This window comes from Phenylobacterium sp., from assembly GCF_036502675.1.
Taxonomy (GTDB): Bacteria; Pseudomonadota; Alphaproteobacteria; order Caulobacterales; family Caulobacteraceae; genus Phenylobacterium.
Map to the genome: position 1 here is coordinate 1 of NZ_DASXYF010000113.1, position 40814 is coordinate 40814.

General features: G+C 70.2%; 39 protein-coding genes and 2 tRNA genes. 20 read left to right on the forward strand and 21 right to left on the reverse strand.

Annotated features, from left to right (window positions below; genetic code table 11):
- The 3 genes from VGL30_RS14770 to VGL30_RS14780 form a co-directional block, all read left to right on the forward strand.
- Positions 1–1549 (forward strand): acyl-CoA dehydrogenase family protein (locus tag VGL30_RS14770; protein WP_331540774.1); only part of this gene is annotated, 1549 nt, incomplete at its 5' end.
- Between the two features lie 20 nt (positions 1550–1569).
- Positions 1570–2370 (forward strand): enoyl-CoA hydratase/isomerase family protein, encoded by an 801-nt coding sequence (locus VGL30_RS14775; protein WP_331540775.1) that lies wholly within the window; start codon positions 1570–1572, stop codon positions 2368–2370.
- A gap of 179 nt (positions 2371–2549) precedes the next feature.
- A complete protein-coding gene (locus VGL30_RS14780; protein ID WP_331540776.1) occupies positions 2550–3032 on the forward strand; it encodes a universal stress protein in 483 nt (160 codons plus the stop codon).
- Positions 3033–3142: 110 nt separating this feature from the next.
- Here the strand turns inward: VGL30_RS14780 and VGL30_RS14785 are convergent, their stop codons facing one another.
- Complete coding sequence (locus VGL30_RS14785; RefSeq protein ID WP_331540777.1) at positions 3143–3295, reverse strand: hypothetical protein; 153 nt, start codon at positions 3293–3295, stop codon at positions 3143–3145.
- Between the two features lie 189 nt (positions 3296–3484).
- Here VGL30_RS14785 and VGL30_RS14790 point away from each other — a divergent pair, with 189 nt between their 5' ends.
- Together VGL30_RS14790 and VGL30_RS14795 are read left to right on the forward strand one after the other, a co-directional pair.
- Positions 3485–5050: a flavin monoamine oxidase family protein gene (locus VGL30_RS14790; RefSeq protein ID WP_331540778.1), complete on the forward strand. Its 1566-nt coding sequence runs from the start codon at positions 3485–3487 to the stop codon at positions 5048–5050.
- Positions 5047–5448 (forward strand): cytochrome c, encoded by a 402-nt coding sequence (locus VGL30_RS14795; RefSeq protein ID WP_331540779.1) that lies wholly within the window; start codon positions 5047–5049, stop codon positions 5446–5448. Before VGL30_RS14790 ends, VGL30_RS14795 begins: the two co-directional genes overlap by 4 nt.
- A gap of 70 nt (positions 5449–5518) precedes the next feature.
- Here VGL30_RS14795 and VGL30_RS14800 read toward each other — a convergent pair whose 3' ends face one another.
- The 11 genes from VGL30_RS14800 to VGL30_RS14850 all read right to left on the reverse strand — a co-directional run bounded on the left by VGL30_RS14800 (position 5519) and on the right by VGL30_RS14850 (position 15882).
- Positions 5519–6067, reverse strand: a complete 549-nt coding sequence (locus VGL30_RS14800; protein ID WP_331540780.1) for a glutathione peroxidase — start codon at positions 6065–6067, stop codon at positions 5519–5521.
- Between the two features lie 140 nt (positions 6068–6207).
- A complete protein-coding gene (locus VGL30_RS14805) occupies positions 6208–6930 on the reverse strand; it encodes an MIP/aquaporin family protein (RefSeq protein WP_331540781.1) in 723 nt (240 codons plus the stop codon).
- Positions 6927–7439, reverse strand: a complete 513-nt coding sequence (locus VGL30_RS14810; RefSeq protein WP_331540782.1) for an arsenate reductase ArsC — start codon at positions 7437–7439, stop codon at positions 6927–6929. The genes VGL30_RS14805 and VGL30_RS14810 overlap by 4 nt, the downstream gene beginning before the upstream one ends.
- 20 nt (positions 7440–7459) lie before the next feature.
- Entirely contained in the window at positions 7460–7813 is a 354-nt protein-coding gene (locus VGL30_RS14815) for a metalloregulator ArsR/SmtB family transcription factor (protein WP_331540783.1), read from the reverse strand.
- Between the two features lie 55 nt (positions 7814–7868).
- Complete coding sequence (locus tag VGL30_RS14820; protein ID WP_331540784.1) at positions 7869–9023, reverse strand: MFS transporter; 1155 nt, start codon at positions 9021–9023, stop codon at positions 7869–7871.
- A gap of 273 nt (positions 9024–9296) precedes the next feature.
- Positions 9297–10727: an ammonium transporter gene (locus VGL30_RS14825; RefSeq protein ID WP_331540785.1), complete on the reverse strand. Its 1431-nt coding sequence runs from the start codon at positions 10725–10727 to the stop codon at positions 9297–9299.
- 27 nt (positions 10728–10754) lie between these two features.
- Positions 10755–11093, reverse strand: coding sequence for a P-II family nitrogen regulator (locus VGL30_RS14830; RefSeq protein WP_331540786.1), 339 nt, complete (start codon positions 11091–11093; stop codon positions 10755–10757).
- Positions 11094–11345: 252 nt separating this feature from the next.
- Positions 11346–12641 carry a type III glutamate--ammonia ligase gene (gene glnT, locus VGL30_RS14835; protein ID WP_331540787.1) on the reverse strand — a complete coding sequence of 432 codons (1296 nt, stop codon included), beginning with the start codon at positions 12639–12641 and terminating at the stop codon, positions 11346–11348.
- 40 nt (positions 12642–12681) lie between these two features.
- Positions 12682–13998: an FMN-binding glutamate synthase family protein gene (locus VGL30_RS14840; protein WP_331540788.1), complete on the reverse strand. Its 1317-nt coding sequence runs from the start codon at positions 13996–13998 to the stop codon at positions 12682–12684.
- 298 nt (positions 13999–14296) lie between these two features.
- On the reverse strand, positions 14297–14986 hold the full coding sequence (locus VGL30_RS14845) for a hypothetical protein (protein ID WP_331540789.1): 690 nt from the start codon (positions 14984–14986) through the stop codon (positions 14297–14299).
- Positions 14986–15882, reverse strand: coding sequence for a hypothetical protein (locus VGL30_RS14850; RefSeq protein ID WP_331540790.1), 897 nt, complete (start codon positions 15880–15882; stop codon positions 14986–14988). The genes VGL30_RS14845 and VGL30_RS14850 overlap by 1 nt, the downstream gene beginning before the upstream one ends.
- A gap of 191 nt (positions 15883–16073) precedes the next feature.
- Between VGL30_RS14850 and VGL30_RS14855 the strand changes: the two genes are divergently transcribed.
- Positions 16074–16829, forward strand: a complete 756-nt coding sequence (locus tag VGL30_RS14855) for a VOC family protein (protein WP_331540791.1) — start codon at positions 16074–16076, stop codon at positions 16827–16829.
- Between the two features lie 43 nt (positions 16830–16872).
- Here the strand turns inward: VGL30_RS14855 and modC are convergent, their stop codons facing one another.
- Genes modC through VGL30_RS14875 form a run of 4 tightly spaced genes read right to left on the reverse strand, consistent with a single transcriptional unit; the run spans position 16873 to position 20693 of the window.
- Entirely contained in the window at positions 16873–17646 is a 774-nt protein-coding gene (modC, locus tag VGL30_RS14860; protein ID WP_331540792.1) for a molybdenum ABC transporter ATP-binding protein, read from the reverse strand.
- Positions 17643–18308, reverse strand: a complete 666-nt coding sequence (gene modB, locus VGL30_RS14865; RefSeq protein WP_331540793.1) for a molybdate ABC transporter permease subunit — start codon at positions 18306–18308, stop codon at positions 17643–17645. The genes modC and modB overlap by 4 nt, the downstream gene beginning before the upstream one ends.
- 2 nt (positions 18309–18310) lie before the next feature.
- Entirely contained in the window at positions 18311–19078 is a 768-nt protein-coding gene (gene modA / locus VGL30_RS14870; protein ID WP_331540794.1) for a molybdate ABC transporter substrate-binding protein, read from the reverse strand.
- A 19-nt stretch (positions 19079–19097) separates the two neighbouring features.
- Positions 19098–20693, reverse strand: coding sequence for an OprO/OprP family phosphate-selective porin (locus VGL30_RS14875; protein WP_331540795.1), 1596 nt, complete (start codon positions 20691–20693; stop codon positions 19098–19100).
- Positions 20694–20882: 189 nt separating this feature from the next.
- Between VGL30_RS14875 and VGL30_RS14880 the strand changes: the two genes are divergently transcribed.
- On the forward strand, positions 20883–22055 hold the full coding sequence (locus VGL30_RS14880) for a thiolase family protein (protein WP_331540796.1): 1173 nt from the start codon (positions 20883–20885) through the stop codon (positions 22053–22055).
- Positions 22056–22166: 111 nt separating this feature from the next.
- Here the strand turns inward: VGL30_RS14880 and VGL30_RS14885 are convergent.
- Positions 22167–22242: transfer RNA gene (locus VGL30_RS14885), tRNA-Asn, on the reverse strand.
- Between the two features lie 275 nt (positions 22243–22517).
- Between VGL30_RS14885 and glpK the strand changes: the two genes are divergently transcribed.
- The 5 genes from glpK to VGL30_RS14910 all read left to right on the forward strand — a co-directional run bounded on the left by glpK (position 22518) and on the right by VGL30_RS14910 (position 27579).
- Complete coding sequence (glpK, locus tag VGL30_RS14890) at positions 22518–24014, forward strand: glycerol kinase GlpK (protein ID WP_331540797.1); 1497 nt, start codon at positions 22518–22520, stop codon at positions 24012–24014.
- A gap of 119 nt (positions 24015–24133) precedes the next feature.
- Positions 24134–25549 (forward strand): Mur ligase family protein, encoded by a 1416-nt coding sequence (locus VGL30_RS14895; protein ID WP_331540798.1) that lies wholly within the window; start codon positions 24134–24136, stop codon positions 25547–25549.
- Positions 25550–25660: 111 nt separating this feature from the next.
- Complete coding sequence (locus VGL30_RS14900; RefSeq protein WP_331540799.1) at positions 25661–25918, forward strand: hypothetical protein; 258 nt, start codon at positions 25661–25663, stop codon at positions 25916–25918.
- 74 nt (positions 25919–25992) lie between these two features.
- On the forward strand, positions 25993–26202 hold the full coding sequence (locus VGL30_RS14905; RefSeq protein WP_331540800.1) for a hypothetical protein: 210 nt from the start codon (positions 25993–25995) through the stop codon (positions 26200–26202).
- A gap of 165 nt (positions 26203–26367) precedes the next feature.
- Positions 26368–27579, forward strand: coding sequence for an MFS transporter (locus VGL30_RS14910; RefSeq protein WP_331540801.1), 1212 nt, complete (start codon positions 26368–26370; stop codon positions 27577–27579).
- Positions 27580–27591: 12 nt separating this feature from the next.
- On the opposite strand, the gene VGL30_RS14915 is transcribed toward VGL30_RS14910, so the two are convergent.
- A tRNA-Cys gene (locus VGL30_RS14915) sits at positions 27592–27665 on the reverse strand.
- A 152-nt stretch (positions 27666–27817) separates the two neighbouring features.
- Between VGL30_RS14915 and VGL30_RS14920 the strand changes: the two genes are divergently transcribed.
- From VGL30_RS14920 to VGL30_RS14940, 5 genes are all read left to right on the forward strand, one after another.
- Entirely contained in the window at positions 27818–28390 is a 573-nt protein-coding gene (locus VGL30_RS14920) for a protein-L-isoaspartate O-methyltransferase (RefSeq protein ID WP_331540811.1), read from the forward strand.
- Between the two features lie 172 nt (positions 28391–28562).
- Positions 28563–30047: a TolC family outer membrane protein gene (locus VGL30_RS14925; protein WP_331540802.1), complete on the forward strand. Its 1485-nt coding sequence runs from the start codon at positions 28563–28565 to the stop codon at positions 30045–30047.
- A 126-nt stretch (positions 30048–30173) separates the two neighbouring features.
- Entirely contained in the window at positions 30174–30788 is a 615-nt protein-coding gene (locus tag VGL30_RS14930) for a DUF2497 domain-containing protein (RefSeq protein ID WP_331540803.1), read from the forward strand.
- A gap of 54 nt (positions 30789–30842) precedes the next feature.
- A complete protein-coding gene (locus VGL30_RS14935) occupies positions 30843–33509 on the forward strand; it encodes a valine--tRNA ligase (RefSeq protein WP_331540804.1) in 2667 nt (888 codons plus the stop codon).
- 4 nt (positions 33510–33513) lie between these two features.
- Positions 33514–34251, forward strand: a complete 738-nt coding sequence (locus tag VGL30_RS14940) for a TlyA family RNA methyltransferase (RefSeq protein ID WP_331540805.1) — start codon at positions 33514–33516, stop codon at positions 34249–34251.
- A gap of 50 nt (positions 34252–34301) precedes the next feature.
- Here VGL30_RS14940 and VGL30_RS14945 read toward each other — a convergent pair whose 3' ends face one another.
- Positions 34302–34916 carry a glycine zipper 2TM domain-containing protein gene (locus VGL30_RS14945; RefSeq protein ID WP_331540806.1) on the reverse strand — a complete coding sequence of 205 codons (615 nt, stop codon included), beginning with the start codon at positions 34914–34916 and terminating at the stop codon, positions 34302–34304.
- Positions 34917–35196: 280 nt separating this feature from the next.
- Here VGL30_RS14945 and VGL30_RS14950 point away from each other — a divergent pair, with 280 nt between their 5' ends.
- Positions 35197–36417, forward strand: a complete 1221-nt coding sequence (locus VGL30_RS14950) for a class I SAM-dependent RNA methyltransferase (protein ID WP_331540812.1) — start codon at positions 35197–35199, stop codon at positions 36415–36417.
- A 267-nt stretch (positions 36418–36684) separates the two neighbouring features.
- Here the strand turns inward: VGL30_RS14950 and VGL30_RS14955 are convergent, their stop codons facing one another.
- A complete protein-coding gene (locus VGL30_RS14955) occupies positions 36685–37539 on the reverse strand; it encodes a PA0069 family radical SAM protein (RefSeq protein ID WP_331540807.1) in 855 nt (284 codons plus the stop codon).
- A gap of 60 nt (positions 37540–37599) precedes the next feature.
- Here VGL30_RS14955 and VGL30_RS14960 point away from each other — a divergent pair, with 60 nt between their 5' ends.
- Both VGL30_RS14960 and VGL30_RS14965 read left to right on the forward strand, forming a co-directional pair.
- Positions 37600–39423 carry a recombinase family protein gene (locus VGL30_RS14960; RefSeq protein ID WP_331540808.1) on the forward strand — a complete coding sequence of 608 codons (1824 nt, stop codon included), beginning with the start codon at positions 37600–37602 and terminating at the stop codon, positions 39421–39423.
- A gap of 71 nt (positions 39424–39494) precedes the next feature.
- Entirely contained in the window at positions 39495–40319 is an 825-nt protein-coding gene (locus VGL30_RS14965; protein ID WP_331540809.1) for a hypothetical protein, read from the forward strand.
- A 109-nt stretch (positions 40320–40428) separates the two neighbouring features.
- Here the strand turns inward: VGL30_RS14965 and VGL30_RS14970 are convergent.
- A partial coding sequence (locus VGL30_RS14970) for a recombinase family protein (RefSeq protein WP_331540810.1) occupies positions 40429–40814 on the reverse strand: 386 nt, incomplete at its 5' end.

The following is a 40814-nucleotide window of genomic DNA, read 5'->3' on the forward strand; positions in this document are numbered from 1 at the left end:
CTGCGAGCGCATCGCCTTCGGCCAGCCGATCGGCGCCAATCAGGGGATCGCCCATCCCCTGGCCAACGACATCATCGACGTGGACGGCGCGGGCCTCTTCCTCTGGCGCACCCTGCGCGCGCTGGCCGACGGCCGCCCCGACGCCGGCGCCGACATCTCGCTGCTCTTCTGGTTCGCGGCCCGCGCCGCCACCAATAGCGTCGCCCATGCGCTGCACACCTTCGGCGGCTACGGCCTGACCAACGAATACGACATCCAGCTCTACCACCGCCGGGCCAAGGCCTGGGCCCTGCCGCTGGGAGATCCGGAGGACGAACTGGTCGCCGCCGGGCGGCGGCTGTTCCTTGGCGAGGCGGCGGCCCTGCCGGATCCGGGCGTGGTCGAAGTGAATTTCGAGCCGCCGACGGGGGGCGAGGCCCTGGCCGAGGAGACCCGGGCGCTGTTCGACAGTATCCTGACCCCGGAGCTGCGGGCGCTGGACGACCACTCCTTCGAAGGCCACGACTGGGGCGTCCACCAGGCGCTGGGCCAGGCGCGGCTGCTGTTCCCCGACTGGCCGGAGCGGTTCGGCGGCCGCGACGCCGACGCGGACTCCGCCCGGGCCAGCGCCAGCGTCTGGGACGAGGTGGGCTACACCGGCATAGCCCGCGCGGTCACCGGCATGGTCGGCGCGACCGTCATGCAGTTCGCCCGGCCCGACGTGCAGGAGGAAGTGCTGCCGAAGATGGCGGCCGGCGAGATCACCGCCTGCCTGGGCTACACCGAGCCCTCGGGCGGGTCCGACGTGTTCGCCGCCAAGACCCGGGCGGTGCGCGACCCTGAGGGCGACGGCTGGATCATCAACGGCCAGAAGATGTTCACCTCGGGCGCCGACCTCGCGAGCTATGTGCTGCTGATCGCCCGCACCGACCCCGATGCGCCGAAGCACAAGGGGGTGACCCTGTTCCTGGCGCCGCTGAAGCAGCCGGGCGTGGACATCCACCCGGTCCACACCTTCATGGACGAGCGGACGAACGCCACCTTCTACACCGACGTGAAGGTGCCCGACCGCTACCGCCTGGGCGAGGTGAACGGCGGGGTGAAGGTGCTGGCCGCGGCCCTGCAGATGGAGCAGCGGGGAGCCGGCTACCACCGCACCCTCGACAGGATGGTGGAGTCGGTGGCGGGCTGGGCGCGGACGGCCCGCAAGCGGGGCGCGCCGGCGATCGAGGATCCGCGGGTGCTGGCGCGCCTGGCGCGAGTGATCGCGCACGCGCGCATCGGCGAGGCCCTGGGCGCGCGGGCGATGTGGACCAGCATCAACCGGCTGCCGGACGCAGCCTTCGGGCCGGCGTCGAAGGTGTTTTCCACCGAAGCCTTCATCGTCGATTCCGCCGACCTCCTGGACCTGGCCGCCCCCCGGTCGCTGCTGCGCGGGCGCGAGGGCCTGGGCCTGGTGGAGGAGGGCTACCGCCACTCCACGGCCACCAGCGTCTACGGGGGAACCAGCGAGGTGCTGCGCAGCATGGTGGCCGAGCGCCGGCTCGGCCTGCCGCGCAGCCGGGCCTGATGGTCGAGGGAGAGACGGACATGAGAGAACCGGCGCTGCTGGTCGAGGAGATCGGCGCGATCCTGCAGGTGACGTTGAACCGTCCGGAAAAGCTGAACGCGCTGAACGCGGAGATCATCGAGGGGATACGCGAGGCGGTGCGGACCTACGCCCGGCGCGACGACCTGCGCTGCTTCCTGATCCGCGCGACGGGCCGCTACTTCTGCGCTGGCGCAGACCTGGTGGGGGGAAAGAGGAGCGGACCGCTGCGCGAAGGCACCTCGGCGATCCGCGAGTGGTACCGCACGGGGATGGGCGGCGGCATGCAGCCGCTCTACGACGAGATGGAGGACCTGGAGAAGCCGTTCGTCGTGGCCCACCACGCCACCTGCGTCGGCGGCGGGCTGGAGCTGTCGCTGTCCTGCGACTTCCGGCTGGCGGCGAAGAGCGCGCGCTACCTGTTCCCGGAAGCCAAGCTGGGGGCGATCCCGGCCTCCAACGGGGTCAGCCGGTTCACCCGGCTTGTGGGTCCGCACTGGGCCAAGTGGAGCATCCTGGCCAACCAGGCGATCGACGCCGACCGGGCGCTGATGATCGGCCTGGTGCATGACGTCTATCCTGACGAGGCGTTCGACGAGAAGGTGATGGCCTTCTGCCGGGACCTGGCCGAGCAGCCGCCGGAGATGGTGGCCATGGCCAAGCTGACCATCGACCTGGCCGCCGACGTCACTGCCGAGCGCGCCCGCAAGATCGAGCGCCTGGGCCAGAGCGTATTGCAGGTGGGCGCGGAGGCGGCGGGGCTGATGGCCAAGATGCAGGCCAGGCTCACCCGCCCGAAGTAACGGCGGCCGGTCTGCGCGCGCCCCGGGCGATCCGTCGGCCCAGACGGCGGGAATCTCCGCAGTCACAGGGGTTTGCTGGGAGCGCGCTGGACGCGCTGCGCGTCCGCGCGTTATCTGCGGCATGATAAAGTCATGCCGGCTCCCGCCAGGGAGATCGTGCGGATGAAGGGAGGTCCCGGGTGTACAAGCGGATCGTGCTTGCCTACGACGGCTCCGTGGAGGGTCGTGCGGCCCTGCGCGAGGGCGCGCTGCTGGCCAAGCGCTGCGGCGCCAAGGTCTACCTCCTGTCAGTCGTAGCCGAAACCCCGGGGATGCGGATGGCCGAGGGGGCCCACTCGGGCGCGGTGGCCCAGCACCAGGGCAGCTACAAGGCCGTGCTGGAGCAGGGCGTCGAGCGCCTGCGGCAGGGGGGCTTCGATCCGGTCGCCAAGCTGGTGGTCGGCGAGCCTTCCGTGGAGATCGGCGCCTTCGCCGAGCAGATCGGCGCGGACCTGGTGGTGGTGAGCCACCGCAGGCAGAACATGCTGGAGCGCTGGTGGCTGGGCGCCACAGGCGGCTATCTGGTCGACCACATCAATTGCAGCCTGCTGATCAGCCGCAACACCATCAGCGACGAAGCCTTCGCCGAGGAGATCCGCCGGATCGGCGAGCCGGCGGAGTAAGGCGGGCGCCGGAGCGCATCGTCGGCGCGCGGTCCTCGCGCCGTTAGAGCATGTCTTTGAAATAGAGCGTGATGGTCGCCGAACCGGCCTCCACTGCCGGCTATCACGTTCTAGAGCGGGCCGAACGCCATCGGGTAGGCGGGCGGCAGGGCGCCGAGCCGAGCCGGGTCGAACGCCAGGGCGGCCACGGCGGCGAGAATCGCGGCGACGAACAGGGCGATCAGCACGCCGCCGGTGAGGTGCGCCTGCGACGGGCCGTGCATGTGGGGAAGGCGGGGGGCGTGAAAATGTAGATGTTCGGTTCTCAACGGCGTTCTCCTGCGACTGGATGGCCGGCATTGGATAAACGGGCGGCCCCGGAGCGGGGTTCCACTCTTCCCCCGGCGCCGGGGCAGGGCTCATTGTGCCGGAAGCAGCCCCTGGGGAGACGCGGGACGATGACCGGAGAGGCCATGACGCGCCGCCTGCTGATCGAGCGGCTGGGGCTGATCGGGGGCGCGGGCCTGGTGATGGCCGGCATGGAGGCGTTGGGCTACGGCATCGCCTCGGCCGCGCCCGCGCCGCCGACGCTGCCGGGCTCCGGGGCCGGCAAGTCGGTGGCGATCCTCGGGGCCGGGATCGCCGGCCTGGCCGCCGCCCACGAGCTCTCCAAGGCGGGCTGGAAGGTGCAGGTGATCGAGGCGCGCAGCTTCGCCGGCGGCCGCGCGCAGACGGCGCGGAAAGGCACTGTGCTGACCGAACTGGGCGGCGAGACCCAAACCTGCGCCTTTGACGAAGGGCTGTACATCAACCACGGACCCTGGCGGATCCCGTACCACCACCGCTCGACCCTGCATTACGCCCGCGAGTTCGGCGTGCCGCTGGAAGTGTTCGTCAACGACAACGACGCCTCGTACCTGTTCTTCGAGAACGGGACCGGGCCGCTGAAGGCCAGGGCGGTGCGCAAGGCCCAGATCGCAGCCGACGCCCGCGGCCACGCCGCCGAGATGCTGGCCAAGGTGGTTTCCAAGGGGGGGCTGGACGACCAGGTGACCGGCGCCGACCGCGACCAGCTGATCGCCTATCTGGTGGGGGAGGGCTACCTCTCGCCCAAGGACCTCGCCTATGCCGGCACGGAGGGCCGCGGCTGGGACGTCGAGCCGGGGGCGGGCCTCGACCCCGGGCCCGGCCGGCCTTCGGCGCCCTATTCCATGGTCGACGTGCTGCACTCCGGCGCCTGGCGGGCCCTGGCCTCGGTGGCGACCTACGACCAGCAGCGGACCATGTTCCAGCCGGTGGGCGGCATGGACCAGATCGCCAAGGCCATCGAGCGCGCCGTGGCGCCGATGATCCGCTACTCCACCGTGGTGGAGAAGGTGCGCCAGGGCCCGTCCGGCGTCGAGGTGCTGGCGGTGGACGCCGAAGGCCGGCGGCTGACGGTGAAGGCCGACTACTGCCTCTGCACCATCCCGCTCTCGGTGCTGCGGTCCATCGACCTGCAGGTCTCAAAGCCGTTTAGGGCGGCGACCGGCGCCCCGGCCTATGCCCCGGTGGGCAAGATCGGGCTGCAGATGAAGCGCCGGTTCTGGGAGGAGGACGACCACATCTACGGCGGCCACGTCCACACCGACAATCCGGACATCCTGACCATCTCCTTCCCCTCCGGCGGCTGGCTGGGGAAGAAGGGGGTGCTGCTGGGCTACTACAACTTCGGGGCCAATGCGGTGAAGGTCAGCGCCCTGTCCCTGGCCGACCGGGCGGCCTTCGCGGTGGCGTTCGGCCAAAAGGTGACGCCGCAGTACGCCGAGAGCTACGAGACCGCCTTCTCGGTGGCCTGGCACCGGGTGGAGCACAGCCTGGGCGGCTGGGTGGATTGGGACCAGGCGGGGCGGCGCGACGCCTATCCGGTTCTGACCGAGCCGGACGGGCGGATCTACCTGGCCGGCGAGCACCTGAGCTACATCACCGGCTGGCAGGCGGGCGCCATCGAGTCCGCCTGGCAGCAAGTCGCGCGGCTGCACCGGCGGGCGCTGGCGTGAGGGCGGGCGTCGGCCTGAGGACCGGGGCGGCGCTGGCGGCGGCCTTGGTCTCGATGGCGAGCGGCGCGGCCGGGGCGGCCCCGGGCGAGCAACTGTTCAACGACAATTGCGCGGCCTGCCACCTGCGGACTGGGTTGGGGGCGCCGAAGGCGTTTCCGGCGCTGGCGGGCGACAAGGTGGCGCTGGGGCCGCCGGCCGCGGCGGCCGCGGTCGTGCTGAACGGACGCGGCGGCATGCCGGCCTTCAAGGCGCAGCTCTCGGACGCCGACCTGGCGGAGATCCTGACCTATGTGCGCGGCGCCTGGGGCAACCACGCCGCGCCGCTCACCGCCGCCGAGATGACCCGCGCCCGCGGCGGGCCTGCCGCGCCCGCAGCCCAGCGGCTGCAGGCGCATTAGGGTTTATCTTATAAAACTCTGAAGTTATTAATTTTTTTCCAATCCAGGCGAAGGCCGGAACCGAGGGGAGTCAGGTCGCGGTCAGCGCCGTATCGAGGGCCTTCTTCAGGCGTGGGTCGTCGGCCGGCACGTCGGGAGCGAAGCGGGCGACCACGTCGCCTTTGCGGTCCACCACGAACTTCTCGAAGTTCCAGAGCAGCTCCGGGGGCTGGCCCACGTCGATGCCGCGGCTGGTCAGCCGCGCACGCATGGCCTCATCGCCCTCGACCTTCGGCTGGGCCTGGGTGAGCGCGCTGTAGAGCGCATGCTTCTGCGGGCCGGTGACCGTGATCTTCTCGTACATCGGGAACTCGACGCCGTAGTTGGTGCTGCAGAACTCGGCGATCTCCTCGTTGCTGCCGGGCTCCTGGCCGCGGAAGTCGTTGGCGGGGAAGCCCAGCACCACCAGGCCCTCGCCCTTGCGCTCGGAATAGAGCTTCTGCAGGCCCTCGTACTGCGGGGTCAGGCCGCACTTGGAGGCGACGTTCACCACCAGCATGACCTCGCCCTCGTGCTCGCGCAGGGTGGTCGGCTTGCCGTCGAGGCTCTTCAGGGGGATGTCGTAAAGCTGTTCGGCCATGGGATGCTTCCTTCAAGTGCTGCGCCTTCGAGCGCAGGTTCCGCGCGACGTTAAGCGATCGGCCGCAGCGGGACTAGTGTCCCGATTCCGAAGTTCGCAGGCGCTCGTGGCGGGCTCCGCCGACTTTCAAATCCGGCAAACTAGCGGCGTCGGGCGCCTTCTCGCAGCAGCCAGCCCATGACCACCGTGGCGGTCGCGGCGCCGGCCACCTGGGCGGCGATGAAGGCCGGGACGGAGCCGGGCGCGATGCCGGCGAAGGTGTCCGACAGGCTGCGCGCCAGGCTCACCGCCGGGTTGGCGAAGGAGGTGGAGGCGGTGAACCAGTAGGCCGCGGTGATGTAGAGCCCCACCGCGGAAGGCGTGAAGTCCGGCCGGAACTTCAGCGTGCCGAGAATGGCGGCCACCAGGCCGAAGGTGGCCACGAATTCCGACCACGCCTGCGCCGGCCCCTCGCGCAGCTTGCTCGAGACCTGCAGGAGCGGCAGGGCGAACATGGCGTGGGCCGCGAACATGCCGGCCACCGCGCCCGCGACCTGCACGGCGACGTAGGCCGGCAGCCGCCGCCACGGGAACTCGTGGCGCAGGGCGAAGACCAGGGTGACCGCTGGATTGAAGTGCGCCCCGGAGATCGGGCCGAAGACGGTGATCAGCACCACAAGGGCCGCGCCGGTGGCCAGGGTGTTGCCGAGGAGGGCGATGGCGTCGTTGCCGCCGGCCAGCCGCTCGCCCATGATCCCTGAGCCCACCACCACCGCCAGCAGCAGCGCCGTGCCCAGCGCCTCCGCGGCCAGCCGGCGCGCCAGACTGTAGGACTCCAGCGGCGGCTCGAGGCTGGCGTCGGCGGGCGCGCTGCGCTCGCTCATCGGCCGGGCGCGTCCGGCATGGCGCCGATCTCCGTCAGCCGGTTCTGCAGCGACAGGCGGTCGAGCGAGGCTAGGGGCAGCTCGACGAAAATGCTGATCCGGTTGCGCAGCTGACGGCAGGCCTCGCCGAACGCGACGGCGATTTCCGCCGGGGTTCCGGTCGCCGCCGCCGGGTCGGGCATGCCCCAGTGCGCGGTCATCGGCTTGCCGGGCCAGACCGGGCAGACCTCGCCGGCGGCGTCGTCGCAGACGGTGAAGACGAATTCGAGCGGCGGCGCGCCCGGACGCGCGAACTCGTCCCAGGATTTCGATCGGAAGTCCGCGGCCTGGAAGCCGAGGCTCTCGACCACGGGAACGGCGTAGGGGTTGATCTGGCCCTTGGGAAAGGAGCCCGCCGAGAACGCTTTGAAGCGTCCGCGGCCGAGCCTGGTCATCAGGGCTTCGGCGATGATCGAACGCGCAGAGTTCCCGGTGCAGAGGAACAGCACGTTGTAGGGGGTGTCGGGCATGGGTTCGGCCTCCGTGGGGCTCAGCACGCGCGGCCCTCGGCGTCGCAGCGGCGGCTGGCGGCGGCGACCAGCGGCGCGCAGATCTCCGGCTTGCCGCCGCAGCAGTCCTCCAGAAGGAAGCCGAGCAGTTCGCGCATCCGGTCGTAGCCGGCGGTGTAGATGATCGAACGTCCTGCGCGCCGCGACTTCACCAGGCCCGCCGCGCTGAGGATGTTCAGGCTGCTGGAGAGGGTGTTGGGCAGGACGCCGGTGGCGCGGGCGATCTCGCCGGCCGCCATGCCCTCCGCGCCGGCGCGGACCAGGCGGCGGAAGACATCCAGGCGTCCCTCGTGGGCGAGCGCGGAGAGAGCGCCGACAGCGGAGTTCGTTTCCATAGTTCCACTATACCGGAAATATGAGACCGTTCGATGACAAGCTTCACGGCCACGGTCAAATGCGGAGGCGGCCGGCGGCGGGCGGTGCGGTGATCAGGCGCCGGCGGTAGCCTTGCACGCCCATGGCCAGCACAGGGCCCGCGATCGCCAGCAGCCCCACCACGACATAGGCGCCGTGCAGGCCGATGGCGGTCCGCAGCGGGGCGATGAGCAGCGGGTTGAGGAACTGGCTGACGAAGATGGCGACCAGGATGAAGCCCACCGCCATGCCGCGCACCTCGGCCGCGGCCCGGTTGAGCACCAGGGTGAAGTTGAGCGTCAGCAGCAGGCCGCAACCGGCGTAGCTCAGGATGCCCCCGGCGGCGCCTATCGCCGCCTCGTGCGACAGACCGGCGATCAGTATGCCGACCCCGGCGACGATGACGCCGCTCAAGAGCGTCCGCCTCTCGCCGATCCGCGCCTGCAAGGGCCCGGAGAGCAACGCACCCAGGCCCATGGTCAGGGAGCTGCCGGCGATGATCAGCGACTGGGGGCCGGAACCCGCAACGCCATCCTCCTTCAGCAGGAACGGGAATTGGGCGATGCCCATGGTGCTCAGCTGGCTGAAGCCGAACACCAGCAGGAAGTAGGGCCACAGGCGCCAAAGGCCGCCGCCGCGCTGCGTCGATTGCGCAGCTTCGGGCGCCGCCACAGTGCTCGGCGGGATCGCGAACAGGGCGACCAGGAAGACCGGCAGGGCGAAGATGACGAAGAACGAGAAGGGCGCGCGCCAGCCGAACCGCTCGGCCAGCAGGCCCGCGGCGATGATGCAGGGGATCGCGGTGAACGGCGCCATTCCCTGCAGCACGCCCACGGCCTTGGCCCGGGCGTCACCCTCGTAGAGTTCGGCCAGCAGGGTGACGCAGGCCGTGCCGAACAGCACCGCCGCCGTGCCGACGGCCAGGCGGCTGGCCAGGAACGCCCAGGGATTGTCCAGGAAGCCGCCGGCGACGCCCAGCACGCCCTGGGCCAGGATGGCGAACAGGATCAGCCGGCGCATGCCCACCGCCGCCAGCACCCAACCGGCGATCAGTCCTCCGATCAGCATGCCGACCGCGGGCGCGGTGACCGCGAACTGCGCCAACCGTTCGCCGTCGGCTCCGCCGCCGAAGCGGGCGGCCACCATCGGCAGGATGGGCTGGAGCGTGGAATAGGGCAGTGACGTCCCCACGGCGCTCGATAGAATCACCGCAAGGGTCAGGCGGCGCATCGTCGTTGAGCGTGCGTCCGGCGTGACTGGCGCCGACGCGGCCCGGTCGATTGTCAGCATCCGGTTTCCCTTTGATCCGCCCTCGAATTTCCGGAGCGACGTTTCCTTTCTCCAGAAAAGCGCGTTCCACGGCCGCTGAACAGCCCTCTCGGCTTTGACGCCGCCGCGCCGGCCTCCCAACGACAACGAGGCCGGCCCTTGCGGGCCGGCCTCGCCGACGACTTCCCACGCTCGCTAGTGGTGGATGGCTTCCCCGTGCAGGGAGAGGTCGAGGCCTTCGATCTCCTCTTCCTCGGTGACGCGCAGTCCGGTGGTGAACTTGCAAATCATCAGGATGATGAAGCCGCCGATCCCCGACCACAGGAGAGTGGCCACGACGCCGATCGCCTGCTTGCCGATGGAAGCGCCTGCGGCCAGCGGGTTGACCGTGGGATCGGCCAGCACGCCCACCATCAGGGCGCCGACGATGCCGCCGATGCAGTGAACGCCGAACACGTCGAGGCTGTCGTCATAGCCCAGCAGCTTCTTGAGCGCCGTGGCGCTGAAGTAGCAGACCACGCCGGCGACCACGCCCAGGATCACCGAACCCGTGGGATTGATGAAGCCGCAGGCGGGCGTGATGGCCACAAGGCCCGCGATGGCGCCGGACGCCAGGCCCAGCAGGCTGGGCTTCTTGCGCTGGATCCACTCCACGACCATCCAGGCGATCGAGGCGACGCCGGTGGCGATCTGGGTGTTGGCCATGGCCAGGCCCGCCAAGTTGCTGGCGCCGACGGCCGAGCCGGCGTTGAAGCCGAACCAGCCGACCCACAGCAGCGCCGCGCCGATGGCGGTGTAGAGCACGTTGTGCGGGGCCATGTTGTCCCGCCCGAAGCCGTAGCGTTTGCCCAGCACCAGGGCGCAGACGATGCCCGAGACCCCGGCGTTGATGTGCACCACGGTGCCGCCCGCGAAGTCGAGCACGCCCAGGCCGCCCAGCACGCCGCCGCCCCAGACCATGTGGGCGATGGGGGCGTAGATGAACAGCAGCCACAGGGTCATGTAGAGCAGGATGGCGGAGAACTTCATCCGCTCGGCGAACGCCCCGATGATCAGCGCCGGGGTGATGATGGCGAAGGTCATCTGGAAGGACATGAAGACGTATTCGGGGATGGTGCCCGCCAGGGCGTTGGGGGCGTCCACCTTGACGGCGTGGAGCATGACGTCGCTGAAGCCGCCGATGAACTTGTTCAGGTTCACATCCGGATTGGTGGTGAAGGCGATGGTGTAGCCCACCACGGTCCACAGGATGGTGACTAGGCCGGTGATCGCGAACACCTGGGCCATGACGCCGATGACGTTCTTCGAGCGCACCATGCCGCCGTAGAACAGGCCCAGGCCTGGGATCATCATCATCAGCACCAGCGCCATGGAGGTGAGCATCCAGGCCGTGTCGCCGGTGTCGGGCTTCCAGGGCGCCGCAGCGGCTGCAGGCGCAGCGGCCGCCGGGGCCTCGGCCGCGGGGGCCGCCGCGGCGGGCGCGGCCTCCGCCCCCGCCTCGGGCGGGGCCGCAGCGGGCGCAGTCGGGGCGGCGTCCTGCGCCCAGGCGGGGGCCGACGCCAGCGGCGCCCCGATCACCATGGCGGCGAGGGCGAGCCCCGCCAGCCGTTTAAAGCCGAACGTCATGATCAAACTTCCCCTTTTTCGATACGGTTAGAGCGCGGCCGAGCCGGTTTCGCCCGTGCGGATGCGCACGGCGGCCTCGACGTTGGTGACGAAGATCTTGCCGTCGCCGATCTTGCCGGTGGACGCGCTGCTCTTGATGGCGTCGATGGCCGCGGCGACCTGGGCGTCGTCGACCACCGCCTCGAGCTTGATCTTGGGGACGAAGACCACCTGGTACTCCGCCCCGCGGTAGATTTCGGTCTGGCCCTTTTGCCGGCCGAAGCCTTTGACTTCGCTCACGGTCAGGCCCTCGACGCCGGCGGCCACCAGGGCCTCGCGCACGTCGTCGAGCTTGAACGGCTTGATGATCGCCATGATCAGTTTCATGCGGCTAGCCTCTCGGCGCATCGCGCCGTCCCCACTGAAGGTTTCATTCCACCCCGACACACGCCGGACGAGCGTTGCGTCGGGTCTGGCCGATCCGTTGCGCCGCCCGGCGACCCTAGGGCCCAGGCTGCGCCGCGCGGACGCCGGAATGTTCGTGGAGAGAAAATTTGTTAACTAAGGCGCGTGGCTGAACTGGACTCCACGGCAGCGCCTCAATTTTGGGCGCAAGGCTGGACGGCGTTCCGCCTGAACTCAGCAGTCCAGCGTCGTCTCGCGCTCCCAGGCGGTGAGGTGGCCGGCGTAGGCGTTCCACTCCTGGTGCTTGAGCTTCAGGTAGGCGGGCACGAACGGGCCGAGGCTGACGGACAGCACCTCGGAAGCCTCCAGGGCGCGCAGGGCGTCGAGCAGGTTCAGCGGCAGGGTCTTCACCGGCCCGGCCAGATGGCCGTCCTCGTACATGTTGATGTCCAGGCGCTTGCCCGGATCGCGGGCGTTGGCCAGCCCGTCCAGTCCGGCGGCCAGCACGCCCGCCTGCAGCAGGTAGGGGTTGGCCGCCCCGTCGGCGAGCCGCAGCTCGAAGCGGCCGGCCTCCGGGATGCGGATCATGTGGGTGCGGTTGTTGCCGGTGTAGGTGACGGTGTTGGGCGACCAGGTGGCGCCCGAGGTGGTGCGTGGCGCGTTGATCCGCTTGTAGGAATTGACCGTCGGGTTGAACAGGGCGGCCAGCGCGTCGGCGGAGTGCATCAGCCCGCCGATGAACAGGTAGGCCATGGGCGACAGGCCCATCTCGCCGGCCTCGTCCGCGAACAGGTTCACCCCGTCCTTCCAGGCCGAGACGTGGGTGTGGCAGCCGTTGCCGGTGAGCGTGGTGAAGGGCTTCGGCATGAAGGTGGCCCGGAACCCGTGCTTCTCGGCGACGGACTTGGCCATGAACTTGAAGAAGGCGTGGCGATCGGCGGTGACCAGGGCGTCGTCATAGGTCCAGTTCATCTCGAACTGGCCGTTCGCGTCCTCGTGGTCGTTCTGGTAGGGGCCCCAGCCCAGGCCCAGCATGCCGTCGCAGATCTCGCTGATCACGTCGTAGCGGCGCATCAGCGCCTGTTCGTCGTAACAGGGCTTGGCCTGGCGGTCGAAAGCGTCGGAGATCGCCTCGCCGTCGGGGCTGATCAGAAAGAATTCGCACTCCACCCCGCTCTTGAGCTGGAAGCCGGCGTCCGCCGCCTTGCCGATCAGGGCCTTCAGCACGTTGCGCGGCGCCTGGGCGACCGGCGCGCCCTCCATCCAGAGGTCGGCGGCCAGCCAGCCCACCTCCGGCTTCCAGGGCAGCTGGATCAGGCTTGCGGGATCGGGCCGGGCGAACAGGTCGGGGTCGGCCGGCGTCATGTCGAGCCAGGTGGCGAAGCCCGCGAACCCGGCGCCGTTGCGGACCATCTCGCCGATGGCGGCGGCGGGGACCAGCTTGGCGCGCTGGGCGCCGAACAGGTCGGTGAAGGAGATCAGGAAGTACCTGATCCCGCGTTCCGCCGCGGCCTTGGCCAGATCGATCATGCCGTCCTCCCGAGGGCCCAAAGGGCCCGACGCCGATTGTTCAGGTCCCGGCCCGGCCCGGTATCCAGTCCGTCCCCGCCAGGGGCACGCCGGCCATCGCCGCCGCCTCGATGGTCAGGGCGACCAGGTCCTCTGGCTCCAAATTGTGCAGGCGGCTCTTGCCGCAGGCCCGCGCGATCGTCTGGGCCTCGAGCGTCAGCACCGCCAGGTAGTTGGCCAGCCGCCGGCCCGCCTTGACGGGATCGAGCCGGGCGGCCAGGTGCGGATCCTGGGTGGTGATCCCGGCCGGGTCGCGGCCCTCGTGCCAGTCGTCGTAGGCGCCGGCGGTGGAGCCCAGGGCCTGGTAGTCGGCCTCCAGCGCCGGGTCCTGGTCGCCCAGAGCGATCAGCGCGGCCGTGCCGATGGCCACCGCGTCGGCGCCCAGCGCCAGGGCTTTGGCCACGTCCGCCCCGGTGCGGATTCCGCCGGAGACGATCAGCTGCACCTTGCGGTGCATTCCCAGCTCCTGCAGCGCCTGCACCGCCGGGCGGATCACCGCCAGGGTCGGCAGGCCGACGTGCTCGATGAACACCTCCTGGGTGGCGGCGGTGCCGCCCTGCATGCCGTCGATGACCACCACGTCGGCGCCGGCCTTCACCGCCAGAGCGGTGTCGTAGTAGGGCCGGCTGCCGCCGATCTTGACGTAGATCGGCTTCTCCCAGTCGGTGATCTCGCGCAGCTCCTCGATCTTGATCTCCAGGTCGTCGGGTCCTGTCCAGTCGGGGTGGCGGCAGGCGGAGCGCTGGTCGATCTCCTCGGGCAGGCGGCGCATCTCGGCCACTCTCGGCGAGATCTTCTGGCCCAGCAGCATGCCGCCGCCGCCGGGCTTGGCGCCCTGGCCGATGACGATCTCGATGGCGTCGGCGCGGCGCAGGTCGTCCGGGTTCATGCCGTAGCGCGAGGGCAGGACCTGGTAGACCAGGATGTCCGAATGCCCGCGCTCCTCCGGCGTCATGCCGCCGTCGCCGGTGGTGGTGGAGGTTCCCATGGCGCTGGCCCCGCGGCCCAGCGCCTCCTTGGCGGCGCCGGAAAGGGCGCCGAAGCTCATGCCGGCGATGGTGACAGGGGTCTTCAGCCTGATCGGCTTGCGGGCGAAGCGGGTCCCCAGCGTCACGTCAGTGGCGCACCTCTCGCGGTAACCCTCGAGCGGATAACGGGAAATCGACGCGCCGAGGAACAGCAGGTCGTCGAAGTGCGGCAGCTTGCGCTTCGCGCCGGCGCCGCGGATGTCGTAGATGCCGGTGGCCGCCGCCCGGTGGATCTCGGCGATGACGTGCGGGTCGAAGGTGGCGGAGAAGCGGGGCGGGGTGCGGGTCATGGGCGGCGACCCGCGCGGACGTCTTTCCTCCCCCGTCCCGAAGAGGACGGGGGAGGGGGCGCGCCTTCCCCGGGTCCGGCCTGTAGCCGGCCCGAGGATAAACTCCGAGGGCGCGACGGTGGGGGCGGCAGGAGCACGGCGCCAAGTCTCGCCCCCTCCACCACCCGCTCTCCGGCGGATGGTCTCCCTTTCCCGTCCTCTTCGGGACGGGGGAAGAAAAGGCGCCGCACGCCGGCTGCATCCCTCAGGGTTTTCGCCGGGATGAGCGATGTGTGGGGTGGCGTCGACAGGTCAGGCATCAGTACGCATCGACGTTGTCGACATGGAAATGGTAGAGCCGCCGGGCCGAGCCGTAGAGCCGGAAACCGTCCAGCTGGACGGTTTCCGCGAGCCCCGCCGCGGCCAGCACGCCGGCCAGGATCTCCAATTCCTCCGCCGAGGCCTCCTTCGCCTCGCAGTCGGCGCCCAGGCTCGCCACCTTGCCGCGCACCCAGAGCCGCGCTTCGTAGAGGCAATCCCCCAGCGCCTCGCCGGCGTCGCCCAGCACCACCAGGTTGCCGGCCTGGGCCATGAAGGCGCTCATCGGGCCCACCGAGCCCCGCACCACGATATCGACGCCCTTCATCGAGATGCCGCAGCGCGCCGAGGCGTCGCCCTCGATCACCAGCAGGCCGCCCTGGGCGGTGGCGCCGGCCGCCTGGCTCGCGTCACCCTTCACCCGCACCAGGCCCGACATCATGTTCTCGGCCACGCCCACACCGGCGTTCCCCTCGACCACCACCGTGGCCCGCTGGTTCATGCCGGCGCAGTAGTAGCCGACGTGGCCGGCGATCTCGACGGTCACCGGTCGGTCGAGGCCGACGGCGACGGCATGTTTTCCTTGCGGATTCAGTACTCTCCAGCGAGTTTCGTCGGTGTCGGGGGCCAGGGCGTGCAGGGCGCCGTTCAGCTCCCGCAGCGGCGTGGCCGCCAGGTCGACGACGCGCATCAGGCCCGCTCCCAGGCGTAGACGCGGGCCGGCTCCGGCTCGAAGACCCGCGCCGTCCCGATCCCAGGCAGGCCCGCCAGAGCCCGGTACTCCGAGCCGAAGGCGACGTAGCGGTCGGTCTCGGCCATCACCGCCGGCTTGCAGGCGATGGGGTCGCGCAACACCGCGAAGCCGTTCTCGACGCCGACCACGAAAGTGTAGAAGCCGTCCAGGTCGGAAAGGCTGGCCTCGAGCGCCTCCTTCAGGCTGGCGCCCTGGCGCATCCGCCAGGTGAGGTAGCCGGCCGCCACCTCGCTGTCGTTCTCGGTTTCGAAGGCCAGGCCTTCGCGTTCGAGCGACCGGCGCACCGAATTGTGGTTGGAGAGCGAGCCGTTGTGCACCAGGCACTGGTCGAGGCCGGTGGAGAAAGGGTGCGCCCCACGGGTGGTGACCGCGGACTCGGTGGCCATCCTGGTGTGGCCGATCCCGTGGCTGCCGGCCATGGCCGGCAGGCCGAAGCGCTCGCTCACCTGGGCGGGCAGGCCCACCTCCTTGTAGAGCTCGATGCGCCTGCCGGCGCCGACCACCGCTGCACCCGGCCGTTGCGCGGCGAGCCAGGCGCGGGCCTCGGCCTCGCAGGCGGCGGGCAGGGCGACCACCAAGTGGGTGTCGTGGCGCTCGGCCGAGACGGGGACGCGCAGCGCCGCCTGCAGGCCCGCCTCCAGGCCGTCGAGCGCGCCCGGACCCTGGCCGCGCAGGGTGAGCTTCAGCGCCCCGGGCGGGGCGTCACGATAGATGGCGAAGCCGGCGCTGTCGGGGCCGCGGTCGCTCATCACCCCCAGCATCTGCGCCAGAAGGGCTCCGGTCTGCGGCTCCAGCGCCGGGTCTCGGATGAACAGGCCAACGATGCCGCACATGACTCAAGCGTCTCCGCCGGCACGCCCGGCTCCGTTGAATTAGGCGCTGGCTGCGTCGGCCGTCAATCCTAGAGAATGAATGTTTCTTACGAAGAAAATAGTCGCGTAGGGTTCACGCAGCCTGCCCCTAGTCGGCGTTGACAAGAGGGCGCTGCGGGGACTGGACTTCGAGGTCTCCTGGAGAGCCCGCCATGCCGACGCCCGCCTTCATCTGGTACGAGCTGATGACCACCGACGTGAAGGCGGCGGAGGCCTTCTACACCAAGGTGGTGGGTTGGACCGCAAAGGACGCCGGCGGGCCCAACGCCGGCTACACCTTGCTGCTCACCCCGGCCGGCGGGGTCGCCGGGATGATGCCGGCGTTCGAGGGCGGGCCGCCGCCGGTGTGGATGGGTTACGTCGCCGTGGACGACGTGGACGCCCGCACCCGCAAGGTCAGCGAGCTGGGCGGCTCGGTGCATAAGCCGCCCCAGGACATCCCTGAGGTCGGCCGCTTCTCGGTGGTCGCCGATCCGCAGGGCGCGGTGTTCATGCTCCTGCAGCCGACGGGCGAGGGGACGACGCCCCGGGGCGGGCCGCAGGAGCCGGGCTATTTCGGCTGGCGCGAGCTGACGGCTGCCGACTCCGAGGCGGCGCTCGACTTCTACGTCGAGCTGTTCGGCTGGACGACACTGGAGCCCTTCGACATGGCCCCGATGGGCAAGTACCGGCTGTTCGCCGCCGGCGGCCCCGAGCCGCACGGCGGGATGATGACCAAGCCCGCCGACATCCCGCGCCCGTTCTGGTCCTATTACGTGCAGGTCGACAGCATCGAGGCCGCCAAGGGCCGGGTGGAGAGCGCTGGGGGCCAGGTGATCAACGGCCCCCTGGAGGTCCCGACCGGCCAGTGGATCCTGCAGGCCGTCGATCCCCAGGGGGCGATGTTCTGCCTGACGGGGCCGAAGTAGGAACCGGTCGGCGCTTCAGCCGCCCATCCAACGCCGAACCGGATCAATCGGAGGGCGTCAACCCGGCCACGATCGCCGCCAGCGCGTGGCGCTCCCGCTCCTCGGGCGTCATCGCCGCCAGCCGCGCGCGCGCCGCGGTCAGGTCCGCAGGTCGCGGCGGCGCCTCGGCGGGCGAGACGCGGCCGTCGCGCATCAGCAGCACCCGGTCGGCCAGTCGGGCGATCTCCGCCGGATCGTGGCTGACGTAGAGCGCCGGGATCGCCAGGCTGCGGTGCAGCCGGTCCAGGTAGGGCAGGATCTCGGCCTTGCTCTCGGCGTCCAGGCTGGAGAGCGGCTCGTCCATCAGCAGCAGCCGCGGCTGCGACAGCAGCGCCCGGCCCACCGCCACCCGCTGCCGCTCGCCTCCCGAAAGCTCGTCCGGTGCGCGCGAGAGCAGGGGGGCAAGGCTCAGCAGCTCCACCGCCTCGTCCCAGGCGATGGTGCGCGGCCCCTGGGCGCGCCGCCAGCCGAACTCCAGGTTGCGCCGGACCGACAGGTGCGGCAGCAGGCTCGCCTCCTGGAACACCATGCCCACCGGCCGCCGGTGCGCCGGGCGGAAGCTGCGGGCGTCCTGCCAGGCCTCCCCCGCCACGGTGAGCTCGCCCGAGAGCCGCGTCAGCCCCGCGATGCAGCGCAGCAGGGTGGTCTTCCCCGATCCCGAGGGGCCGGACAGCGCCGTCAGCCCGCGCCCCGGCAGGGCGAACTCGGCCTCCAGCCGGAAGCCGCCCAGCGTTCCTGAGAACCGTCCTGCGACCCCGGACGTCTCCGCCCCGCTCACCGGATCGCCCGTCCCGCGCGCCGGTCGATCAGCAGCATGGCCAGCAGCACCGCGAAGGAGAACGCCAGCAGCCCGGCCGCCAGCTTGTGCGCCTCGCCGAACTGCAGCGATTCCACCAGCTGGTAGATCCTCACCGACATCACTTCGGTCCGGCCGGGAATGCCGCCGCCGATCATCAGCACCACCCCGAACTCGCCGACCGTGTGGGCGAACACCAGGATGGCGGCGGTGACGAACCCCCGCCGGGCCATCGGGACGGCGACGTGGAAGAAGGCGGCGAGCGGGCCGGCGCGCAGGGTGGCCGCCACCTCCATCGGCCGCTCGCCCATCGCCTCGAAGGCGTTGCGCAGCGGCTGCACCGCGAAGGGCAGGGAATAGACCATCGAGCCGATCACCAGGCCCTCGAATGTGAAGGCCAGGGTGCGGATCCCGAAGGCGTGCAGCGGCGTCATCAGCGGGCTCGACGGCGCCAGCGAGATCAGCAGGTAGAAGCCCAGCACCGACGGCGGCAGGATGATCGGCAGGGCCGCCGCCGCGCCGACGATCTCCTTCCACCAGCTCCGGTGCCGCGCCAGCCACCAGGCCAGCGGAGTCGCCAGGACGATCAGCAGGAGCGTGGTGATCCCCGCCAGCTTCAGCGTCGTCCAGATGACCGTTCCCACGCTTACCGCACCTCGTAGCCGTAGCGCTTGATGATCGCCACCGCGGCCGGAGTCTTCAGGTAGTCGAAGAACGCCTTGGCCGCCGGGTTCTTCTCGCCGGTGTAGAGCAGGATCGCCTGCTGATCGATGGGCGCATGGAAGCCCGCCGGGACCAGCCAGCGCGAGCCGCCCTGTTCATTGATCACCTGCGACAGGGCGATGAAGCCCACCTCCGCCGCGCCGGTCTGCACGAACTGGTAGGCCTGGGTGATCGACGAGCCGGTGACGATCTTGGGCTTCACCTGGTCGTAGAGCCCCAGCTTGCGCAGGGTCTGCACCGCGGCGACCCCATAGGGCGCCGCGGCCGGGTCGGCGATGGACAGCTTGTTGAAGCCGCCGCCGGAGAGCGCCGCGCCTTTGTCGTCCACCAGGCCGGGCGTCCTGGAATAGAGCACCAGCCGGCCGACGGCGTAGGTGAAGCGGGTCTTGGGCACGCCCAGCCCGTCCTGCTCGGCCTTCTTCGGGCGGTCGGCGTCGGCCGACAGGAAGACCTCGTAGGGCGCCCCGTGGGCCAGCTGGGTGTAGATCTGGCCGGAGGAGCCGAAGGTCAGGATCGCCGTGTGGCCGGTGGCGGTCTTGAAGGCGGCGGCGATCTCCTTGGCGGGCTCGGTGAAGTTGGCGGCCACCGCCACCTGGGTGTCGGCCGCCGACGCCGGGCGCGCGCCCATCAGGGTCGCCGCGCTGAGGACGGCCAGCGCCAGGGCGGAGAAGCGTCGGGTGATCTGGGTCATGGGTTGCGGGCCTCGGCGGCTAGAAGGCGAACTGCGAGCGCAGGGAGATGGCGTGGTAGTGCTGGCCCACCTGGGCGCCCGCCGGGGTGGAGAAGGTCGCCGCCGAGGGCGACAGGCGCCGCACGCGGACGTCCTGGTAGTCCAGCAGGAGGCGCACGAAGGTGTTGGGGTACCAGTTGAGCCCGGCGGCGAAGATCCGCTGCTCGCCGCCGCGGACCCCGTCGACCGGCGCGGAGGCCCCGGCCAGGCCCTGGTGGTAGTTCAGGTTGGCCACCGAATAGCGGCCGGCCAGCTCCAGCGCCCCCCAGGTTCCCTCTGACAGGCTGAAGGGATGGTCCACCAGGGGGGCGTCGAAGGCGAAGGTCCCCGGGTTGTAGCGCCGCCGCTCGCCGGTCGCGATCCAGGAGCCCTCGACGTAGTAGCCCTTGAAGTCGGGGTCGGAGATCCCCGCCGCGACGTTGCGCCGGTCGATGTCGAACCGCTCGTACTCGGCTTGGAGGAAGAAGCTCTGGTATTGGCCGGCCGCCTCGAAGCCGAGGGTGCGGGCGTGGCGCGCGTCGACGGCGCCCGTCGAGATCAGCCGCGTGCCGTCCACCCGCAGTTCCGGCCGTTCCTGCAGGGTGATTCCGTAGCGCACAGCCGTGCCGACCGTGTCCGGGCCGCCGGTGTCGGCCGGCCGGGCGACGTAGCTGCCGTGGGCGCCCAGGTGGACCAGGGCGTCGTCGGTCCTGATCGGGACGAAGGCCGCGCGGCCGATCAGGCCGAGCGAGCTGTCGAACGGCTGGGAGACGCCGGTGGCCTGGGAGTTGACCACCCCCACCACCCGACCGGTGATCGCGCCCGACGCGTACCACCGTTCGCCCGCGGCCCAGAGCTGCACCGCCTCGCGGAAGTCGCCGCCGGCCAGGCTGCGCGCCATGTCGGCCGAGGCCGGCCGCTCCAGGAACAGCGCCCCGTTGGTGGACGCCTGGTCCTCCAGGCCGATCGAGGGCGGGAAGGCGCCGACCTTCAGGTGGAACGGCTTATAGCCCGAGTACTGCACCCACATTTCCTGGATGTGGCCGGCGTCCTCCTCGCCCGCGCCGCCGAATTCGAACAGCAGGTTGTATTCGAAGTCGCCGAACGCCTTGCCGTCGATGCCGATGCGGGCGCGGCGGAAGTTGGCGCCGGAGGAGAGGTCGCGGGCGTGCGCCGTGTCGCCGGCCGCCGCCCCGCGGCGGAAGTCGCTGGTGATCGGCCCCGGCGTGCGCTGGCTGTAGTCGGCCGCGTCGAATTGCATCGCGCCGTGAAGATTCGCCGCGAACCGCCCGTCGCCGCTCTGGATCTGCGGCTTGCCGGCGGTGATGGTCACGCCGGCGGAGGGCAGCGGCGGCGGCGCGAGGGTCTGGATCGGGGCCGGCGGCGGGGCCGGCGGCGCCTCCGCCTCCGCCTTGGCTTGCAGCGTGTCCACCCTGGCGGTCAGCGCCTCCACCTGCCGCACCAGGGCCTCGATCCGGGCGTCGCGCGGATCGGCCGGCTGGGCGCCGGCGGGCCTCGCCTCGGCCCCGCCCGCCGCCGCCAGGCAGGCGGCTGCGACCAGGGCGCGAACGGCCACGGACTGTTTCGGCGGCGTCATGCGTTTCTCCCCACGCTTCGATATGAAGCCTAGCTACCTATCGATCGGAGCTGGCGCAAGCCGCGTGCGCGCGCCGCCCGATCGCTACCGCGCGCTGCAATTTTCTCTGACAACGCCGCCGCCTGGTGCTAGCCGGTCGTTTCGCGCGCCGAACCTCGCCCGCCTGCCAAGGTCAAGATAGAGTCGCACATGCCCAACGCCGTCATCGTCAGCGCGGTCCGCACCGCGGTCGCAACCGCCCGCAAGGGAACCCTCGTCGACACCCCCGCCGAGACGCTGGCGCGGATCGTCCTCCAGGAGGCCATCCGCCGATCGGGACTTTCGCCCGACCTGGTGGACGACGTGATCTTCGCGGAAGCGCTCTACGGCGGCGGCGACCTGGCCCGCCACGCGGCGGCGGAGGCGGGCCTGCTCCACGTCAGCGGCCAGGCGGTGAACCGCCACTGCGCCGGCAGCCTCACCGCGGTCGCCAATGCGGCGGGATCGATCCGCGCCGGCATGGACCGCGCCATCGTGGCCGGCGGGGTCATGGCCAGCTCGATGACGCCGCGGATGCGCTGGCGCATACCGCTGTCGGACGAATTCCAGGAAGGCTGGCTGCCGCCGACCCATCCGGACAGCCCCGAGGCGCCCAACCTCGACATGACCATCACCGTCGGCTGGAACACGGCGAAGGCGGCCGACATCGACCGCGAGACCATGGACGCCTGGGCGCTGCGCTCGCACCAACGCGCCGTGGAGGCGATCGACGCGGGCCGCCTGGCGGGGGAGATCGTCCCGGTGCGGGTGACCCGCCGGGACGGCTCCATCGTCGATTTCCAGGTCGATGAACACCCGCGCCGCGACACCTCCATGGAGCGGTTGGCCTCGCTGAAGCCGATCCATCCGGAGATCGAGGGCTTCTCCATCACTGCCGGCAACGCCTCCGGCGCCAACGACGCCGCGGCCGCGCTGATGGTCGTCGACGATGCGCTGGCCCGCTCCGAAGGGCTTGCGCCGCTGGCGACGGTGCGAAGCTGGGCCGCCGTGGGCGTCGATCCCCGGCTGACCGGCATGGCCGTCATCGACGTCATCCCCAAGGTGCTGGCCCGCGCGGGCGTGTCGCAGTCCGACGTGGCGCTCTGGGAGATCAACGAGGCCTTCGCCTCGGTGCCCATCGCCGCCTGCAAGGGCCTGGGCCTCGACGAGGCCACCGTCAACGTCAGCGGCAGCGGCTGCAGCCTCGGCCATCCGATCGCGGCCTCCGGCGCGCGGATGCTCACCACCCTGATCCACGAACTCCGCCGCCGCGGCGGCGGCCTGGGCGTCGCCACCATGTGCGCCGGCGGCGGCCAGGCCGGCGCGGTGCTCATCGAGGTCTGAGGGTCCTCCGCACCCCTCTCCGAATCGGGTGGGAACGGCCGCGCGTGCGGTCGCCCTGGCGTGACCACTGCGAGAAACCTGTCATTTTTTGAGAGTCCGGCCGCCGCGAAGTGGCTCCCCGGGCAGGACTCGAACCTGCGACAAGTCGGTTAACAGCCGACTGCTCTACCAACTGAGCTACCGAGGACCAGCGCCTTCGCGGGCCGGCCGTATAGACCGCCACACCGACCGAAGCAAGTGTAAGACCGCCGCCCCCCGGCCCAGGCCGCTGCGGCGGGCCGGACAAAAAAAGCCCGGCGCGGACGCCGGGCTGGAAAAGGTCGGTGATGGTGGGTGCCTTCAAAGAAGACGCCGGCAGGTTGCCCCTTCGTGGTTAAGGAAGGGTTAACGACGCCCGGTCGTGCGAGCGCCGCGGATCGCGCTATGTCTCCAGGCCAAGGTCCGGAACCAGGAGCGCCCGCCATGCCGAACACCCATGTGGCCGCCATCGACCAGGGGACCACCTCCTCGCGCTGCATCGTCTTCGACGCCGCCGGCGCCGTGTGCGCCGTCGCCCGGCGCGAGCACCGGCAGATCTTCCCGCGCCCCGGCTGGGTGGAGCACGACGCCGTCGAGATCTGGACCAACGTGCAGGCCGTGGCCGCCGAGGCCCTGGCCCAGGCGGGCCTGTCGCCGCGCGACCTGGCCGCGGTCGGGGTCACCAACCAGCGCGAGACCACCGTCCTGTGGGACAAGGCCACGGGCCGGCCGATCCACAACGCCATCGTCTGGCAGGACACCCGCACCGACGCCCTGGTGAAAGCCATCGGCGGCGAGGAAGGGCCCGACCGCCTGCGCGCGCTGACCGGCCTGCCGCTCGCCACCTACTTCGCCGGGCCGAAGATCCGCTGGCTGTTGGACAACGTGCCCGGCGCGCGGGCCCGGGCCGAGGCGGGGGAGCTGCTGTTCGGCACCATGGAGTCCTGGCTGATCTGGAACCTCACCGGCCGCCACGTCACCGACGTCACCAACGCCAGCCGCACCCTGCTGATGAACCTGGCGACCCTCGACTGGGATGATCGCCTGCTGCAGGCCGTGGGCGTGCCCCGCGCGATTCTGCCGCAGATCGTCTCCTCGTCCGAGGTTTACGGCGAGGCCCGCGGCGTCCTGGCCGGCGTTCCGGTGGCCGCCGCGCTGGGCGACCAGCAGGCGGCGCTGTTCGGCCAGACCTGCTTCGAAACGGGGGAGGGCAAGTGCACCTACGGCACCGGCGGCTTCCTGCTGGTCAACACCGGCGCCGCGGCCGTCCGTTCCAAAAGCGGCCTGATCACCACGGTCGCCTACAGGATCGGCCAGGCCCCGCCGATCTATGCGCTGGAAGGCTCCATCGCCGTGGCCGGCGCCCTCGTGCAATGGATCCGCGACAACCTCGGCCTGATCTCCAGCGCCGACGAGGTGGAGGCGCTGGCCCGCACCGTCGAGGACAACGGCGGCTGCTACATCGTGCCGGCCTTCGCAGGCCTGTTCGCCCCGTACTGGCGCGACGACGCCCGCGGCGTGATCGCCGGGCTGACCGGCTACGTCAACAAGGGCCATATCGCCCGCGCCGTGCTGGAGGCCACGGCCTGGCAGGTGCGGGAGGTGACCGACGCCATGGCCGCCGACGCCGGCGCGCCGCTTACCCGGCTGAAAGCCGACGGCGGCATGACCGCCAACGGCCTGCTGATGCAGTTCCAGGCCGACGTGCTGGGCGTCCCCGTGGTGCGCCCCACCGTGCCTGAGACCACCTGCCTGGGCGCGGCCTACGCCGCCGGCCTGGCGGTCGGCGTCTGGCCGGACCTCGCCGCGCTCAGGGCGAACTGGCGGCAGGACGCCGAATGGCGCCCGCGTCTGGCCGCCGAAGCGCGGGAGAAAGCCTGCCGCAAATGGAAGAAGGCCGTGCAGCGGACGCTGGACTGGATCGACGACGACGACGCCTGACGACGCAGGCTTGGCCGGCCCCTCGGGAGGGTAGGATTGCAATCACCGCCCGAACCCTCGACGGCCCGCGCGTGGTTCGGGTACTGACAAGACCCAGTACGGCGATGGAGTCGGGACCGATGCGGATCCATTTCACGGGCGTCGCCGGCGCCGGGATGAGCGCCACGGCGCTGATGATGCGCGACGCTGGCCACGAGGTCTCCGGCTCGGACGAGGACGTCTTCCCGCCGATGTCCACCTACGTCGAGGGCCTGGGCTTCCCGTTCCACCGCCGCTTCGACGCCGCCAACCTGCCGGACGGCCTGGAGCTGCTGGTGATGGGCGCCAGCGCCAAGCTGGGCGGGCAGGACAATCCCGAGGTGATGGAGGCCAGGCGCCGCGGCGTCCGCATCACCACCTTCGCCGAGCTGCTGGGCGAGACCACCCGCGGCCGCGAGTCCATCGTGGTGGCGGGCTCCTTCGGCAAGTCGACCTGCACCGCCCTGATGGCCCACCTGCTGCGGGCCGGCGGGCGCGACCCGGGCTGGATGATCGGGGCCATCTCGCCGTCGCTGCCGGCCACCGGCCACTGGGGCCATGCGCCGGAGGTGGTGCTGGAGGGGGACGAATATGTGGTCGGCGCCGGCGACCGGCGCTCCAAGTTCATGCTCTACCACCCCGACCACGTGCTCCTGACCTCGGTAGTCCACGACCACGTCAACGTCTTCCCGACCTTCGAGGAATACCAGGCGCCGTTCCGGGCGCTGATGGGCCTCGTGCCGGCCGGCGGGCTGGCTGTGCTGCGCGAGGGCCCGGCGGTGCGGGCGGCGGCCGAGGGGACCAAGGCCCGCACCGTCTGGTACGATACCGCGCCCTGCGACGGCTGGTACAGCCGGGACGTGACCTACGGCGAGGTGAGCCGCTTCACCCTGGTCGGGCCCGGCGGCCGGCGCGTGGCGCTGACCACCACCCTGCTGGGCGAGCACAACATCGAGAACATCGTCGGGGTCTCGGCCTTCCTCCTGGAGCGGGGTTTGGTCGACGAGGCTTCGCTGGCCCGCGGGCTCGCCGGCTTCAAGGGCATCCGCCGCCGGCTCGATCGGCTGACCACCGCCTCGCGCGCGCCGATCATCGAGGGCTTCGGCTCCTCTTACGAGAAGGCGCGCTCGGCCATCGAGGCCATGACGCTGCACTATCCCGAGCGGCCGCTCGTCGTGGTGTTCGAGCCGCACGCCTTCTCCTGGCGCAGCCGCGACGCGCTCTCCTGGTACGACACGGTGTTCAAGGGCGCGTCCCGGGTGCTGATGCTGCCGCCGCCCGGCCACGGCGCCCAGAGTCACAACCAGTCGACCCTCGAGGAGATCGTGCAGCGCGCCGCCGCCGCTGGCGTCGCCGTCGAGGCCGTCCGCAACCCGGAGGCGGCGGAGGCGGCGCTGGGCGGCCTGGCCGGCGACGAGGTGGTGCTGCTGCTCTCCTCCGGCCCGCTGATGGGCCTGCCGGATCGGTTGCCGGCCCTGTTCGACGCCCGCTACGCCGCCCGTGCGCCGGCCGCCTGAGCCGCCTGAGCCGCCGGAACGGCCGCGTCCCGGCGCCGTTTCCCGTTAGGAACCATCCGGCGAAGGACGACTTTGCTCAAAACTTTCGGCTACCTGGTCTCAACTGTGAGCGTGGCGCTGCTGGGCGTGGTCTCCTGGAATAGCGCCAGGGAGAACCCGGTGCTGTTCGCCTGCCTGGCGGGCGGCATGGCCGCCTCGGTCGCCGGCATGTTGCTGCGCTGGCTGGCCTGGCGGCAGGAGCAGCGCGACAAGCGCGAGCTTGTCGACGCAGCCAGGCTATCGAGCACGGAATCGGCAACCACCATTGTGCCGAGGGGTTCTACAAGCGGCGTCCCATCCGACGCCGCGAATTTTGGAGCGGGTACATGAATCTTGGTAAGGATAAGGCCGCCGAGAAGCCTCAACGCCATTTCACCCGTGGCGCCGGCGCTTCGACCGCGGACATGGCCCCCGAGGGCGAGGTGCGGTCCGAGGACAAGCACATCGAAGGCCCGCACGCCCGCGCAGCCGAGCCCCTGCCGAAGCACGGCAAGCACGACCAGCTCGCCGACAAGGAAGCCGTGACCGAAGACCGCCAGGAAGCCCTGCTGGACGAGGGCCTGGAAGAAACCTTCCCCGGCAGCGACCCGGTGAGCGTCAAGCGCATCACCTGATCCTGGCGCGAGAACAAGGCCGGCGGGCGGTCCTTCGCGGGGCCGCCCGTTTTCGTGTTCACGCCGCGCGGCCGCCGCGTTTCCGCCTTGCCAAAGGCCTGCGCCGAGGCCCAGCGTGGCGGGAAGATCGCGCGGTGAACGACGCGCATTCCCCACGGAGGATCCATGTCGCAGCCCGCCGCTGGCGATACGCCTGTCGTCGAACCCGCCTGGCGCCGGATCGGCGCTGCGGTCGTCATCCTGTTGGCCTCCGCCACGTCGGGCATCTCGTTCGGCGTGGTCGGGCCGGTGCTGCGGCCGATAGCCGCGCAGATCGGCGACGAGCGCATCTCGCAGATCATCATCGTGATGCCTCTGGCCGGTCTGGCCCTGGGCGGCCTTGTGGGCGGCTGGATCGCCGAATGGCTGCGCGCCCGCAGGGCGATCTGTGTCGGCGGGCTGGCCTTCGCGCTGGCCGGCGCTGCAGCCCTCGCGCCGCCCAGCGCGCCCGGCCTGCTGACCATCTGCTTCTGCATCGGCTTCGCTGCGGCGATCATCGGTATCGGCCGCGGCCTGCTGCTGGCCGAACTCTATGCGGGCGACGCCCGAGCCCGAATGATCGGCTTCGCGTCCGCCTTCGGAAGCCTGCTGGCGGCGGGCTCGGTCTGGCTCTCCGGGGTGATCGCCGACCAGGCCGGCTGGCAAAGCGCCTTCCTGCAGTTCACCGCGGTAGGCGCGATCATCGTCGTCTGCGTCCTCGTGGCTGTCCGCGGCGGCGCCGGGAGCCAAGAGCGCGGCGCCAGGACCGACTACCGGCTGCTGGCCCCGGTCCTGCCGATCTTCCTGGCCGGCGGCCTGCTGATGCTGGTGCTGACCACCACCAACACCCACATCCCGCTGCTGCTGGCCGAGCAGGGGATCACCTCGACCGCCGAGACCTCAAGCGTGATGTCCATGCAGGGATTGTTCTCGATGCTGGCGGCGCTGGGTTATGGCGCGCTGCAGGCGCGGCTGGGCAAGGTCGGCGTGGCGGCGATCGGGATCGTCCTGCTGGCGGTCGGCAACGGGCTGGCGGCGGTGGCGGAGACGCCCCTGGCGTTCGGCGCCGCCTGCGCCTTCCTCGGGATGGCCTGTGGCGCGATCGTGCCCTGCCTCATCGACCTGCTGCTGGGCCTGGCCGCGCCGGCCGTGCGGGCGCGGGCGCTGGGCTTCTACGCCGCGGCCTTCAACGTCGGCGGCTTTCTCAATCCGTTCATCATGCGGCCGATCCGCGACGCCGTGGGGCTGCAGGGGCTCTACATGGTGATCGCCGTGAGCTGCGCGGTCATAGGCGGGGCCTATGTGCTGGGCGGCGCGGCCCGGGCGCGGCGGGCGGCGCTGGCCCGGACGGCGCACTGAACGGAAGGAGTTTGGAGGCCTGGCCGAGAATCGAACTCGGGTGCGCGGATTTGCAGTCCGCTGCGTCACCACTCCGCCACCAGGCCCTGGGGCAGCGGCCGGCGCGGGGGCGCCCGCCGCAGCGAGAGGCGGATCGCTAACAGAACCCCCGGCCTGCGGCAACGTCTCCGGCGCTGGCGATTGCGTTGCGCGCGCGGCGCGACCTATAAGCCTGCACCACATGAGCGCCCGAGGATCCATGGCCGCCGATTTCGCCGCCGCCCGCCTGAACATGGTGGAGAGCCAGGTGCGCACCAGCGACGTCACCGACGTACGCATCCACGACGCCATGCACGACATCCCGCGCGAGGCCTTCGTCCCGCTAGGCAAGACCTACCTGGCCTACGCCGACGCGGAGGTGGAATATGCGCCGGGCCGCTGGCTGCTGAAGCCGCGCGACGTGGCCAAGCTGCTGCAGGCGCTGCGGCCGCAACCGGGCGAGCAGGCGCTGGCCATCGCCGCACCTTACGCGGCAGCGGTGCTGGAGGCGCTGGGGCTCGCCGTCCGCCGCATCGACGGCGAGGGGCTGCAGCCGCCGGCCGGCATGGAATTCAACATCGCGATCTGCGAAGGCGCGGTGTCGCAGGTCCCGCAGGCCTGGCTATCGGCCCTGGCCCCCGGCGGCCGCCTGGCGGTGATCGAGCGCGACGGGCCGGTGGGCAAGGCGACGCTCTACGTGCGGGCCGAGGACGGCGTCGGCCGCCGGCCGATCTTCGACGCCACGCCCCCGGTGCTGGCCGGTTTCGAGGCGCAGCGCGGTTTCGCCTTCTGACCGAAAATGAAACACCTTCGAAACCACCGCGTGAAAAAAGCGTAAGATCACAGAATCTGGCCTTGGACCGTTGCGACGGTCATAAGGGGCCGCGCCCAGTCGCCTGCCTCGGGGATGACGAATGTTGACGTGCCGCCGCGGAGGCCTCCTGGCGATGGTTTGCGCCGCTGGAATGGCGGTTGCGCTTCCAGCCGCCGCCGAGACCCTCGCAGACGCTATCGCTCTTGCCTACGAGTCGAACCCGACGCTGCAGGCCCAGCGGGCCACGCAGCGGGCGCTCGACGAGAACTACGTCCAGGCGCGCGCCGGTTGGCGGCCGACGCTGAGCGCAGGGGTGCAGGACACCTACACCCAGACGCGCGTGCCCGGCGCGCAGGGCTTCGTCGACACCAACGGCGACGGCGTGGTCGACACCCTGGCCTCCACCAGCTACTCGGAGCGCTACGTCGGCAACGCCTTCTTCAGCCTCAACCAGCCGATCTACACCGGCGGCCGGGTGGCCGCGGCCGTGACCGCCGCCGAGGCCGACATCCTGACCGGGCGCGAGAACCTGCGCCGCCTGGAGTCGCAGATCCTGGGCCAGGTGGTCCAGGCCTATGTGGACGTCCGCCGCGACCAGGAGGCGGTGCACATCCGCCAGGAGGACGTGGGCGTCCTGCAGCGCCAGCTCGACGAATCGAAGGCGCGCTTCGACGTGGGGGAGATCACCCGCACCGACGTGGCCCAGTCGCAGGCACGCCTGGCTGCGGCGGTCTCCAGCCTGCAGTCGGCCCAGGCGCAGCTGGCCATCAGCCGCGGCAACTACGCCGCCGTGGTCGGCCAGAACCCCGGAGAGCTCGCGCCGGAGCCGTCGCTGGCGGGGCTGCTGCCTGTCGACGTGGACAAGGCCTTCGACATCGCCGAGGACAACAACGCCCAGATCCGCGCCGCCCGCTACACCGAGCAGGCCAGCCGGGCGCGCCTGGCGGGCGCCCGCGCCGAGCGGATGCCGCAGGTGTCGGTGGCCGCCACCTACGGCTTCAGCGGACTGGGCCGCTCGGTCGACACCGACACCTGGGCGCAGAACATCACCGCCCGGGCATCAGTCAGCGTGCCGCTGTTCAACGGCGGCCTGACCACTTCGCGCATCCGCCAGCAGGTGGAGCGCAACAACGCCGACCGCATCAGCATCGAGGGCGCGCGCCGCACCGTCCTGCAGACCTTGACCCAGGCATGGAACCAGTTGCTGGCCGCCCGGGCCAATATCAGCTCGACCGACGAGCAGGTCCGCGCGGCCATGATCGCCTCGGAGGGTACGCGCCAGGAGCAGCAGGTGGGCCTGCGCACCACCCTCGACGTCCTGAACGCCGAGCAGGAGCTGCGGGCCGCCCAGCTGTCGCAGATCGGCGCGCGGCATGACGAATACGTCTCCGCCGCCGGCGTGATCTCGGCCATGGGCCGGCTCGAGGCGCGCAACCTGACGCCGATGGCGCCGCGCTACGACCCCAAGACCAACTTCAACAAGCTCAGGGTCACCTGGGGCTGGGCGCCCTGGGAAGAGCCTATCGGGCTCGTCGACTCCGTGCTTGTGGGCAAGACCAAGGAGCTGCCGCTGGAACCGCCGGCGAACGCCGCGCCCCTGCCGCAGCCGGAACCGGGCAAGTCGCGGACGAAGTAGCCGCCCGGCGCGGCGTTTCGCCCGCTGGGCGAATCCGAACTTGCGGACTCGGGCGGAAATTGCACCATCCCCCTAGCGCGCCTACCCTGGCGCGACGGATTCGCACTTTCGCCCGACAGGCCGCACATGTCCGAGCAGACCGCCCAAGAGCCGACGATGGAGGAAATTCTCGCCTCCATCCGGCGCATCATCTCGGAGGACGACGCCCCCGCAGCGACGGAGGAGGCTTCGGCCGCTGGAGCGGCCGAAGACGCAGGGGCGCCGGCTACGCTGGCGGAGGCGCCGATGGCTTCGGTCGAACCGGAAGCGGAGCCCGAGCCCCCGCTGCAGCCAGACCTGGCGCCGGAGCCCCACGAGGAGGACGTGCTGGAGTTGACCGAGAAGGTGGAGACCCACGGCGACATCGACGTCTACATTCCACCCGAACCCGAACCGGAACCGGAGCCGGTGATCGCCGCCGCGCCGCCGCCCCCGCCCGAGCCCCCGCCGGTCGCGGCGCCTGCACCCGCGCCGGCCGAGACCCTGGTGGGCGCCGTCGCCGCCAGCGCCGCGGCCTCCGCCTTCGGCCAGCTCTCAGCGGCCATCGCCATGCCGCGCGACAACCACACCCTGGAGGACGTCGTGCGCGACCTGCTGCGCCCGCTGCTCAGGGATTGGCTGGATTCCAACCTGCCGCAGATCGTGCAGACGGCGGTGGCCGAGGAAGTCGAGCGGATCGCCCGCAGCCGCGGTCGCGGATAATTCCGCCGGGGCCGGCTTTCGCCGGCGCGTGCGGGACGGTATGCACCGCCCGGCATGCTTGAAAAGAATTTCGATCCAAAGACCGCCGAACCGCGCCTCTACGCCGCCTGGGAGGCGTCGGGCGCCTTTTTGCCGATAGACGACCCGGCCGCCGAGCCGTTCAGCATCGTCATCCCGCCGCCCAACGTCACCGGGCGGCTGCATATCGGCCACGCGCTGAACAATACCCTGCAGGACGTGCTGATCCGCTTCGAGCGGATGCGGGGCAAGGCCGCGCTCTGGTTGCCGGGCACCGACCACGCCGGCATCGCCACCCAGATGGTGGTGGAGCGTCAGCTGGCCGCGGAAGGCAACGTCGGCCGCCGCGACCTGGGCCGCGAGGCCTTCGTTGAGAAGGTCTGGGAATGGAAGGCCGAATCCGGCGGCGCCATCGTGGGCCAGCTCCGCCGCCTGGGCGCCTCCTGCGACTGGAGCCGCGAGCGCTTCACCCTGGACGAGGGCCTGTCGGCCGCGGTGCGCAAGGTGTTCGTGACCCTGCACGCCGAAGGCCTGATCTACCGCGACAAGCGCCTGGTGAACTGGGACCCGCACTTCCAGACGGCGATCTCCGACCTGGAGGTCGAGCAGCGCGAGGTGGACGGCTCCTACTGGCATTTCGCCTATCCGCTGGAGGACGGCTCCGGCGAGGTGGTGGTGGCCACCACGCGGCCCGAGACCATGCTGGGCGACACCGCCGTGGCGGTGCACCCGACCGACGAGCGCTACAAGGCGCTGGTGGGCAAGAACGTGCGGCTGCCGATCGCCGGCCGGCTGGTCCCGATTATCGCCGACGACTACGCCGACCCGGAGAAGGGTTCCGGCGCGGTGAAGATCACGCCCGCCCACGACTTCAACGACTTCCAGGTGAGCAAGCGGCACGGCCTGCCGCAGATCAACATTCTCGACGACTTCGCGCGGCTGAACGACAACGTCCCGCCCGAGTACCGCGGCCTCGATCGCTTCGAAGCGCGCAGGAAGGTGGTGGCCGAGTTCGAGGCGCTCGGCCTGCTGCGCGGGATCGAGCCCACCCGCCACATGGTCCCGCATGGCGACCGTTCGGGCGTGGTGGTCGAGCCGTACCTTACCGACCAGTGGTACGTGAACGCCGAGGTGCTGGCCCAGCCGGCCATCAAGGCGGTGGAGGAGGGGCGCACCGTCTTCGAGCCGCGCCACTGGGAGAAGACCTTCTTCGAGTGGATGCGCAACATCCAGCCGTGGTGCATCTCCCGCCAGCTCTGGTGGGGCCACCGTATCCCGGCCTGGTACGGCCCGGACGGCCAGGTGTTCGTGGCCGAGGACGAAGAGGCGGCGAAGGCGGCGGCGCGCACGGCCTACGGGCGCGACGAGCGGCTGCGCCAGGACGAGGACGTGCTCGACACCTGGTTCTCCTCGGCGCTCTGGCCGTTCTCCACCCTGGGCTGGCCGCAGGAGGCGCGGGACCTCAAGCGGTTCTACCCCACCAGCACCCTGGTGACCGGCTTCGACATCATCTTCTTCTGGGTGGCCCGGATGATGATGCAGGGCCTGCACTTCATGGGCGAGGTCCCGTTCCGCCGCATCTTCATCAACGCCCTGGTGCGCGACGCCGAGGGGCGGAAGATGTCCAAGTCCAAGGGCAACGTCCTCGATCCGCTCGAACTGGTCGACGACTACGGCGCCGATGCGCTGCGCTTCACCCTGACGGCGATGTCGGGCGCGGCGCGGGACATCAAGCTCTCCCGGCAACGCATCGAGGGCTATCGTAACTTCGGAACCAAGCTGTGGAACGCCACGCGCTTCTGCCTGATGAACGGCTGCGCGCGGGCGGAGGGCTTCGATCCGGCGAAGGTGAAGATCGCGCTCAACCGCTGGATCGTCAGCCAGGCCGTGCGGACCGAACAGGCGATGACCCGGGCGCTGAACGGCTGCGCCTTCGACGAGGCGGCCGACGCGATCTACCGCTTCATCTGGAACGTCTACTGCGACTGGTACGTCGAGGCCGCCAAGCCGGCGTTGAACGGGACGGACGAAGCCGCCGGCGCCGAGACCCGCGCCACCGCCGCCTGGGTCCTGGACCTGGCGCTGAAGCTGTTGCATCCGGTGATGCCGTTCATCACGGAGGAGCTGTGGAGCCAGACCGCCGCGGTCGGCGCGCCCCGCGAACATCAGGGATTCCTGATAACCGCCCCCTGGCCCGACCTGCCGGCGAGCCTGGTCGACGCCGAGGCGGAGACGGAGATCGGCCTGCTGCTGGCGGCGATCAGCGAGGGCCGCTCGGTGCGTTCCGAGCTCAACGTGCCTGTCGCGGCGCGTCCGCCGCTGCTGGTGCTGGAGGCCACGGAGCGTCAGCGCGCGGTGCTGGAGGCCAACGCCGCCGTGATCAGCCAGATGCTGCGGGTCGAGGCCTTGCGGTTCCTGGACGCCGCGCCGGCGGGTGCGATCCCCTTCGTGGTGGAAGGCGCGACGCTCGCCCTGCCGGTCGCCGAGTTCATCGACCTGGCCGCCGAGCGCGCCCGCCTGGGCAAAGAGATCGCGGGCCTGGCCTCCGACATCGACCGCACCGCCAGGAAGCTCGGCAACGCCGACTTCGTCGCCCGGGCGCCAGAGGAGGTGGTCGAGGAGAACCGCGAGCGGATGGCGGAGGCGCAGGACGCCAAGGCCAAGCTGGAGGCCGCGCTCCAGCGCCTGTCTCAGGTCGGCTGAGGCCGTGGCGCCCGGCGAGCGCGCCGACCGGGCGCTGGTGGCCCGCGGCCTGTTCGAGAGCCGCGCCAAGGCCCGCGCCGCCATCGAGGCGGGACGGGTGACGGCGGACGGGCGCGTGGTGGCGAAAGCCTCGGACCTGATCGGCGCGGCCGCCCATGTGGTCGCCGAGCCAGCCCATCCCTGGGTCGGCCGGGGAGCCCTGAAGCTGGCGCAGGCGCTGGACCTCTGGCCGGTCGAGGTTGCGGGCCGGATCGCGTTGGACGTGGGCTCCTCCACCGGCGGCTTCACCGAGGTCTGCCTGGCGAAGGGGGCGGCGCGGGTCTATGCGGTGGACGTGGGCCGCGGCCAGCTTCACCCGCGACTGGCGGGCGATCCCCGAGTGGTCAGCCTGGAGGGCGTCGACGCCCGGTCGCTGACGCCGGAGCTGATCCCGGGGCCGATCGGCCTCGTGGTCTGCGATGTCAGTTTCATCAGCCTGATCAAGGCCCTGCCGGCGGCGCTTCTCCTGGCGCAGGCGGGCGCGGACCTGGTCGCGCTGGTCAAGCCGCAGTTCGAGGTCGGCCCGGCCGACGTGGGCAAGGGCGGGAGGGTCAGGGATCCAGCCGCGCGGCTGCGCGCGCTGCAGCAGGTCGGGGCGTTCCTGGAGGCCGCCGGCTGGGCCGTGCGCGCGACCGCCGAGAGCGCCACGCCGGGCGGGGAAGGGGCGCTGGAGTGGCTGCTGTGGGCGCGCAGGGGCGGGTGATGGCCGGGCTCTTTCCTCCTCCGTCCTCTTCAGGACAAGGAAAGAGTCGCTTATTCCACCACCTGGTAGCGGCCCGAGGCGTCCGGGCAGACCCGGACGAAGCGCTTCTGGACCCGGCCGTCCGGCAGGTAGATCGGGCTTTCGGCCAGGGTGCAGCCATCGGCCGTGGGCGGCCGGTCGGTCACGGTGTAGCTGTCCGCGTAGCCGCTGCGGTAACCGTCGCCGCCGTAGCGGTCCTCGGAGTAGTAGCGCGACCGGTCATATTGCGAGGCGCCGTAGTCGGGCTGGTAGCCGCGATCGTAGGCCCGGTCGCTGTAGTAGCCGCTGGGGCGGCTGTCGTAATAGCCGCTGCGGTAGTCGCCGGAGCGGCAGGCGGCCGAATTGTTGCCGACGACTGCGCCGCCGACCGCGCCCACCGCGCCGCCCAAGAGGGCGCCTTCGGTGCGGTTCTTGCGGGCCGCGACGTTGGAGCCGATGGCCGCGCCGGCCAGGGCGCCGAGCACGCCGCCGACCGTGCCGCGGTTGGTCTGATCGCGCCTGCAGGGGTCGTAGTAGCCGCCCGACTGCGCCTGGGCGAAGCTCGGGACGGCGGCGGCCGTGGTCAGCGCCATGACGCCGGCGACGGCGGTCAGGGTGGACCTGGCGAGGATGGAACGGGTGGTCATCTTAAGCTCTCCCCTTGGGACTAAAAGGCGGGCGGCCGGCGGCGGTCAATGCAAGCGCGGACGTCATGTCCGATCCTTCCGTCAAGCTGCGCCGTAGGCCCCTTTTCGCCGGGGACCATGGCGTAAGAAAGGTGAATGGCCCTTGATCGGGCTGTTCATGTTCATGCAGGCGCGCGACAGGAGGTCCAGGCGCGTCCGCCTCCCAGGAGAATGGGTCTTGTCCAAACGTAGTTCCACCCCGCTCGACCGGGACGACGCCGAAGCGCCGGCCGCCGAGGCGCTGATCGAGGCCGTGGGCGGGGAGGGCGACGGCGTGGCCGCCGGGCCCGTCTACGCGCCCTACACCCTACCGGGCGAACGTGTGCGCCTGCGCGGCCGCGGCGAGCGGCGCGAACTGGTCGAAGTGCTGGCGGCCAGCCCCGAGCGCGTGGTCCCGCCGTGTCCGCACTTCGGCGTTTGCGGCGGCTGCGCCCTGCAGCACTGGGAGCACGGGGCCTACCTGGCCTGGAAGGTGCAGCGCCTCGCCGCCACCCTGGCGCGGCAGCGGATCGAGACCGAGATCCTGCCGCCCTTCGCCGCCCCGCCGGGGTCGCGCCGCAGGCTCACCCTGCACGCCCGGCCCGGCAAGCGCGACGAGGCCCGGCTGGGCTACAAGCAGCGCAAGGCCTGGACGCTGGTCGCGGTGGAAGTCTGCCCGATCGCCGACCCGCGGCTCGAGGCGGCGTTTCCCGCCCTGCGCCGGCTGGCCGCGCCGCTGTTCGAGAACCCCAAGTCTGCGCCCAGCCTGCACGTGACGCTGGCTGACGGGGGCGTCGACGTGGACATCTCCGGCGTGGCGCACAAGGCCGGCGGGCTTTCGGCCGACGCGCGGATGCGCCTGGCCGAGGCGGCCGGCGCGGCGAACTTCGCCCGGGTGACCATCGACGGCGAGGTCGCCTTCATGGCCCGCCAGCCTCGCGTGCGGCTGGGCGCCGCGACGGTCGCCCTGCCGCCCGGCGCCTTCCTGCAGGCGGTCCCGCAGGCCGAGGCGGCGATGGCCGCCTTCGTGACCGAAGCCGCCGCGGGCGCATCGCGCATCGCCGACCTCTATTGCGGCGTCGGGACCTTCACTTTTCCCTTGGCCGGGATCGCCCCGGTGCTGGCCGTCGACAGCGAGGCGCCGGCGATCCACGCGATCACCGCGGCGCTCGCCACCGCGCCCGGGCTGAAGGGCGTCACCGCCGAGGTCCGCGACCTGGTCCGCCGCCCGGTGCTGGCCATGGAGCTGAAGCGGATCGACGTCGCCGTCTTCGACCCGCCCCGCGCCGGGGCCGCCCCGCAGGCCGCCGAGCTCGCCAGGTCCCAGGCCGCCCGCGTCATCGGCGTCTCCTGCAACCCGGCCACCTTCGTCCGCGACGCCGCCCTGCTGATCGAGGCGGGCTTCCGACTGGAGCGCGTGCTGCCCGTCGACCAGTTCCTCTGGTCGCCGCATATCGAGCTGGTGGGGGTGTTCGTGCGGTGAACGGGACGTCGGGGTTCTCCCGCCTCCAGGGGAACCGCTTACAACCCCGTACGAGATAAGCGGTTTCCAGGGTCGTAAACAGCACTTCGGCCTTCGGATGAAATGATGTTGAATCAATAATCTACGTGATTTCGAAGCGCTAACGGCCATCAACAGCTCTAAGCACTCAGGGGCGCAGGGCGTACCGGAAAGTGTATCCCGAGCAGCGTCGTCCGTCGAGAATATAAAGAGAACATAAGGTTGGTCCTCGGACTGTGATCGGGCGGCTCACCCGCCGAACAGGTCGATCTGGTCGCCGGCCTTGGGGGGCACGCAGAACTTGCTCAGGTCGAGCGCGACCGAGGGGCGGTCCAGGCCGTAGCGGCGGCGGGCGGCCTTGAAGCGCTGGGCCATCAGGTCGGCGAGGGGGCCCTGGCCCTTCATCCGCTGGCCCCACTCGGAATCATAGGCCTTGCCGCCGCGCATCTGCCGCACGAGCGACATCACCCGGCGGGCCCGACCTGGATGATCCGTGGCCAGCCATTCCTGGAACAGGTCGGCGATCTCCAGCGGCAGGCGCAGGGCGACGTAGCCCGCGCCCGAGGCGCCGGCCTGGGCGGCGGCCTCCAGCACCGCCTCCATCTCATGGTCGTTGAGGCCCGGGATGGCGGGGGCGAACATCACCGTCACCGGCACGCCGGCCCCGGCCAGCCGGCGGATCGCGTCCAACCGCCGCTCCGGCGTCGCGGCCCTGGGCTCCATGCTGCGCGCCAGCTTGCGGTCGAGGCTGGTCACCGAGACCGCCGCCCGCACCAGCCCGTCCGCCGCCATCGGCCCCATCAGGTCGAGGTCGCGCGCGATCAGCGCCGACTTGGTGATGATCGAGAACGGATGCCGGAACCGGCTCAGCGTCTCGATCACCGCCCGGGTGACCCGCAGCCGCCGCTCGGCCGGCTGGTAGGGGTCGGTGTCGCCGCCCACATGGATCACCTGCGGCACGTAGCGCGGCCGCGAGAGCTCCCGGGCCAGCAGCCGCCCTGCGTCCGGCTTGAAGAACAGCCTGGTCTCGAAATCCAGCCCCGGCGACAGGCCCATGTAGGCGTGCGCCGGCCGGGCGTAACAGTAGATGCAGCCGTATACCACCTGTTACGCAGTCTCCGTCAGAATACCTGAGAGAAGAAGCGCACCCGCGAGGGGAACGACGTGCAGGCCTATGTATACGTTAGATTTTCGGACAAGCGTCAAGAGAAGGGCGCGTCCCGGGAACGACAACTAGAAGATTGCCGCAAGCTCTGTGATCGCCGTGGCTGGACTATCGTCGACACGATCGAAGACCTCGGGCGTTCGGCTTGGACCGGCGATCACTTAGCATCGGGTGAACTCGGCAAGTTCGCCGAGCGCGTCATGAACGGGGAGATCGGGCGGGGTTCCGTGCTTGTCGTCGAGCGGCTCGACAGGATTTCACGCCAAGCTCCACGGAAGACGCAGCGATGGCTTGAAGACATTTGTGAAAAGGGGGTCTGCATCGCGACGGCAGATGGGGAGCGCGTCTACGACGACGCCGGCCTCAACGCCGAAATCATGTGGATCATCGAAATCCTCTCAAAGGCGCATGGCGCGCACGATGAATCCCAGAAGAAGAGCGAGCGAGTCCGCGATCGCATCACGCGCAATATGGCAGAGGCAAAGGCCACCGGACGGGTGATCACTGCGAAGGCTCCGGGGTGGCTGAAAATGCGGCCGGATCGTTCGGGCTTTGATGTTGATCCAAATCGCGCCGCGCTGGTTCGTGAGATGTACGAGATGGCGGCGGAGGGAATAGGCCCCCGCTTGATCGCGAAGCTCTTGAACGAGCGTGGAGTTCTAGCTTGGGGGAAATGGCGCAAGCCAACTTCAACCCCGACCTGGGAACTGACATACGTGAAGCTGATCTTGCGACAGCCTGCGGTCGAAGGCGACTATCAGCCCGGATTCTCCAACACGAAGGAAAGCCGGACGAAGTTCGCGGAACGCCTCGTCGGCTATTACCCCCGCATCGTCGACGCCGACCTTGTCGCCCGAGCGCGTCGCAACCTGGACTCTCGGAAACTGGTCAACGGTCCCGAGGCGGCCCGGCCGGGCGTCGGCGGACGCCACACGCGGAACGTTGCGAACTTGTTCGCTGGAATGGTGACTTGCGGAAGGTGTGGCAACCCGATGCATCTTCGAACCAACGGCGAGCGTCCGCCGACGCGCCATTGGCAATGCAACTTCGCGAGCCGGAGTCGCGGGTGTTCTCAGACGCAGATGTTTAGGTATAGGCCGTTTGAGAAAGCGGCACTGGACTCTGTTCTGCATCTCGCGCTGGACGATTGGTTCTTCGCCGCGCCCGATCAGACGGCGAAGCTCTCGACCACACTGGCGGAATTGGAGAAGGCGCTCCGGGACAGGGAAGCGGAAGCCACGCGACTGGTCCGTCTGCTGGCACGGGTCGACGACGCGCCAGAGATTGAGCGCGAACTCGCCGACCTGGGGAAGATGCGACGAGTACTTGAAGCCGACCGTGACAAGGTGGCCGACGCGCTTCAGGCGGCGCGAGGCGCAGTCAGTCCGGCCGAACATCTACGCCGCGTCGCCGAGGTCCGCGGCGCTCTAGACGACGCCGACGCCGACATCCGGCGGCTCGCGCGGGCACGGGTGAAGACGGCGCTGCGCGAACTAGGCTGCCGGGTGGTCTGCGCCGTCGAGGATAGCGACCGGAAGTTCACGATGTGGCTGGGCGACGGCTCGTTTTTCCGAACCTTCGACAACACGGGCGCCGAGACGGGAACTTTTGATTTGATCAGGTCCCTTTCCGAACGACATCCGGAGAAGGCACCCGAGGAGGTGGCAGCGATGGCGGCCGATGCGCTGCGGGGGATGGCGAACGACATTCTTACATTGCTTGGACGTGCGGGAGAAACGAGCGGCTCGGAAAGCGTGAAGCCCGACTACATACGCGAACTCGCGATGCACGTTCGACGGGAGCGAGAAAAGGCGGGCGCCTAACGGGTTAGCGAAGGGCTACGCGTTGCAATCCTACTGCGGCGTCGCGCGAACAGCGTTACAACCTCCGCTGTATGTCATTCGCCGCCTACCACCGCCGAATCTCGCTCATCCGCGAGATGTTCCTGGACACCGCCGATCAGAATTATATCGGCGCGCGCGCGGCCTTTTTCGAACATCGGGACCATGATTTTTGGTGGCTGACGCTGCACGCAGTCGAGAAATACCTGAAGGCCGCGCTCCTAATGAATGGCGCGTCGGCGTCCAAGCCGACCCATAACATTCAGGTGCTCCTTGGCAGGCTTAAGAAGATCGACCCTCGCCTAGAGCCGCCCCCGTTTGTGCGCCCGAAATTTGCCGGCGGCGCCGGCTGGTTCGAAACAGCGAACGATGATTTCGTTCGGAACCTGAACGTCTACGGCAGCCCGACAAACCGCTACGCGGCATTCAGCTACGTCATCGCCGACATCGACATCTTTCGGGCTGACCATCTCGTCTACTGGGCTCGCCGGCACGCGCTTGTGTTCAAGACCGACACGTCTGGTGAGCAGATCGACTGGATCGCCGAACTGGAAGCCAATCCCAGACTCTGGCGCCACCTGAGCGGCGCGCCGCTGGAGAAGCTTCTCGATCTCCCTCGGTCGGATGTTCGGCGACAAACCTTCAGGCGATGGAACGTGGCGTTCTTTCCGGAGCTACGGCCACGACGGCGCCAAAAGCGCGGGGCACTCGCCCACAACGCGGGAATCTATCGCTCGATCGAGGTGCTACGGGGTTCAGCGCAGGGCTCGCAGGAAAGAAGCGAGCACCGGGAAGTGCTGCAATGGGTGATCGACAATGTTTTTCTGCCGAAGGAAGAAGTTATCGAACTGAACGCCATTTTGGATGCGCACCCCTAACCTCAAATCAATCCTCTACCGCTAGAGGGGCCGCCGCGCTGCCAACAGGCGTGAGGTGCCTGGAGCCCCCGGAGGTCTTTTTTTTCTTGGCGTTGCTTAGACTGTGACTCTAGGAGACTATCCGGCTGAGAGCGTCGAGCGATAGCTTACGCCCGTAGTCAGCCAATATGGCGGATTGGATAGCTCTCAGCGACTTCTCAGACATGCGCATCGATCGGGCGGCGGTGATGATCGCTTGTTCGTCGGGAATCTCCTGAAGGGCACCGTTCTCGACACAGAAGCCGAATGGGATTTTGCCGCCGAGATACCGGCCTCGGGCGCGCTGGTCCTTCTTCATGTCGCCGACGCGTTCTCGAATTCGGTCACGCTCCATCTCGGCGAAGGCGGCGGCAATGGTCAGGAATGTCTTGCCGAGGCCGTTGGTGACGTCGCCGTTCAGGTCCAGAAGGAAGAGCGACACGCCCTTGGTGCGCAACTGCTGCACCGTCTGGAGCG

Excerpts from the sequence above, each read along its gene's own strand:
- VGL30_RS14775 (WP_331540775.1), top strand. The coding sequence starts at position 1,570 with ATGAGAGAACCGGCGCTGCTGGTCGAGGAGATCGGCGCGATCCTGCAG.
- VGL30_RS14785 (WP_331540777.1), bottom strand. The coding sequence starts at position 3,295 with ATGCACGGCCCGTCGCAGGCGCACCTCACCGGCGGCGTGCTGATCGCC.
- VGL30_RS14790 (WP_331540778.1), top strand. The coding sequence starts at position 3,485 with ATGACGCGCCGCCTGCTGATCGAGCGGCTGGGGCTGATCGGGGGCGCG.
- VGL30_RS14800 (WP_331540780.1), bottom strand. The coding sequence starts at position 6,067 with ATGGCCGAACAGCTTTACGACATCCCCCTGAAGAGCCTCGACGGCAAG.
- VGL30_RS14805 (WP_331540781.1), bottom strand. The coding sequence starts at position 6,930 with ATGAGCGAGCGCAGCGCGCCCGCCGACGCCAGCCTCGAGCCGCCGCTG.
- VGL30_RS14810 (WP_331540782.1), bottom strand. The coding sequence starts at position 7,439 with ATGCCCGACACCCCCTACAACGTGCTGTTCCTCTGCACCGGGAACTCT.
- VGL30_RS14815 (WP_331540783.1), bottom strand. The coding sequence starts at position 7,813 with ATGGAAACGAACTCCGCTGTCGGCGCTCTCTCCGCGCTCGCCCACGAG.
- VGL30_RS14825 (WP_331540785.1), bottom strand. The coding sequence starts at position 10,727 with ATGACGTTCGGCTTTAAACGGCTGGCGGGGCTCGCCCTCGCCGCCATG.
- VGL30_RS14830 (WP_331540786.1), bottom strand. The coding sequence starts at position 11,093 with ATGAAACTGATCATGGCGATCATCAAGCCGTTCAAGCTCGACGACGTG.
- glnT (WP_331540787.1), bottom strand. The coding sequence starts at position 12,641 with ATGATCGATCTGGCCAAGGCCGCGGCGGAACGCGGGATCAGGTACTTC.
- VGL30_RS14840 (WP_331540788.1), bottom strand. The coding sequence starts at position 13,998 with ATGACCCGCACCCCGCCCCGCTTCTCCGCCACCTTCGACCCGCACGTC.
- VGL30_RS14845 (WP_331540789.1), bottom strand. The coding sequence starts at position 14,986 with ATGCGCGTCGTCGACCTGGCGGCCACGCCGCTGCGGGAGCTGAACGGC.
- VGL30_RS14850 (WP_331540790.1), bottom strand. The coding sequence starts at position 15,882 with ATGTGCGGCATCGTTGGCCTGTTCATCCGAGACCCGGCGCTGGAGCCG.
- VGL30_RS14855 (WP_331540791.1), top strand. The coding sequence starts at position 16,074 with ATGCCGACGCCCGCCTTCATCTGGTACGAGCTGATGACCACCGACGTG.
- modA (WP_331540794.1), bottom strand. The coding sequence starts at position 19,078 with ATGACCCAGATCACCCGACGCTTCTCCGCCCTGGCGCTGGCCGTCCTC.
- VGL30_RS14875 (WP_331540795.1), bottom strand. The coding sequence starts at position 20,693 with ATGACGCCGCCGAAACAGTCCGTGGCCGTTCGCGCCCTGGTCGCAGCC.
- VGL30_RS14880 (WP_331540796.1), top strand. The coding sequence starts at position 20,883 with ATGCCCAACGCCGTCATCGTCAGCGCGGTCCGCACCGCGGTCGCAACC.
- glpK (WP_331540797.1), top strand. The coding sequence starts at position 22,518 with ATGCCGAACACCCATGTGGCCGCCATCGACCAGGGGACCACCTCCTCG.
- VGL30_RS14895 (WP_331540798.1), top strand. The coding sequence starts at position 24,134 with ATGCGGATCCATTTCACGGGCGTCGCCGGCGCCGGGATGAGCGCCACG.
- VGL30_RS14905 (WP_331540800.1), top strand. The coding sequence starts at position 25,993 with ATGGCCCCCGAGGGCGAGGTGCGGTCCGAGGACAAGCACATCGAAGGC.
- VGL30_RS14910 (WP_331540801.1), top strand. The coding sequence starts at position 26,368 with ATGTCGCAGCCCGCCGCTGGCGATACGCCTGTCGTCGAACCCGCCTGG.
- VGL30_RS14920 (WP_331540811.1), top strand. The coding sequence starts at position 27,818 with ATGGCCGCCGATTTCGCCGCCGCCCGCCTGAACATGGTGGAGAGCCAG.
- VGL30_RS14925 (WP_331540802.1), top strand. The coding sequence starts at position 28,563 with ATGGCGGTTGCGCTTCCAGCCGCCGCCGAGACCCTCGCAGACGCTATC.
- VGL30_RS14930 (WP_331540803.1), top strand. The coding sequence starts at position 30,174 with ATGTCCGAGCAGACCGCCCAAGAGCCGACGATGGAGGAAATTCTCGCC.
- VGL30_RS14935 (WP_331540804.1), top strand. The coding sequence starts at position 30,843 with ATGCTTGAAAAGAATTTCGATCCAAAGACCGCCGAACCGCGCCTCTAC.
- VGL30_RS14945 (WP_331540806.1), bottom strand. The coding sequence starts at position 34,916 with ATGACCACCCGTTCCATCCTCGCCAGGTCCACCCTGACCGCCGTCGCC.
- VGL30_RS14965 (WP_331540809.1), top strand. The coding sequence starts at position 39,495 with ATGTCATTCGCCGCCTACCACCGCCGAATCTCGCTCATCCGCGAGATG.